This is a genomic window from Paraclostridium tenue (genome assembly GCF_039521565.1).
In the GTDB taxonomy this organism is placed as follows: Bacteria; Bacillota; Clostridia; order Peptostreptococcales; family Peptostreptococcaceae; genus Paraclostridium; species Paraclostridium tenue.
Window position 1 is genome coordinate 115,343 of record NZ_BAAACP010000003.1, and the last position, 57,671, is coordinate 173,013.

Sequence of the window (57,671 nt, forward strand, 5' to 3'; positions counted from 1 at the left end):
AGCTAAACTTTCATATCATCCATGCAAGTTTGTTGAAAAGTACACAGTTATGGAGGCATAATATGAATATAAGGTATGCTGTAAAAAAGGATTTAGAAAATATTAAAGACATATGGAATTATTGTTTTGGGGATGAAGAAGCATTTGTTAATTACTATTTTAATAATAAATATAAACCAGAAAATACTATAATAATTGAGGAGAATGATGAATTGATGTCATCTCTTCAATTAAATCAATATAAAATAAATTTAAATAATAAAGTTTATAACACATCTTATGTAGTTGGAGTATCAACATATCCAAACGCTAGAGGTAAAGGTTATATGAAAGATATGATGGACTTTGCATTAAATGAACTTTATAAAAAAGATCAGTTAGTTTCTTTACTTATGCCTATAGATTATAGATTATATAAAAAGTATGGATATGAACATTGCTATGATCAAATAGAATATAAGTTAAATATAGAAGAGTTAAAACAATTTAAAATAGTTGGTGATTTTGAGAAAATAACTAATAATCATATAAACTATATGATGGATATATATAATGAATTTTTATTAAATACAAATGGATACGTTGTTAGAGATAAAAATTACTATGAAAATTTATTCAAAGAAATAAAGTGTGAAAATGGACATATGTATATACATAAAGAAGAAAATTATGAAGGATATATAATATACTTTATTATAGAAGATACTATGTTTATAAGAGAAATGTGTTATAAAAATATAAGATCTTTAAAGTCTATGTTAAAGTTTGTTTATAATCATAACACTCAATGTAAAAAGGTAACTATAATGTCTCCTGTAATAGATAGCATAAGATACATACTGCCTAACTTAAAAACTAGTGAGATAAATATTAAACCTTTTATGATGGGTAGAGTTATAAATTTAGAAAAATTTTTTAATACTTTAAGTATAGAATGTAATGATTTAGATAGTGTTTACATAGAGATTATAGATAATCAAATTAAAGAAAATAACAATGTATTTGAAATAAGTGTCAAAGACAATAAAGTGAAAGCAATAAAAAGTAATACAAAAGCTGATATAGCTTTAAGTATAAATTATATTAGTCAATTAGCATTTTCATATATAGATATAGAAAAAGTATTATTCCTAGAAAATATAACTAAAACTAAAGAAAACACAAAAGCTATAAATTTATTAAAATCTATTTTTAGTAAGAAAGAAAACTATATAAATGAATATGTATAATAAAAAATATCCATTATAAGTGATTTCACTTATAATGGATATTTTTTTTGATTTTAGAACGTAAATACATCTATATATTTACAACTGTAAAGACAGCTGCTAAAATAATCTTGAAGTCAAATGATTTAAGGAGGGGTATATGAGGAATTTAAGAAAATATCTAACAATATTTATGATAACAGTATTATCTATAAGTGCAGTTGGATGCAGTAAAGAAGAAGATAAAAAAAGTAATACAGAAAGTAAAGATAGTAAATTTTCTGTAGGTGTTGTATTAGGCGAAGGGGGAGCTAATGATCAAAGTTTTAATCAATCTGCTTTAGAAGGGTTAGAAAAAGCAAAAAAAGAATTAAAAATAAAGGGTACATATTTAGAATCAAATCAAGACTCTGACTATGTGCCAAATATAGAAACTTTTATAGATGAAGATGCTGATTTAATAGTAGGTGTTGGATATACAACAGCAAATTCTATGTTAAATGCAGCTAAGCTTTATCCAGAAAAAAAGTTTGTGATAGTAGATCATAATTATGAAGAGGAAGGACAAGAAATTCCTAAAAATATGATATGCATGACCTTTGATGAAAGAGAAGCAGCCTACTTAGTAGGGTTAATAGCATCTAAAATGAGTGAATCTAATAAAATTGGATTTATAGGTGGAATGAAAATACCTAATATAACAAGATTTGAAGAAGGATTTATAAAAGGAGTAAAAGAAGGAAAGCCTGATGCTGAATGTATATCACAGTATGCAAATTCATTTGACGATGCAAGTTTAGGTAAATCAATAGCAAATCAAATGTACTCAAAAGGAGTAGAGGTTATATTTTCTGCAGCTGGAGGAGTTGGAACAGGAGCTATAGAATCAGCTAAAGAAAAAAATAAATATGCTATAGGTGTAGACATGGATCAAAATAATTTAGCACCTGATAATGTTATAACATCTGCTATGAAAAGAGTGGATATAGGAGTATTTGATATTATATCAAAGATTAAGGATGGTAATTTTGAAGGTGGAAAATCAGTAGTTTATGGATTAAAAGAAAAAGCGGTTGGAGTAGCACCTTCCACATCAAAGAATGTATCAAAAGAAATATTAGATTATGTTGATACCCAAACTAAAAAAATAATAGATGGGAAAATAACTATTACATCATCAAAGTAATTATAAAAATTATAGGATATAAACATTTGTATCCTATAATTTTTTTATTTTTGATTTAAAAAAATCTGAATGTATATAATTTAGAAAATATATATTTAGGAGTTATATATGAGAAGACCATTATTATTAGTATTTTTTATAGTAATAATTATAAGCTTAATTATTACTAACTTAGAAAATAAAAATGAATATGAAACAAATAAGTTAATAACTGTAGAAGGACTCATATCTGAAAAGGTGACTAAAGAAAAATACACGCAATATAAATTAGATAATTATCTTATAAAGGATTATTCTAAAAAAGTAAATATAAATCCGGGAAGTGTAGTAAAAGTTACTGGTAAATTTAAAAATTATAAAGATCTAAAATTTGAAGATTTTGACTATGGAAGATACTTAAAAAGTCAAGGTTATGAAGGGACTATAGATATAAAGTATTATAATGTAGTTAAAAATAACTTGTTTTATTCAAAGTTATTTAATTTAAAAGATAAAATCAGTAAATCAATTAAATATTTATATAAAGATAAATCTAAATTTATAAATTCAATATTAATAGGAGAAAAAGAAAATTTAGATGAAGATATTAAGGAGATATTTTCAAAAACTGGGGTAAGTCACATATTAGCTTTATCAGGGCTTCATGTTAGTATTTTAATTTTAGTTATAGGGTGTAGCTTAGGAAAAATTAATAGATTGTATAAGCTTTTAATAATAAGTATTATATTATGGTTATATAGTATTATGGTTGGACAATCACCTTCTATAATTAGAGCTATAGTTTGCAGTATTATATCTTACTTATCTATATTTATTCATGAAAGAACAGATGGGATATCAAGTTTATCTCTTATAGGTACAATTTTAGTTGTAAGTAACCCATATATAATTTATAATATAAGTTTTCAATTGTCTTTTTTAGCAACATTGTCTATAATATATTTCTATGGTTATATAAATTCTAAAATTAAATTTAAATTAATAGCACTTACTCTAGCTGCTAATATATTAACTACACCAATAGTATATTTACATTTTAAAAATATATCATTGGTTTCTGTAATTAGCAATGTAGTAGTTGTGCCATTTTTAAGTATAATAATATACATAAGTATTATAAGTGTTATAATATTACCTATGAGTTTTACTTTATCTAAGTTTATGGTTATAATAAATATCTTCATAATAGATAAAATAAATACTATTTTAGAAGTTTTATATGATTTGAAATTTAGTTATATTGAGTTTGAAGAAAGTAAGAAGTTTATTGTGATTATTTACTATATTTTAGTAGGAATATATATGATATATAAAGAAAAAAAGACGATAAAGGAGCAAAAGAATGGATTACAAGGATATCATCAAGAGCATGAACAACAACGAATTTAAAAATGTATATCTTTTTTACGGAAGAGAATTTTATTTATTAGAAAATGTAATTAAAACTTGTAAAAATAGTTTAAATGAGAGCATGATTGATTTCAATATGGATATCCTTGATGGAAAAGAGGTTACATTAGATCAAGTTTTAAGTAATGCCGAGACTCTTCCATTTATGGATGATAAAAAAATACTAATAATAAAAGATTTTGAATTATTAAAGGGTAAGAAAAAGAATTTTTCAGATAGTGATGAAGCTGAAATTATAGATTATTTAGATAAAATACCAAGTACTACTGTTATAGTTTTTATAGTATATGGAGATGTAGATAAAAGAAAGAGTTTAGTTAAAAAAATTAATAAAGTTGGTATAGTAAACCATTGTGATAAGTTAAGTGATATGGACTTATTTAGATGGGTTAAAAATAGATTTAAAAAAAGAGAAGTAGTTATTAATGATTCTGAAGTAATGTATTTTATAGAACAAGAAGGATATAGAGATAAAAATAGTGAAAAGACTTTATCCGATTTGGAAAATGAAATTAATAAAATAGGTTCATTTGTAGGTGAAGGTAATAATGTAACAAAATATATAATAGATAAATTATCTCAAAAGAAGGTTGAAAATGATATATTTAAATTAATAGATGAGATAGGAAGTAAAAATTCATCTCATGCTATGAAGATAGTTACAGATATGATTTTAGAAGGTGAGTCTGTTCTTGGAATATTTGCTATGGTTTCTAAACAATTTAAGCTTGTTATGCAGGCAAGACAACTTCAAAATCAAGGATATTCATCAAAGGTTATTGCAGAAAAATTAGGGGCTCATCCTTTTGTAATTACAAAAGCTTTAAAACAAGGTAGATTATTTTCAGATGACACTGTAGTTGATATGTTAAACTATATATTAGAAAGTGATTTTAAAATAAAAAATGGATTAATGAAAGATACTCTTGCAGTAGAGATACTTGTCAGTAAGTATTGCCAATAAATTGGACTGTTTAAAAAGTTTACTTCGTGTGGGCGCTTCATGAAAATATATAATTTGTCTCCATACAAGCTTAAAAGATGCTTGTAAATGTCGGCTAAATTACATATTTTCACTCCGCTTAGTGCGAAGAAAACTTATTTTGAAACAGTCCTTTATTTTTTAATACTTAAAATGAAGTTTAGAAGAGTGGGAAAGGAATGGGCAAAAGAAAAGACCCTTGATAAAATCAAGGGTCAATATCTATTCTGAACGGATAATTAAGCGTTCATTCCGTTTAACTTTTGAGCTAATTTAGCAACTTTTCTAGCTGCAGCGTTCTTGTGTATAGTTCCTTTTGAAGCTATTTGAGATATTCTCTTTTGAGCGTATTGGAATCTAGCAACAGCTTCCTCTCTGTTTCCTGCAGTAACAGCTTCTTCAAACTTTCTTATTGCAGTTTTTATTTGAGATTTTCTAGCTCTATTTAAAGCAGTTTTCTTTTCGATAACTTTTATTCTTTTCTTTGCTGATTTTATGTTTGCCATCCGTTTCACCCCCTCGTGAGTAATTTATATTATTCATCGTCAACATATTAGATTTTAACAGAAATAAATCTAAAAATCAAGGATAATTATTAGTAAGTTCTTAAATATCTTTCCATTTGACTTTTTAGATTATAACCTATATCAAAATATTTTACAACATAGAAATTAATTATTATAAAAATTTTTAAATTAATCTGATTAGGTTATAAAATTATAAAAGTTGTTAACAATCTTTAGTATGATTTGATTTAAACTTTTAAATTGGAGGAAGTTTTATGATAAGTTTAAGAACCGATTTAGCGCTAGAAGCTAGAGAAATATATGAACAAGGAAATGATGCTGGTCATATACCTGGAGTTAAAATAGATACAAAGGAATTAGATAACTGTATTGTAAGCAAAGTAGAGGTTTTAAATGAAGAAGGCGCTAATATTATGAATAAGGGTATAGGAATTTATACAACTATAGAAAGTAAATTAATGAAGTATGACGATGATGAGTCAAGAGAACAGATTATAGAGTATTTAAAAGATGAATTAATAGACATACTTGGAACTGATAAAAATAAAAAAACTTTGGTCATTGGACTTGGGAATTGGAATATAACTTCAGATGCCCTAGGGCCTAAGGCAGTTTCAAAAACATTGGTAACTAGACATATATTTAAAAATTATAATAAAGATTATGATGATGATTTTACAGAAGTTGCAGGTCTTAGCCCTGGGGTTATGGGTATTACAGGGATTGAAACCAGTGAAATAGTAAAATCAATAGTAGACACGATAAAGCCAGACAGAGTTATAGCAATAGATGCATTGGCTTCTAGGAAGATGGAAAGAGTAAATTCTACAATACAAATATCAACAGCAGGTATTTCTCCTGGTGGAGGGGTAGGAAATAAGAGAAAAGCATTAAATAAAGAGTATCTAGGAGTTGATGTAATAGCTATAGGAGTTCCAACTGTTGTTGATGCAGCAACACTTACTAGTGATGTATTAGACCTTGCTATTGACAATTTAATGAGTCAATCTAAAGAAAGTGAAAGTTTTTATAATATGCTAAAGACTTTAAAAGAAGATGAAAAGTATCATCTTATAAAAGATTCATTAGAACCATATGATAAGAACTTGATAGTTACACCAAAAGATATAGATGATACTATAGAAAACTTATCTATAATTATAAGTGAAGGTTTAAATAGGTCTCTACATCCTGGCAGAATTGTAAATTAAGGAGGAGATAATATGGTAAGAAAACTTATAAGTCTCAGTCTTATAACTTGTATAGCTTGTATAGTATGTTTAAAGAAATCTTATGCATTAGAAAATGATGAGTTTTTAAAGTTTCTTATGAATACTAGTTATCCAGAAACTAAGTTAGAACAACCAAAAGATGAAAAAGAAATTAAAGATGATAATAATAAATCAAGTAAAAAAGATGATGAATTTGTAAAAATGTATGTTGGAGAAGAAAATTTACCCAGTGTAGAAAGTTCAAATAAAGCGTCTTCTGAAAGTGCTAAATATGTGGATAATGTATTAGTAACTAAAAATGATCCACAAATACTTATATACCACACTCATGGTGGCGAAACTTATGCAAACAGCCCTGCAGGAAATTACCACTCAGAAGATAAAGCAAATTCTACTTTAGAAATAGGAGCATCGCTTACTCAACAATTAAATAAAAGAGGTAGGGCAGTAGTTCACAATACTACATATCATGATATTCCTCAGTTTGTAGGTGCATATGGAAGAAGTTTAAAAACTATAGAAACTATGCAAACTAAATATAGTAGCATAGATATGATAATAGATTTGCATAGAGATGGAAGAACTTTAAAAACGAAAGAAGATGAGAAAAAATTCAAATATGCATGCACAGCCAATATAAATGGAGAAAATGTAGCTAAATTTTTATTTGTTGTAGGGAAAAAAAGCCCTAACTATTCTAAAAACTTAAAGTTAGCTGAGGAAATAACTGCATTTGCTGAAAGTAAGTACCCTGGAATAACAAGACCTGTAGTAACAAAGGGAACTGGAAACGCAAGATACAACCAACATAAATCGGACAATCCACTTTTAATAGAAGTAGGAGGTCAAATGAATACTACAGAGGAAGCAAAAGCATCCACTAAATACATAGCAGAAATAATTGATGAATTTTTAAAACAAAAAGGCATGTAGGTTTATTTTATGAGCCGTGTAGAGCGAAAACTAGAAGAAAAAAATAAGAAAAAAGCTAGAAAAGCCATTTATCGATTTATATTTTTAATAGTAATGACTTTTATTGTAAGCATTTGTGCATTTTTTATAGATAAAGAAGCAACACTTATGATAGGTGAAGTCAAAGAATATAATATAGAAGTTTTTATAAATAATTTTGGAAATTCTGTTATGGATACTATAAAGGATATAAAAGGGAAGTTAAGCAAACTTAATAACTTAAAATAAATTAGGGTTATCATTTTGATAACCCTAATTTATTTTAGAAAGTAAGTCTTTAAATTGTAGTATCAATATTTACATAATGACGGATATATTATAAAATAAAAGTTATGATAATAATAAAAAGGAGGAATAAAAGGTGGACAGTAAACAAAGTAGAACGAGAAATTTTAGTATAATAGCACATATAGACCATGGTAAGTCTACCTTAGCAGATAGATTAATTCAGCATACAGGACTTGTTAGTGAAAGAGAAATGAAAGATCAGTTACTAGATAATATGGATCTTGAGAGAGAAAGAGGAATCACTATAAAGCTTCAAAATATAAGATTAGTTTATAAAGCTAAGGATGGTAATGAGTATTTCTTAAACTTAATAGATACTCCAGGACACGTAGACTTTAACTATGAAGTTTCAAGAAGTTTAGCAGCTTGTGAGGGGGCATTACTTGTAGTTGATGCAGCACAAGGTGTTGAAGCTCAAACTTTAGCTAATGTTTACTTAGCACTAGATCAAGACTTAGAAATATTACCAGTGATAAACAAGATAGATTTACCAAGTGCAAGACCGGATGAAATAAAAGCAGAGATAGAAGATATAATAGGACTTGATGCAAGTGAAGCTCCACTTATATCGGCTAAAAGTGGTTTAAATATAGAAGATGTATTAGAAGATATAGTAAATAATGTACCAGCTCCAACAGGAGATAAAGACGCTCCTTTAAAAGCTTTAATATTTGACTCATATTATGATGCATATAAAGGTGTTGTAGCTTATGTTAGAGTATATGAAGGTACTGTTAAAAAAGGTATGACTATAAAGATGATGAACACTAACAAAAAGTTTGAAGTAACTGAAGTTGGTGTTATGGCTCCAGGACAAAGAGAATTAGATGAGTTAAGTGCTGGAGATGTTGGTTACATTGCAGCTAGTATAAAAGATATAAGAAGTTGTAGTGTTGGTGATACAATAACTGATGCTAACAATCCAACTGATGAACCAATGCCAGGATACAAAAAAGCTACTCCGATGGTTTATTGTGGTATATATCCAGGTGAAGGTGAGAAGTACGAAAACGTAAGAGATGCTTTAGAAAAGCTTCAAGTTAACGATGCAGCTCTTGAGTTTGAAGCTGAAAGTTCAGCAGCACTTGGATTTGGATTTAGATGTGGATTCTTAGGATTATTACATATGGAAATAATCCAAGAAAGATTAGAAAGAGAATTTGACCTAAATATAATAACTACAGCTCCATCTGTTATATACAGAGTAACAAAAACTGACGGAGAAGTGGTTATGGTACAAAACCCTGCTAACTTACCAGAACGTGATGAAATAGATATGATAGAAGAGCCTATGGTAAAAGGTGATATAATAGTTCCTAAAGATTACGTAGGTACTGTTATGGAACTTTGTCAAGAAAGACGTGGGGACATGATAAATATGGAATATATAGATGAAAAGAGAGTTATGCTTCACTATGATCTTCCACTTAATGAAGTTGTTTATGACTTCTTTGATGCCCTAAAATCTAGAACAAGAGGATATGGATCACTAGATTATGAATTAAAAGGATATGTTCCTTCTAAACTTGTAAAATTAGATATATTAATAAATAAAGAACAAGTTGATGCACTTAGCTTTATAGTTCACGAAAGTAGAGCTTATCCAAGAGGTAAAGCTATGTGTGAAAAATTAAAAGGAGAAATACCAAGACATCAATTTGCTGTGCCTATACAAGCAGCAGTTGGTAATAAGGTAGTTGCTAGAGAAACTATAAGTGCACTTAGAAAAGACGTACTTGCTAAGTGTTACGGTGGAGATATATCTCGTAAGAAGAAACTTCTTGAAAAACAAAAAGAAGGTAAGAAACGTATGAGACAAATAGGATCTGTTGAAGTTCCTCAAAAGGCGTTTATGTCTGTATTAAAATTAGATAGTTAATAAAAAGATGCTTATTTAAGCATCTTTTTTTTATTATATTAAGCCTAATTATTAAATTTTATTATTTATAGATTTGAAGTTGTATATAAGATTAAATTTAAAATTTTTATATAGAATACTTAATAAATAATTAGAAAAATATTACTATAAATAATTAAATAAAGAGTAATTGTAAATAATAGACAAAAAAATAAATAAAAGTGTCGAAATGTATTGTTATTTATAATGAAATGTAGTAATATTCAAATTGGACATTTTAATAAATCAAAATATAAGGAGGAAAACGATGAGTAACAAAGGACTTCAAAAAACTTTAGGTCTTTCAGCAGCGCTTTCTACAGTTGTAGGTATGGTTATAGGTGCAGGTGTATTCTTTAAACCTCAAGCTATATATGATGCAACAGGTGGAGCTCCAGGATTAGGTATGTTAGCATGGGTTATTGCTGGTTTCATAACTATCGCAGCAGGACTTACAGCGGCAGAGGTTTCAGCAGCAATACCAAAAACTGGTGGTATGATGATTTATATCCAAGAGATATATGGAGAAAGATTAGGATTTTTAACAGGGTGGATGCAAACGGTATTATTCTTCCCAGCTACAGCTGCAGCACTAGGTGTAATATTTGCTCAACAAGCAGCAACAATAATAGGGCAAAATGAAAACAACATGTCAGTTGTTTTACCAATAGCGTTAGGAATTATATTATTTTTAGCTGTATTAAATACAGTTGGATCAAAATTAGGTGGAACAATACAAACTGTTGCCACTATATGTAAATTAATACCATTAGGTGTTATAATGATATTTGGATTTATAAATGGATCTGGTGATAATTCAATAACTACTCCATTAGTGGCACAAAATTTATCAGTAGGAACTGTTTTAGGACAAGTATTAATAGCAGCGTTATTTGCATATGATGGATGGATAAACGTTGGAGCTATAGCTGGAGAAATGAAAAATCCAGGGAAAGATTTACCTAAAGCTATAGTTGGTGGACTATCAATAGTTATGGCAGTTTATGTAATAATAAACTTAGCATACTTATGGGTTGTACCAGCAAATGAAATGGCACAAGTTAGTGCTCCTGCAGCTTTAGTTGCAGAAAAGATGTTTGGACCAATAGGTGGTAAGTTAGTTACTGCTGGTATATTAATATCAGTATTTGGTGGACTAAATGGATACTTATTAACTGGACCTAGAATATCTTACGCTTTAGCTTGCGAAGGTACATTACCAGGAAGCAAAGCTTTCTCTAAGTTAAATAAAGGTGGAGTTCCAGCAAATGCTACATTCTTAATGGCAATACTTGCTTGTATATATGCATTATCTGGACAATTTAACTTATTAACAGACTTAACAATATTTATAATATGGGTATTTTATGTATTAACTTTTATAGGTGTGATGAAGTTAAGAAAAGATCAACCAAACTTAGAAAGACCTTATAAAGTACCTTTATATCCAATAATACCATTAATAGCTATAGCAGGAGGATTATTCGTTATAGTTAACCAATTAATGAACAATACTTTAATAGCAGCAGGTGGATTAATAGTTACAGCTATAGGATTACCTGTGTATTCAATAATGAAAAAGAAAAATTAGTAATTAATTACATATAAAGAGATAGTATTAATACTATCTCTTTTTTATTTTTAAATAAATAATAGAATGTATTATATGTTGATAAGATTAGAATACTTATATAATAATGTATAATATATATAATTATATTTAATAAAGGAGATATTATGTTAGGACTATATATACATGTGCCATTTTGTGCGCAAAAATGTTATTATTGTGATTTTAATTCATATAAAATTAAAAGTAATGAAAAAGAAGATTATTTAATAAATATAGAAAAAGAGATGAAATTTTATAAAGAGGAATTTAAGGACAAGTACTTTGATACTGTATTTTTTGGAGGGGGGACTCCAAGTATATTAAAAATTGATGAATTAAGAAAACTTGTTAATTATATGTATGAAAATTTTAATATAAAAAAAGATGCAGAAATAACTATTGAATGTAACCCAGGAACTATAAATAAAGAAAAATTAAAAGCTATTAAAGAAATGGGAATAAATAGATTGAGTATAGGGCTTCAAGCTACCCAAAATTATCACTTAAAATCTATAGGAAGAATACATACATATGAAGAATTTGAGAAAAACTATTATGATGCTATAGACGTAGGATTAACTAATATAAATATAGATTTAATGTATGCTCTTCCAAATCAAAAAGAAGAAGAATGGAAAGAAACATTAGATAAAATTATAAAGCTAAATCCATCACATATATCAGCGTACTCTCTTATATTAGAAGAAGGAACTAAACTTTATGATATGTATGAAAATAATGAATTTAACCTTTTAGATGAGGATACAGATATAGATATGTATGAATATACTATAAATACATTAAAAAAGCATGGATACAATCAATATGAAATATCTAATTATGCAAAACAAGGAAAAGAGTGTAAGCATAATATAATATATTGGAAATGTGACAACTATTTAGGGTTAGGGCCTGGAGCGTCAGGGTATATAAATGATATAAGATACTCTAATATAAAAAATTTAAATGAATATAATAATAAAATTAATCAAAATATAAAACCTATAGACGAAGAAAATAAATTAAATGACAAAGATAAAATAGAAGAATTTATTTTTATGGGACTTAGAATGAATGAAGGGATAAATCTAGAAGTATTTAAAGAAAGATTTAAGATTGATTTTTATGAATTATATAAAGATGTTTTAGACAAATTATTAGAGCGTGAACTTGTAAAATTAGACAAATTTAATTTGTCTTTGACTCAAAAAGGAAGAGAAATTTCAAACAGTGTATTTATAGAATTTATAAATTAATTAAAAACTGTTGACAAAGAATTTTTAAAGTGTTATAAAATATATATAATCTTTTAGCACTCCAACTTAATGAGTGCTAACAAAAGAGGAGGCTTAGGATTATGGTGGAACTAAATGAAAGAAAACTAAATATCCTTAAAGCTATAGTTAAAGATTATATAGAAACTGCAGAAGCTGTAGGATCTAGAACTCTTTCTAAAAAGTATGAGTTAGGAATAAGCGCAGCCACGATAAGAAATGAAATGGCTGACTTAGAAGAATTAGGATATTTAATTCAACCTCATACCTCCTCAGGGAGAATTCCTTCAGAAAAAGGATATAAGCTTTATGTTGATTCTCTTATGAAAGAACATGAATTAGATAATGTTGAAAAAAAATTAATAAAAGAATCAATAAATAAAAATATAAACTATATGAATGATTTAATACATGAAACATCTAAGTTGATATCAAAGTTAACTAATTATACAACTATAGCTGTTACTAAAAATGTATCAAGTTTACAAAATATAAAACATATACAGTTAGTTGGATTAGATGAAAAAAGTATAGTTTTAATAGTAGTTACTGAAAAAGGCGAAATTAAAAATACAAATCTTTCAACTAATGTGCAAATTGATCAAGCTAAGCTTAATTTAATTTCTGATAATCTTACTAGAAAGCTTTCAGGTAAAAATATAACTGAGATAGACGATGAGTTTTTAAACTACATAAAATACGAGATTACAGAAAACTCTTTAGTTATAGATAAGCTTATAGATTCATTAAACTTTGGTTTTGAAGAAAATGATACATCGATTTCTTTAAGTGGAGCAACTAATATATTTAATTTCCCAGAGTTTAGTGATGTAGTTAGAGCAAAAACATTTTTAACTATGTTAGAAGAAAAAGAAAATATATCTAGCATGTTAAAATCAAGAGGAATTCAAAAAGAAAATCTAAATATAATTATCGGAAGTGATAATGAATGTAAGGTAGCTCAAGATTGTAGTATTATAACTGCAACTTACAATATAGATAAAGATGTAGTAGGAAAGATTAGTTTGATTGGGCCAACTAGAATGGATTATGCAAAAGTATACTCAATACTTAATTATATGGGACTACTACTAAACAAAAAATAGTTAGGGGTGTAAGTTTTGGAAAAAGATATGCAAGAAGAATTACAAGAAGAAGTAAAAGAAAATGCTTCAGAAGAAGTCGAAGAAACTATAGAAGAAGCAATAGAAGAAGCGACAGAAGCTAAAGAAACTTCAGAAGCTGATGAAAAAGACAAAAAGGTAGAAGAATTAACTGATACTCTTCAAAGACTTCAAGCTGAATATGCTAACTATAGAAGAAGAACTCAACAAGAGAAAGAAACTATGGGTATATTTGCTAATGAAAAAATCTTAAATGAGTTAATACCAGTTATGGATAATATGGAAAGAGCTATGGATGCTTGTACTGATAAAGAAGATAGTATGTATAAGGGAATTGACATGGTTCAAAAACAATTAAAAGCTACATTTGAGAAATTCGGACTAGAAGAAATAGAAGCTGAAGGTCAAGAATTTGATCCAAACCTACACTTAGCAGTTATGCAAGAACCCGTAGAAGGCACTGAAGCTAATAAAGTGGTTATGGTTTTACAAAAAGGGTATAAATTAAATACAAAAGTACTAAGACCTGCAATGGTTAAAGTATCTTGCTAATAAATAAACAATTAAGATTGAATTAATATCAATATTATATAGAAGAATTCAAGGAGGATATTAAAATGGGAAAAATAATAGGAATTGACTTAGGAACAACAAACTCTTGTGTTGCGGTTTTAGAAGGTGGAGAACCTCAAATAATACCAAACTCAGAAGGAATGAGAACTACTCCGTCAGTAGTTGCATTTACTAAAGATGGTGAAAGAATAGTAGGAGAGCCTGCAAAAAGACAAGCAGTTACTAATGCTGATAGAACAATAATATCAATAAAAACTCACATGGGAACTGATTACAAAGTTAATATAGATGGAAAAGATTATAGTCCACAAGAAATATCAGCTATAACATTACAAAAATTAAAAGCTGATGCTGAAAGCTACTTAGGGCAACCTGTAACTGAAGCTGTTATAACAGTTCCAGCATACTTTACAGATGCACAAAGACAAGCAACTAAAGATGCAGGTAGAATAGCAGGACTTGATGTTAAGAGAATAATAAACGAGCCAACTGCTGCTGCACTTGCTTACGGTATGGATAAATTAGATCAAGAAAAGAAAATATTAGTATTTGACTTAGGTGGAGGTACATTTGACGTATCTGTTCTAGAAATCGGAGATGGAACATTCGAAGTTTTAGCTACTGCTGGTAACAACAGATTAGGTGGAGATGACTTTGACCAAGTTATAATAGATTATTTAGCTGAAGAATTCAAAAAAGCTGAAGGTGTAGATTTAAGAAATGACAAAATGGCTCTTCAAAGATTAAAAGAAGCTGCTGAGAAAGCTAAAAAAGAGTTATCTTCAACAATGAGTACTAACATAAACTTACCATTTATAACTGCTACTGCTGAAGGACCAAAACACCTTAACATAGATTTATCAAGAGCTAAATTTGATGAATTAACTGCTCACTTAGTAGAAAAAACTATGGAACCAACAAGAAGAGCATTACAAGATGCTGGACTTTCAACTTCTGATATAGATGATGTATTATTAGTTGGTGGTTCTACAAGAATACCAGCTGTTCAAGAAGCTGTTAAGAAATTCATAGGAAAAGAACCTCACAAAGGTATAAACCCAGATGAATGTGTTGCTGCAGGTGCTGCTATACAAGGTGGGGTTTTAGCTGGAGATGTTAAAGACTTATTACTTCTTGATGTTACTCCATTATCATTAGGTATCGAAACTATGGGTAATGTAATGACTAAGATAATAGAAAGAAATACTACTATACCAACTAAGAAATCACAAGTATTCTCAACTGCTGCAGATAACCAAACTGCTGTTGATATACATGTACTTCAAGGTGAAAGAAGTATGTCTTATGATAACACTACTTTAGGTAGATTCCAATTAACTGATATACCACCAGCTCCAAGAGGAATACCTCAAATAGAAGTTACTTTTGATATAGATGCTAACGGTATAGTTCACGTCACTGCTAAAGATTTAGGAACTGGAAAAGAACAAAAAGTTACTATAACTTCAGGAACTAACTTAAGTGAAGAAGAAATACAACAAAAAGTTAAAGAAGCTGAAATGAATGCTGAAGCTGACAAACAAAAGAAAGAAAAAATAGAAGCTGTAAACCAAACTGAAGCTACTATATATCAAATGGAAAAAACTTTAAATGAAGCTGGAGATAAAGTAGATGCTGCTGCTAAATCTGAAGTTGAAGCTGAAATAGCTAAATTAAAAGAATTAAAAGCTAAAGAAGATGTTACAGCTGAAGAATTAAATAAAGCTTTAGAAGAATTAAACAACAAATTCCACAAAATAGCTGAGCAAATGTATCAACAAGCTCAACAAGAGCAAGCTCAAGGTGGAGCTCAAGAAGAAACTAAACAAGATGACAATGTAGTAGATGCTGATTTTAGAGAAGTAGATGATCAAAAATAGTATTTAAAAAACAGAGTTACTTGTATATAATAAATATATAAAATTAATAATAGCTTGTAGACGTCTACAAGCTATTATTCTGTAATTAAAGGTGGTGGCAAGAGTGGCTAAAAGAGACTATTATGAGGTGCTAGGCGTTGATAAAGGCGCTGATGCACAAGCGTTAAAAAAAGCATACAGAAAACTTGCGATGAAGTATCATCCAGATAGAAATCCGGATGATAAAGAAGCAGAAGCAAAGTTTAAAGAAATAAATGAAGCATACGAAGTATTATCAGATGAAACAAAGAGAGCTAACTATGACCAATTTGGACACGAAGGTGTAAACGGCGGATTTGGTGGCCAAGGAGGATTTGGAGGCTTCGGCGGAGGAGCTGGAGGATTCGAAGATATATTTGGTGATATATTCGGTGATATGTTTGGTGGAGGCTTCGGCGGAGGAAGACCTAGAAGAAAAGGTCCTGAGCGTGGAGCTGATATAAAACAATCTGTTACTATAACATTTGAAGAAGCTGCATTTGGAGTTAAGAAATCTGTAAAAATAAACAGAACAGAAGAATGTAGTGAATGTCACGGAAGTGGATCTAAAAATGGAGCTGGCAAAAAAACTTGTCCTACATGTAATGGTACTGGAGAAGTTAGAACTGCTCAAAGAACTCCATTTGGTAATATAATGAGTACAAGAACATGTTCTACATGTAACGGAGAAGGAGAAATTTTAGAATCTCCATGTCCTAAGTGTTCAGGTTCTGGTAAAGTTAGAAAAACTAAAACTATAGAAGTAGATATACCAGCAGGTATAGATGATGGACAAATAATAAAATTAAGTGGTCAAGGTGACTTAGGTTCTAAAGGTGGACCAAGAGGAGATTTATACATTGTAGTTAATGTAAAATCACATCAATTATTCACTAGAGATGGATACGATGTTTACTTTGAATTACCTATAACATTTGTTCAAGCTGCACTTGGAGATGAAATAGAAGTACCTACATTAGATGGTAAGGTAATGTATACTGTACCAGCAGGAACTCAAACAGGAACTGTATTTAGATTAAGAGAAAAAGGTATACCAAAAATGAGAGGAAACTCTAGAGGAGATCAATATGTTAAAGTAGTAGTTGAAGTTCCTAAGAAATTAAATGAAAAGCAAAAAGATATATTAAAACAATTTGCTGAGTCTTGTGGTGATGAAGTTCACGAAAAAAAGAAAACTTTTGGGCAAAAAATAGAAGATTTCTTTAAAGGAAAATAAATAGATTAAAACTCCTAGATTATCTAGGAGTTTTTATTTTTATCTAAAAATCGTAGTTATATACTAATTTTTAATCTATAAGAAAAACTAAATGATAAAATTTTAACAAAATAAATTTTAAGAAAATTGTAATTAAATAGAAAATATAGAAAAAAACTATAATAATATGCTTAAATATTACAAAAAACTATACTTAATAAAATTTATTGACGACAATAAAAAATTTAAATACAATGTATTTCGTGGCCACAAGAAAATTAAAACATCTAGGAAAGGGTTTTAGGAATGAGGGAATTTTTAAAAACGTATAAGTCTTCATTTGTTTTACTAGGATGTACCATATTGGGTGCTATAATTGGACTAGTATTAGGACCAAGGGCAACAGTTCTTAAACCATTTGGAGATTTATTCATTAATTTGATTATGATGATCGTAGTACCACTTGTATTCTTTAGCGTTGCATCTGGGGTTGCAAACGTAAAGAGTATGAATAGATTTGGTAAGATCATGAAGAATGTAATAATAGTATTTACATTAACTACGCTAGTTATGGCTATAGTAGGAATTGTAGGATCTATAATCTTTGATCCAGCAAAAGGAATTGATATAAGTTCAGTAAAGGAAATGATGGTAGCACCAGATCAGGAGAAGCTAGCATCAAAAGGAAGTTTGTTAAATCAGGTTGTAAATTCAATTACAGTTTCTGATTTTAGTGAATTATTCTCAAGTAGCAATTTACTTCAACTTGTAATATTTGCAGTATTAGTAGGGACTTCAGTTTCGGTTTTAGGGGAAAAAGCAGATAGTATAAGAAAAATACTAAATGAAGGAACTAATGTAGTTTTAAATATAGTTAATATAATAATGAAACTAGGACCTATAGGATTAGGATGTTATACGGCATCTATTATAGGTGAGCTAGGACAAGAAATAATTACAGGATATATAAGAGTATTTATTACTTATTCTGTGATAGCGGTATTATACTTTGTTATATGCTATACATTATATGCATATTTATCAGGGGGTAAAAAAGGAGTTAAGAGTTTTTATAAAAATTCAATAAGTCCAATAGCAACGGCACTTGCAACATCTTCAAGTTCTGCTTGTATACCATCTAACTTAGAAGCAAGTAAAAAAATAGGGGTTCCAGATGATATAGCTGAAACAGTTATACCTCTTGGGATTAATATACATAAAGATGGATCTGTATTAGCAGTTATAGTTAAGGTTGCATTCTTAACTGGAATAATGGGTGGAAATATGGGTAATCCAGAAACACTATTAAGTTTATTAGTTACAGTTCTTGTTGTTGGAGTATTTATGGCTCCAGTAGCAGGCGGCTGACTTATAGGTGAGATGCTCGTGGTAAGCATTTTCGGATTCCCTGTTGAAGCGATACCTTTATTAACAGTAATAACTACAATAACTGATATACCAAATACAGTACTTAATACTACAGGAAATACAGTAAGTTCTATGTTAGTAGCAAGATTAGTAGAAGGTAAGAATTGGTTAAAAGATGAAATTCAAAGTTTAAAAAAGGTTGGATAACAGGAAAAAAGGTAGTAATCTTAGGTTAAGGTTACTACCTTTTTGTTTTATTAAGAACAACTTTAATATCTTAGACATAATATATACTACTATAAAAACATTATAAGGTGGGAAGTCTTATGAGTAATTTAAACTTTGTTATAGATGATAGACATATTACTAATGAAGAAGAATTACATAAGTTTATTTTAGAAAAGATAGATTTATGTAGCGAAGAATTTACAGAAGATGAAGATTTAAGAGGTAAGAAATATAAAAATAAAAAACATCAACAACCATGTAAACCACCAGGACCTAAACATGTTCATTTAAAATTTATGTTTCCATATAAAATAGATGTAGCTTGTGGATGTAAGCAAATTATACTTGGAGTTTTGATAGATGGTAATGGAAAACCTATCAAAAACCCTATTGTTGAATTTGAATTATCGGATTATAGATTAGGAAATATTGGATTTAGCCCAGCTATTAGTTTTGGGGATGGATGTTTTTGTACCACTTTTGTAGGAGAAAGACCTGGATGCGGATTTATAAAGATGTGTTGTGTAGGTACAGATTTAGATAAAGTTATGCATGTAGAAGTTAGAGATAATCATTATTATTAAAAAGTGCTGACCAAAGTTAGCACTTATTTTTATTTAAAAAGATACCTATGTTATAATATAAAATAGATTTAAAAAATAACATATTATAAAAAATGAATAGAGTATTATAATAGGTAGAGGTGAACACATGAGACAGTATAAAAATTTAATATTCGATTTAGATGATACTTTACTAGACTTTCAAGATAATGAAAGAAATTCTTTAGAATTTATTTTTAAAAAATATAATATTCCATTTGATGAAAAATCAATTAATCAATATAAAGCTATTAATAGGAAATTTTGGAGTCAAATAGAACAAGGTTGTATAAAAAAGGAAGAAGCTTTAACTAAAAGATTTGAAGAATTTTTTGCATTGTATGGATATAATATTGAAGGTGAAATAATAGAAAATGAATATCAAAATTGTTTAACTAAAGGTCATAAAACAATTCCAAAAGCTATGGAAACTTTAATAGAGCTAAGAAATAGAGGGTATAAAATATTTGCAGGAACTAATGGAATAGGACAAACACAAAAACAAAGACTTAAAGATTCAAAATTAATGAATTTATTTGATGACGTATTTATTTCTGAAGAAATTGGAGTTGAAAAGCCTAATTCAAAGTTCTTTGAGATAATTTTTAATAAGTATGATTTTATGAAAAAGGATGAAACATTGATGATAGGTGATAGTTTAGCATCTGATATTAAGGGTGCTAATAATTTTGGAATTGATTGTGTATGGTTTAATATTTCAAATAAAGAGTGTGGGGATATAAAAGCAACTTATGAAATACATGATTTATCTGAATTATTATCAATGTTAAATAAAGAAGCTAATGCAGCTGTTTAATATATATAGGGAAAATTAAAGAAAGTAGTAAAAGGAGCATAAGCTCCTTTTTTATTTAATAAATAATAATAAATTGTATTACTGTCTTAAAATAGTATAATATGTATAAGTACAAAATAATTTTAAAATATAGATAATGTGGGAGGGATTGTATGATAATAGGAATTCTTGGACCACTAGACTCAGCTGTAAGAATAGAAAAATATTTAAAAGAAATAGATAGTAGTTTAGAAACGAGATTATATACAAAAGAGAAGATAATAGAATCCGTAGATTTAATAGAAAAGTGTGAGTATGAGTGTGATGGAATTATATTAACAGGATGTGGAGTTTATGAAGAAATAATAAAAAATCATGAAATAAAAAAACCTCATTCATTTGTTCAAAGAAGTGATACAAGTATTCTTAAGGCATTTTGGGATATACATAATTTAAATATGGAAATAGATAAATTCAGTATAGATGTAGTTGAAGATGAAATGGTAGAAAATATAATAGATGAATTTGAGATAAAGAATACTGAAATGTTTTGTTTGCCATTTTCAACAAATATAAATGAAGATAGTTATTTAGATTGGCATATTAATTTATATAAAAGTGGCAAAATCAATATAATGATTACAGGATTTATGAATATATATAATCAAATTAAAGAAAAAGATTATCCTATTATATTGCTTAGACCAACAAGGTCATTAGTTAAAGCATCATATGATGAAGTGATGAGCAAATATGCTATTAGTAAAGCTGAATCTTCTCAAATAGCAGTAGAAATATTTAACTTTGGGAATTATAGTAATAATATAGAAAATTATTATTCAAATATGATAAAGAAAACAGATATAGATAAATATATAATTTCTTATGTTAGAAGTATAAATGGAGCAGTATTTCCATTTGGGCGTAATGAGTATATTATATTTAGTAATAAAGGATCTGTAAATAAAAATAGTAACTACGAGAAATTATTAAAATTGCAAAAGGAAATTAAAGCATTAGGATTTGATTTAAATATAGGAATTGGATTTGGAGCTACTGCTTTTAAAGCAGAAATAAATGCAACAAAAGCATTAGAAAGAGGAATAGATTCAAAAGAATCTTACATATACTCAATTGATGAAGATGAAAATCTTACAGGACCATTAGGAATGGATAATGAAATTAGTTATTGTATTATACCTAATGATAAAAGTATTTTAGAAATATCAAAGAAAACAGGTTTAAGTTGTGAAACTATTTCTAAAATTATTGGTATAAGTGAAGTTAGGAGAAGTAAAATTTACGACTCAAAAGAATTAGCAGGATACTTAGATATAAGTGATAGAAGTGCAAGAAGAATTTTACAAAAAATAACTTCAGCACAATTAGGAAAGGTTCATGCTAAAGAAAGTAGTAAAGGTGCAGGTCGTCCTAAAAATTTAATAGAAATATTGTTTTAGATAGAAGTGCCTAAAAGTAAACTTTAGGCATTTTTTTATTCTTCTAATTTAAATATTAAAAATATATAGGAAAAAGTTTTTTTATTTGTATTGACAATATTCTACAAATATTATATTATCCAATTAAGGACATATTACGGACTTGTCAAAAATAAAAAATTGATAAGAAAACGTTTTGAAACAGAGGAGGAATTATGATGGATAATTTAAGAAGTGTATTTGAAGCAGATTATTTAAAAATGGCAAATCATCCTTTTATGTGGATAGCTGCAGGGTTAGCTGTAATGGTTGTTGTGATTCAATCTATAGTATTTTTTAGAAAATCAGTAGTAGCTGCAAAAGAAATGGGAATAAAAGATACTCAAGTTAAAGCAGCTATAAAAAGTAGTGCAATATCATCAATAGGACCATCAATAGTTATATTAGTTGGTATGATATCTTTATTAGTTTCAATGGGTGGACCTATGTCTTGGATGAGACTTTCATTTATAGGTTCGGTTAACTATGAACTTATGGCAGCAGGATTTGGAGCAGAAGCTATGGGTGCAAAACTTGGAGCTGGAATGGATCCAATGGTATTTGCTTGTGCTATATGGGTAATGGTTTTAGGTTCTTTAGGTTGGTTAATATTCACTTTATTATTCACTGATAAAATGGACAAAGTTAATCACTTATTATCAAGTGGTAATGAAAAATTAGTTCCAATAATATCAGCTTGTGCAATGCTTGGAGCATTTGCTTACTTAGCATCAGGAAACTTCATAACAGGAGAAGGTTCAGTAACTTTCACATCACCAGCAGCAGTTGCTACAATAATTGGTTGTGTTGTTATGATGGGGTTATCTAAGATTGCAAAAGATAAAAACATACAATGGATAAAAGAGTGGGCTTTATCAATATCAATGTTTTCTGGAATGATAATAGGAACAGTATTAATAAACGTAATATAAGGAGGACAAATATATGAGCAATAACAATTATTATTCAAAAAAATACATACCAAGTATAACTAAATGGGGTAAAGGTACTTTATTATTAGGAATTATATTATGTTTTGCACCAGTATTAGTTGTGTCAGGAATATTTGGATATATGCCTCCAATAGCAGCTATAATAGCTGGGACAATATCACAAATAAGTGTTAGTGGAGCTTTTTATGTGGTTGAGCCTATAGCATACTTCCCGATACTTGGAATACCAGGTACATATATGACATTTATATCAGGAAATACTTCAAACATGAGAGTTCCATGTGCAATGGTAGCTCAAGAAGCAGCAGATGTTGAACCAGGAACGGAAAAAGGTTCAGTAATATCTACAATAGGTATAGCGGTTTCTATAATAGTAAATATAGTTATATTATCAATTGGGGTTGTATTTGGACAAGCAATATTATCAGTATTACCTCCACAAGTAACAGCAGCATTTGATTTAATATTACCAGCATTATTCGGAGCAGTGTTTGGACAGTTTGCTATAATGAAGCCTAAGTTTGCAGCAGTTGCAGCATTAATAGCAGTACCTATGAACTTCTTATTAAAAAATGGAGCATTTGATTTTATGCCAGGAAGTGGAAGTCCATCATACTTAGTTATATTAACAGCAGTATTTGGAACTATATTAATCGGTAAGAAAATAAATGAAAAAGAAGAAATTAAAGAAAGCCAAAAGGCAGCATAGTTAAGCAAGGGGTGCCTGAGGCATCCCTCTTATTATAGGGTAGGAAAATTAAAAATATAAGGGGAGATTATTATGTTATCTAGAGAAAGATTAGTAAACAATTTTATAGATATGGTAAAGGTAGATAGTCCTTCTAACCAAGAAGTAGAAATGGCTAAATGGTTGGTAAATTACTTAACTGAAAGAGGTATAGAGGTTAAGATGGATGATGCCGGAGATAAATTTGGAGGTAATTCAGGAAATGTTATAGCTTATATAAAAGGACAAGATAGTGAAAATCCAATATGTTTTGCAGCACATATGGATCAAGTAGCACCATGCCTTGGAGTAAAGCCAGTTATTAGGGGGAATATAATAGAAACGGATAAAACAACAACACTAGGAGCAGATGACAAAGCAGGAATAGCTGCTATATTAGAAGCATTAGAATGTATAATGGAAGATAAAATACCTCATAGAGATATATACTTATTATTTACTGTATGTGAAGAAGCAGGAATGTTAGGAGCTAAAAACTTTAATCCTGAAAATCTTCCTTGTAAAGATGTAGTAATTTTAGATGCAGGTGGAGATACTGGAGTAATAGCTTATAAAGCACCAGCACAAGAAAATATAAAAGTAACTTTTTATGGTAAAAAAGCACATGCTGGTATAGAGCCAGAAAAAGGGATAAATGCAATAGTAGCAGCTTCTAATGCAATAAGTAATATGCACATAGGAAGAATAGATGAAATGACTACTTCTAATATAGGAAGAATAGAAGGTGGAGGAGCTACTAATATAGTAACGGATAAAGTTAGTTTCACTGCTGAAATAAGAAGTCATATAGCAAAAAGATTAGAAGAAGAAATAAATCATATGAAAAATTGTTGCGAAGAAGTAGCAAAAAATATGAATACAACTTGTGATTTTGAGCATACAAATGCATATCCAAGTTTTGAATTAAGTTTAGAAAGTAACGTATTTAAATTAGTTGAAGAAGCCACTAAAAAAGTTGGGATAGAGCCAAAGCCTATGGTAATAGGTGGAGGAAGTGATGCTAATATAATGGCTAACTTAGGATACCAAAGTGCGATAATAAGCTTAGGAATGTATGATGTGCATACAGTAAATGAGTATGTAAATATAGATGAATTATATGATGCGACTAAAATAGTTTATAACATAATGGCTTTATAAAGTAAGGTGGATAAAATGGATATAAAAGAACTTAAAAGATTGGTTTTGGAAGAAATAGATAAAAATAAAGATAAAATAATTGAGGCTGGAAAAAGTATATACGAAACTCCAGAACTTGGTTACAAGGAAGTAAAATCTACTAAAACTGCTTCAGACTTTTTAAAAAGTTTAGGTGTTGATGTAGTTGAAAATATAGCAGTTACAGGATGTATGACATCTTTAAACAAGGATAAAGATGGGCCCAAAATAGCGGTAATGGGAGAGTTAGACTCAGTAGTTTGTCCAGATCATAAAGATGCAAATGAAATAGGAAATATTCATTGTTGCGGACATAATATACAAGTAGCTGGTATGCTAGGATGTGCGCTAGGAATTATAAATTCAGGAGTACTAAAGCATTTAGATGGTAAGATAGATTTTATGGCAGTTCCATCTGAAGAATGTATAGACTTAGAGTTTAGAAAAAGCTTACAAGATAAAAATGAGATAAAGTATGTTGGTGGTAAACAAGAATTATTATACAGAGGAACATTAGATGATGTGGATATGGCAATGATGTTTCATGCATTAAACTTTGAAGAAAATAAAAACTGTGTAATAAAATCTTATACTAATGGATTTATAAGTAAGCATGCAACTTTCATAGGAAGAGCATCCCATGCAGGTATAGCACCTCATGAAGGTATAAATGCTTTAAATATGGCAAGTTTAGCTACTAACAATATAAATGCTCAAAGAGAAACTTTTAAAGATGAAGATAGAGTTAGAGTAAGTACAGTAATAAATCATGGTGGAGATATAGTTAATGTTGTTCCATCAAAGGTTACAATAGAAGCTATGGTAAGAGCGGCAAATGTAGAATCTATGATGGATGCAAATGAAAAGGTAAATAGGTCACTTAATGCAGCAGCAATGGCTTTAGGTGGAGAAGTTATAATAGAAGATACTATTGGATATCTTCCACTAGATTCTGATAATAGTATGGACTTGGTATTTAAGAAAAACTACATGGAATTAGTTGGTGAAAGTGATGAATCTATAATAGATGTTATAAAGTCATCTGGGTCAACTGATTTTGGAGATATATCTCAAATAATACCATGCATTCATCCTTGGATAGGAGGGGTAAGTGGAAGCCTACATACTAAGGATTATTATATAAGTGATGAAGAATTAGCTTATATAATACCTGCAAAAGCTATGGCTATGACTTTAATAGATTTATTAGTAGATGATGCTAAAATCGCAAAAGATATTATAAAAAACTTTAAGCCTAAATTTACTAAAGAAAGCTACTTAGATTTTATGAATAAAAATACAAATACATATAAATACGATTATAAAAATTAATAAAAAGCAGTTTGGGAAAATTCCTAAACTGCTTTTTTATTTTAATTTATTTAATTATTTATTCACTAATTAATAATTAAATGCATAGTATACGTTAAAATGTTTTTTAGGAGGGAATATGATAAACGATCAAAGATATGTGATTTTATCACTTGAATTACATTTATTTTTTTCAAGAATAATGAAAGAACACTCTATATTTTTAGAAGCTGGATTTACATCTAAAGATTCAAAACTTGCTAGTGAAGCTGATCATTATAAAAGAGAATTTGAAAAATTACTATCATATGCAGTAAGTGCTAGTAATGGAGTAATTAGATCAGATATTTTAGAATCAGGTGAAATTATTACTAATTATACATTAGGCACAGAACAAAAAACACAAAACTTAACAGGAATAGAAATAAATCAAAATATAACTACACTACAATCGAGATTACGCAGTGGAAAAAATCCAAGAGTTAATTCTGAATTAGTAAAATATGTAGATCAACTTAACTATAATGCAAAAAAACTTCTTAATGGACTTATTAATTTTAAACAAAGAGTATTAGATGGTGTATTATCTTGCAATTTATTTACAGTTAACTATCCATCACTTATTGAACATATACTTCGTGAAGCAAAATTGTATCTTTCACTAGTAGAGGATCTTGAAAATAGAGATGATATTGAGTCTAAAGATATTAGAGAAACAGAGTTATTCTGGGATCAAATTATGATGGAACATTCCTTATTTATAAGGGGATTACTTGATCCTTATGAAGAGAAATTAATTGAAACTGCAGATGAATTTGCAGATGATTTTGAAGATTTAATAGAAGAGGCAAAAACTATGACAGATGCGACAATAAATAGTATTACAGATGAAACTTTAAATAAAACTATTCAATTTAAAAATTTTAAAGAAGCAGGGGTAGATGGAATTGCAAGATGCAAAATAAAATCTATAATAATTCCTCTTCTTGCAGATCATGTATTAAGAGAAGCAAATTATTATATTAGACTTTTAGAAAATTATAAAGAAATGTAAATTTAGTTAAGATATTTTTAATTTTTAAGTGAAAAATAGAAAATAAAAAACTTATATCTAAAATTAAGTAAAATAGCCACTTTTAAAGTTTAAAAAGTGGCTATTTTGTATTTGAAGAAAAGTATATTTAAAATTAAACTAATAATAGATAAAAGAAGATATGTATAATTTACAGATTTAAAAAATTTTTATTAAATATATTTAGAAAAAACAATTTAATTCACATAGTTAATTATAGAAAGTATTTTTATTAAATTTTAGATAATACTAAATCTTTTTCTTTATAAAAACTACATCTATTAGCTAAACACTCTTTATTTAAATTGTTAAACTCGCATTTTAAATTTTTCATTTTTTCCAATTCAACATCTAAATATTCTTTAGTAAAATCAATGGCAGTTTCTAAAGCTGTAAAACAATCTCTTTTACAACATCGTGGACCACCATATACACTTATATTTTTTAAGGCTTTTGAGGTCATTAGATTACAAAGTCCCCATTCTTTTTTACTCATAGGACTTGCTTCTTGAATTAAGCTAGTATATATACCACAGCCTACACCAGCTCCACATGCCCCATAAAATCCACAAAAACCACCTAAAACATTTTTAGCTCGTATTTGACTTTCATTTAATAGATTTTTAATGTGTGTTTTATTGTTTGTTTTATTCAAAAATGCAGTAATCAATACAGCTGGAACTAAGTAATGATGTTCTGGTCCATGCATTTTTATAGATGGATGCTTCATTAAATCTAGTGTCATTTCTAATGGATTTATACTATCACTATTTAAGCAATAATTAGTTATTACAGAGTAGGCATCACTACTATGACAAGAATCACACACATAATGACCATTTTTACATACCATTGCTGACTCGTAAGTTTCTTTGCAAAAATAACAACGTCTTTTTTTACTTTCACTTTCATAAAGTACTTCTTCACCACAAATTAAACAATTAAATTTATTCATTTTTAAATTCACCCCTGAATATATAAATTAAATCTATTTGCTCCCGTATACAATTATACATGTATATATTTTTTTATAATATACAATTTAACAATAACACAAAAAAGTAAAAAATTTAAATTATAGAATTTATGTATAATAAAAAATATCTACCCATTAAAATTAGGAGACATTTTTAGATAGATATTTGTTAATATGCATGATGTTAATGTTTTTGCTAAATTTATAAGTATACAATCTTTCTATAATTTATCGATATAAGTATAGGAAATATTAGTTTTCTAATACTAAAGGAGTTTATAAAATATAAATTTGATTACAGATTTGATACAAATTATAAAAAATCTTGAAATAAGTTTAGAAAAAATATAATATAGCAACAAGGGATGGTGATAAGTATGGAAACACTAACACTAAGTCAAGCTATAATAAAAGTAGCAGAATTAGAAAAATATATAGAGCAAAACTTAATCAAATATCAGATGTTCAAAATACAACTGTTTCATACATATTAGAATCAGATGATCAAAAATATCAATGTAATGATGAATTTGACTTTGAAAAAGAATTTAAAGAAACTTTAAAAATTGGAAATACAATAGAAGCTTTAAGAACTGAAATAGCTAAATTAAATAATATTACTAGAATAGATATAGAAAAGGAAGATTTAACTATACAAGGTGGTTTAAATAGACTTAAAAAATTAAGAGAACAAGTAGATACAATTGATATGATTATTGAACAATCTAAATCATCTAAGCAAAGAAGAGTTGATGCGGCTGCAACTTCAGTATATTATAAAGTGATTGAACCAAACTTTGATAAAAAGGATATGAAGTTGCTTTTAGAAAGTATAAATAATGAAATATTAGCTTTAGAATTATCAATAAACAAAGTTAATAATGAGACAGTTATTACTTTAGCTTAAATGCTAGTAATATATATTCATAATTGAAATTTAGTTTGATTGATTAAAATTAAAGAATTTTAAAATTAAAATACAAATTACAAATCACAACTTATAATTAAATTAAGGTTATATACCTAAAATTACAATTTAAATTTACTAATTACAAATTAAGCGAATATGTATATAAATGTATATCTGAAATTTCAATTATGTAAAAAGAGATTATTTTAAATAGTCTCTTTTTTATATTTTATATTTTTAGTTTTTGTAACTGACATTTAAATCACATACATTTGAAAAGTAAGGTATTAAGTTTAAAATTAATGTTAAAAATGTTGTATAATATATCAGATATATATGATTAAATTGGGTATAAGATATATATTGAGAAAAGTAAGAAAGAAGGTGTACTTATGAGCCATGAGATACAGGCGCAAAGACCGTATAGACATTTTAAAGGAAATTTATATTATGTACATAGTATAGTGAAACATTCAGAAACTGGAGAGGAGTTGGTTTCTTATCAGATGTTGTATCCTCCTTATGATATGTATGTTAGACCACTTTCTATGTTTAAAGAAAAGGTTGAAGAAGGCAGAGAAGATAATATAACAAATCAAGTTTATAGATTTGAATTATATACAGGAAAATAAAGAAGAGGTGAATGATAATGGCAGGTATAAAATTTGATATAGAAGAGAATTTTGGAATTATTTCAAAGTCAAGCAATGGATGGAGTAAGGAGTTAAATTTAGTTAGTTGGAATGATAGACCAGCAAAATTTGATATAAGAGATTGGGATGAAGATCATCAAAAGATGGGTAAGGGAATTACTTTAAGTATTGATGAGGTAAGAGAGCTTAAAAAGATTTTAAATGATATAGATTTATAAAAGGGAGTACCATTTTAGTACTCTCTTTTTTAGAGTGTAAAAAGAAAACTAGAATTAAATCTGGATATAAGAAAAATTAAAAAGTTTTAAGATAAACATTTTTTATAGTAGTTAAATTTTATATATAGATTAATTATAAACTATTATTTATTGTATTAAAAAAATTATACAATAAAAATTTAAAATTTAAGTTGTGCTAATATTATAGGGAATATTATTTAACAGAGTGGTCAAAATATAACTATAAAATAAAAATAATAAATATACATTTATTATGAAAGTCCAATTATATAATTACTACTTGAGGATTTATTTAAAGAGATTTACTAATTAAAAAGTAATTATAAAATTATATTAAAGGAGTGTCTTCTATGGGATATGATAATAATAACAAAGGAAATAATGGTAGTTTATTAAAATGGATAGGAAGATTTATATTAGTTGCAATTATTCTTATGGTAACATCATTTGTAACTCCAGGATTTTCAATCGATGGAATGTGGTCATTTTTAATAGCTGCTGTTGTAATATCTGTGTTAGATTATTTAGCAGAATTACTTATGGGAGTTGATGCATCTCCTTTTGGAAAAGGAATAAAAGGTTTTGTAATTGCAGCTATAATACTATATTTAGCACAATTCTTAGTTCCTAATATGGGTGTAACTATTATGGGAGCAATATTAGCAGCTATAGTTATTGGAATTTTAGATGCAATATTCCCTGTTAGAGCTATGTAATGTTAAATATATTAACATAACAATTTATAAAAGATTTTAATTTAAAGAAATAAAAAAACCGTATCATAAGAATATGATACGGTTTTTTATTGGCAAGTTTTAAAAAATATATTATTAGCTAATGTGATTAATTTATATTACAACAATTAAAAGATACATATAATAAAGCTAAATAAAGTAATAAATCCTTTATTTAGATTATTTTGCGTAGTAAAATATACTAGTCATAATATTTTTAAAATTATAATAAAAGTAGATTAATTATTAATAGTTTTGGGTATTAAAATAACTCTAAAATAATAGAAAGGATTGTAGCATGAAAAAAATATTTAAATTATTGAGTTTATCAATTATTGTTGTAATAATTGGTGCATTTTTTGTAGGATGTAGCAAAAAATCTTCAGAACAAATAAGTTTTCTTAATTATGGAGAAAATATAGATAAAGAAACTGTAAAAGAATTTGAGAAGAAATATGGTATAAAAGTTAACATTGAAACTTTTGATGATATGGAAACAATGTATCAAAAAATCAGCAAAGGCGCAGGTCAATATGATGTTATTTTAGTATCTGATGCTTTAATGCCAAGAATGATTAAAAACAATCTTGTTCAAAAACTAAATAAAGACAATATACCTAATATATCTCAAATGGATAAAGAATATTTAAATTTAAAAATAGATCCAGGTAATAAATATTCAGTTCCTTATATGTTTGGAACAGTAGGACTTATTTATAATAAAGATGTAGTAAAAGAAAAAGTAGATAGTTGGGATATACTATGGAATGAAAAATATAAAGATAAAATTTTTATGTTTGATACTTATAGAGATACAATGGGAGCAGCTTTAAAGAAACTTGGATACTCTTTAAATACAAAAAATCCAAAAGAAATTGAAGAAGCTAAAGATTTATTAATAAGTCAAAGAAAATTAGTAAATCCAATATATGGAGTTGATAATGGAACTACAATGATTCCAGCAGGTGAATCTGATATAAATATGATTTGGTCTGGAGAAGGATTAAATCTTCAAGATGAAAATCCTAACTTAGTTTATGTAGTGCCTAAGGAAGGTGCAAATTTCTGGATTGATAGCTTATGTATACCACATAATGCTAAAAATGTTGAAGGTGCTGAAAAGTTTATAAACTTTGTAAGTGATAAAGAAAGTGCTTTAAGAATAGCAAATGAAATAGGATATACAACTCCAAATAAAGAAGCTAGATTAGAACAACCAGAAAATGTTAGAAATAATCCTAATGCATATATGCCTAAAGAAATAATGGATAGATGTGAAATCTACACTGATTTTTCTAGTGATGTCAAAAGAATATATGACGATGCATGGACACAAATAAAATCAGATAATTAAAGAAAATAAGGAAAGGTCAATAAAATGACTTTTCCTTATTTTTATATTACTTATTAAATTATATTTATTTAAAAATTTATATTAAACACCAAATCGAATAGATGTTAATATAACAACTATAGTAGTTACAAATATTGGAATAACAACAGAAGTTACAAACATATCCTTATAAGCTTCTTTATGGGTTAATCCACAAATAGCAAGCGTAGTAATTACTGCTCCATTATGAGGTAGAGTGTCTAATCCACCTGAAGAAAGTGAAGCAATTCTATGAAGAATTTCTGGTGGAATATTTAAAGTATGACTCATTTGCAAATAAGTTGGAGCTAAGGCATTAAGTGATATTTCAAGCCCGCCAGAAGCTGAAGCCGTAAGACCACAAATTAAATTTACTGACAAAGCTTCAGATATTATTGGATTTGATGAAATACCAAAAATAAATGATTGTATAAAACTAAATATTGCTAAAGACTTTATTACACTTCCATATCCAACTATAGCACTAGAATTTAATAATGGTTTAAAGGAATTAGTAACACCTGTGTCTAGTACTGATTTTATATTTTTTATTTTTTTAAAATTAGTTAATAAAATAAATATATCAGCTAAAACTATAGCTATTATTACACTCCAAGTACCTGAAACATTACTTAATGTAGTATTAAATTTACTTAAATAACTTCCATCTATATTTTCATAATAAACCTTTGAGAAGAATAAGTTAGTTATAAAAATTATTATTATAGGAAGTACTGCTTTAAAAATACTTGGTAGGTTTTCATAGTTTTCTTCACATATATTATCACTATGATTTCCATAACCTTCATTATTAGCTTTAGCAGATTTTACACGTTTTGTAAGCCAAATCATACCAAGTGATAACATCATAATACTTGCAAATATTCCTATAACTGGAGCTGCAAAAGTATCTGTTCCAAAGTATTTCATTGGTATAACATTTTGAATTTCTGGTGAACCAGGTAGTGCAGTCATAGTAAAGGTAAAAGCTCCAAGTGCAATAGTTCCAGGTATAAGTCTTTTTGGAATATCTGCTTCCTTAAATAACATAGATGCAATTGGATAAAGAATAAATGCAACTACAAATAAAGAAACTCCTCCATAAGTAAGAATTGCTCCAGATAATACTACTGCTAATACTGATTTATCTTTTCCTAGTTTTTTAGTTATAAAATGTGCTATTGACTTTGCATAACCAACTTCCTCCATTAATTTTGCAAAAATTGCCCCAGTCATAAAAAGGGGAAAATAGTTTTTTATAAAATTTGCAAATCCTGACATGTAAACTTCTGTGTAATTTGCCATTAAATGACCATCAAATCCAGTAGTAAGGATTATTGTTATCATTGCAATTATTGGCGCTGTTATTATTGTTGAGTATCCTTTGTAAGCAAGATACATTATAAGTATTAACGATAAAATTAATCCTAAGATGCTAAACATTATAATTTAATATCAAAATAATTTTGATAATCTCCTTTCTCTAGCTATTTTTATAGATTTTCTAAGTATTTTTTTATTTTACCCGTTAAATAGCTGTATAAACCAATTTAATAATAATTTGAAAATATTAAGAAAATTAAAATTAATTATATTGTGATTAAGTTCTTTTTTATTTTTATATTTAAGTATCTAGATAAAGTTTTATATAGGTACATATTTAAAACTATTTAAAAAAGTATTGGATAAAAAAGAATTAAAGTTTCTAAAAAAGCTTCTATATTTGATTTTAAAGAAATTGGCTTTTGTAAACTCACTGATGAAACTAGCATTAAGAGAAAGAAGTAATAAAAATTAATTAAATTAGTACAAAATACTACAAAATATGAACTTTTTTGATATTTATTCATATTATATAAAGAGGTTATTTATAAGAACTTTTTAATATATATAATGGAGAGATGTTAAAATGAGCTGTCAAGATTATAAATGCAAAAAAAATTGTAAACACTGTTGTTCAGATGATTATTGGGATTGCAATAAATGGGATAAATGGGATAACTGTTATGAAGATGAAATGAGACATGTTCATGAATATTCAGAAAGTGTAAAACTAGCAGAAGAAGGCGATGATAGACATAATCATCGTGCTGCAGGAGTTACAGGAGAAGCTATACCAATATATGGTGGAACTAACCATGTTCATAAGATAAAAAATGATAATACAGATTTCCTTGATCATTTTCATAAAATATGCACTACGACAGGACCAGCAATTAATATACCAGGTACTGATAAACATGTCCATTTAGTATCTGGAAATACTACTGTTAATGATGGTCACTGCCATGAATTCCTTTTTACTACTCAAATTGATGCACCTTTAGTATAGATTCAAGATATAAAGTTTATATGGGACTATGATTATAATTTTCATAGTCCTTTTTAAATATATTTTTTTATTTGATAAATACAGGAAAAGAGATTATACTAGCTGATACAGGAGTGCTTATAGTATTTTTTGATTTTGTAAAAAATTGTATATTTATTTGGATGGGTTAGTATGGAAATCAAAGAATAATGGATTGATTCGTAAAATTATAGGGTATCAAGAAGAAATTATATTGAAAAACAATATATATATTCTACCAATCTAGTGTTTGTGATATAAATAATTTATGAATAATTAAAATATATATTTACTTTAAAGTAAGACGTAAAATTTTATCATCAGTTTCATCTGGATTACCTCTACCATCTCTATTACTTGTTGCAATGTAAATTGATCCGTTTTTTTCTTGAATGACTTCACGCAAACGTCCATATTCATTTTTAAACAATGATTCTAAATTTTTTACTAATGTTTCATTTTCATTTAATGTTATAGTAAGTATTTGTTGCCCACGTAAGTTAGTAACTAATAATTTTCCTTTCCATGGACCTTGATTTACAAAAGCAATACCAGAAGGTGCCCATGTATTTTCACCACTGTGTATTAAAGGTTTTTGTGTAACTATTTCTGAAGATTGTTCATTTCCTTGAACTATATGCCACCCATAATTTCTACCTGGATATATAATATTTATTTCATCATGAGCAGATTGACCATGTTCAGATGAGTATAATACATTTTCTAAATTCCAAGCTAATCCTTGAGGATTTCTATGTCCTAAGCTATAAACAGGTGAATTAGTAAATGGATTATCACTAGGAATACTGCCATCTAATTCTATTCTAAGTATTTTTCCTGCTTTACTTTTAATATCTTGTGCTAATTCAGGATTACCTGCATCTCCTGTTGTTATATAAAGTTTTTTGTCTGGTCCTATTTTTATCCTTCCTCCATTATGAATTTGTCCACCAGGAATTTTATCTATAAGAACTTTATCAATATATGCACTATTATTTTCTTCAATTAATCTAACAACTTGATTATATATTTTATTATTTTCTGTATATGAATACATAACATATATATAGTTATTTTGTGAAAAATTTGGGTCTAGGACAATACCCATTAATCCACCTTCGCCTTGACTTATAAATGGAGAAGTAAACTTAATTAGCGGTTTGGGATTAAGGTTGTCACTTTTAATAACTTTAACTGAACCAGAGCGTTCTGTAAAATAGATATCTCCATCATTACTGATGTCCATAGCCCAAGGTACATATAAATTTGTGGCAATAATTTCAATTTCATAAGGAAATTGTCTTGATTTGATTGACTTTATTTTTAAATTAGAAAAATTATTATTAGGCATTAAATTAGATAAAATCTTTTTAACTATTTTTTTCATATTGTTATCCTCCAAATGTAAATGAATGTATCCTAATTAACATAGTATTCATTTATAGATTTGAAGGTGTCATTAAAAATTTTCATAAATATTTTCAATATAGAAATCTTATTAATTGAAATTATAGAAACTACATGGGTTATAGTTTTATAGTAGGGGTATATAATCTATTAAAAATTAAATTTATTATATAGATTGGAGTAGTTTCATGGATATAAAAGACATAATTATAAGAATCTTATTAGCCATATGTATAGGAGGAACTATAGGTTACAACAGAGAACGTGAAAATGTATCAGCAGGATTTAGAACTCATACACTAGTATGTTTGGGAGCTACTGTAGCAGCACTTATCCAGGTAGAATTGGCAGATTTTGCTTTAAATCAAATTACTAAAGCACAAGCACTTTCAGGAATAGTAAAATTAAATGATGGAAGATTTATAGGTCAAGTAGTGTCAGGTATAGGATTTTTAGGAGCTGGAACCATAATAAAGACAAAAGGAGCTATAAAAGGATTAACAACAGCAGCATCTATATGGACTGTAGCTTGTGTTGGTATTGCAATAGGAATGGGATTTTATAAAATAAGTATATTAAGTGGAGTTAGTATAGTAATAGTTCTGGTTTTCTTAAAGAAATTTGAAGATAAGTTTATGAGCAAAGTTAATATTATAAAAATAAAAATAAAATGTAAATCTAGAGTAGAAGCTATAAAAGAAGTTAAGGAATCAATTGAAAATTGTGAAATAAAAATTGAAAGTATAGAAGTTATAGGAGATGATGAATGTTTATATACTTTAAGAAAGTCAAAATTGATTAGTATGAATGAAATTATAAGTATGTTAATTGAAAATAAGAGTATAGTTACAGTAACTAAATTATAGATTTAATTATATATATTAAAGGGGGTCTATTTTAGTACCCCCATATTATCAAAATTAAAAAATATTAAATGTTTTTTATGAAACTATATCAATATCATTTTCAACAAAATCCTCAGATAATGAATCTATATATTCTTTAAGTTTACCTTTGTATATCATTTCAAATATATAAAATCCTAAAGCTCCACCTAATGTATTTAATATCAAATCATTTACATCTACAATTCTATAATCAGATATATTTAAAATATTAGTTATTAATTGCGTCAACTCTATAGAAAGTGATATTAAAAAAGAAATTATTGTACAAGATTTTAAATTTCTTATAAAAGCTTCTGTGGCGCATAAATATAGTATGAGAGGAATTAGTAATAAAAAATTACCTAATAAAATTTTAATAGAAGATATTTCATAAATATTATATTTAAAAAAGTCTACAAAAGGTAAAAGATTTAAATTGCATTGTTCAGCAAAACTTAATTGTTCTATCCAAGGTAAACAAGAACCTATATGTATAGGGAGAATACGTATTCCTAAAAGGATGAATAAATACAATACAAACAGATTGACTAAAATTTCACTAAATAAGTTGATTTTAATTTTGTCTTTTTTTCTCTTAAACAATACTAAAAATCTATAAGCTAACCAGAATGGGAAACAAATGTTTAAAAGAAAGCTAATATCAAAAGTCATTTAAATAAATCCTCCGGTATAATTATTACATATATTTCCATTTTAGCTTGTTTTCTATTTATTTACGATTAAAAAAAAGTAACAGTTATTTAAAAATTCAGGCTTTTTATAATTAATAAAACTTTTGAGTATACTTAATGTAAAAAAATTAAATAATATAAAAAACTTAATAAAATAAACTTAAAGTATAAAAGGAGGTTGTCAAAATTATTTTATTATAAATTCATGGCTAAATATTTTGACAAAAAATTATGTTCAGAAGAAGTATTATAACAGTTTTTATTTTATTTTTTATATCAAGTACTATAGTATGTAACTGTGAAGAAAATCAGTTAATACTTGGAGGTCAATATAAAAAATTATCAAATTTAAAAGAAGATAAAAAAAGAAATGATATTGAACAATACAATAATCAAGAGCGATTTTTTAGACCATCTAAATCTACTATATTAAATAATAAAATAGATGAAAGTTTTTATAATGTGTATGGGGCAGATACATCTAAAATTAAAATACCTAATAAGTTTTTAAAAAATCCTGAAGATACTATAATAAATTACTTTAGTATTTTAAGAGAAGCAGCTAATCCTATTGAAGGTTCTAAAACTGGATGTGGAAGCTTAGGTGATACAAGAGCTCCTTATCCAATTGCATATAAGTTTTTATCAGATTCTTATAAAAATAAGGTATCTTATGAAAATTATTTAAAGTCTTTTGAGAATACACTCCACATTAATTTAATCAAATTAAATAAAGTAGGTTCAGATAAGGGAAATCCAGATATTATAAAATATTTTGCTGAAATTGAAACAATAGAAGGAACAAATGAGTCAAAAGGAGTTTTTGCTTATTATTTTGGATATATTTATCTACAAAAGCAAGGCGAAGTTTATAAAATTGTAAATATGAATTTCACTCCAGAAAATTACTTATGTGCTCCTTATCATGGATGGTCATATGATGCTAAATCATTTGTTGAAATTGAATATGGAAATTGGTGTTCTTTAATAGATAATAAAGTTTGTGTAAAAGAAAATGGATATGAAAAGAAAGTTTATTTTAAAGATAAAAATATGAACGAGTACTATGTACTTTTTTATCAATTAACTAATGGTGTTGATATTAAAATTGCAGATTATAAAAAGAATAAAGATGGAAAATGGGAACAAGTATATATTGACCCAATAAAGTGTTTAGAAAATAATAAATAATGAAATTTTTACATTTTACAAAAAGGTAATAGCTTATAAAGCTATTACCTTTGATGATTAAATATATTAAAAATTATAACCGTATAAAAATACATTTAAAGGTGTTTTAAATGATTTTAAATAAATTTCTTTTTCATTTATACGTTTAAAATTTTGACTATCATAAAACTTGTAGTTGCATCTGGTATCTGTATATAAATATAAAGATTTTACATCCATGTTTTTCATATAATTAAATAAATGACCGATTAAAGACTTACCAATACCTAAACCTCTACACTTTTTTGATACAATAAACAATTGTATACAACCTTGGAAATTATTCTCCCTTTCTTTTATAAGTTCTTTATACGTATCTGTAATTTTTGAAAACTCCTTGAAAAGTTCTTTATTTTTATTATTATTTATAATTAAATCAATCTCATTCGGGTCAATATTTAAAATGTTGTTACAATTTTTAAAACGATTTTCATCTTTTTTTGCACTACCTAAAATAAATCCAACAACTTCATTATCTTTTTGAGCGACTTTACCAAATGAACTTTCCAAAAGACATTCTTTAAGATATCCTCCAAGTAATATATCTAAAAGTTTCTTATCTTTAACAAACTCATTAAAGCCAAATGCTTCACCTATAAACTCCTTCATAGTTTCATAATCTGTTTCTGTTAAGTTTCTATAAATTACTTTATCCATATTATACACTCCCTTTACATAAATAAATTTAGATTTAGTATTAAATTTTAAATACTTTATAATGATGATAAGATGTATTCTAAGGGGAGAGTCAATAAAGACAATAAGAAAAGTTAAGATGTTTAATTGATTTAATAATATTTTAAAGACAAAGATTGACAAAATATCACAAAATATATAATATTAAAAAATGATTATGCACAATAAATAGGAGGCTTAAATGATGAATTTTTGGGAGAAAGTATTTGACTCAATAAACGGATTAGCAGGGCAAAATTCAACATTAGATAGTATAATGATTTTTAGTTCAAGAAAAGTACCTTTAATATTAGCATTAATGGTAGTTATATTATATATTGTTGGAGTTGTAAAGAAAAATAAAAATGCAAGAGAGGTAGCTGTAAATACAGTGATATTTACAATATTAAATATGGTTTTATCAGCTATATTAGCTGGTATATGGTTTGCACCAAGACCTTTTGTAAACAATAGTTCAGCTAATTTATTATATCCTCATAAACCAAACTCATCTTTCCCAAGTGATCACTCATTAGCTAGTATGAGTATTGCATTAGGGTTAAATGTATATAGTAAAATACTTGGAGTTATATCTATATGTCTATCATTATTAATAGGATTTTCTAGAGTATATGTAGGACATCATTATCCAGAACACGTGGTAATATCATATGTAATAGTTATTATAACAAGTATTTTATATAATAAATTTTTAAGAAGAAAAATTAAAAATTTATATTTCAATATAGAAAAACGCACACCAATAGTAAAAGATATGGTTAAAGATAAAAAATAATATAAATTTATTATAAATATATGGAGTATCATTTAGATACTCCATTTTTTATTTGGAAGTAAATATAAAAAGAATTATATATATTTTTTTTGCAATTTAAAGAAAGTAAATAAAATATAAACTAAAATTATAATAAAGCCAATATAAAAAGGAGGTAGTTATGGAGATAATAATAAGACCAGTAAAGATAGAAGATTATCAGGATATAAGTGAAATAAGAAAAATGAAAGGTGTAAAAGAAAATACTTTAGCAATAAGTTCTGAAAGAATAGAAAAAATGAAAAAGATAACTGAAAACTTAGATATAAATAATCATATAATGGTTGCAGAGGTAATAGAAAATAATGATAAAAAAGTAGTAGGAGTAGCATCTTTAAATATAAATGCCTCTCCAAGAATAAGACACAGTGCAAGTATGGCAATAAGTATACATACAAAGTATCAGGGAAAAGGTATAGGAAAAAAATTAATGGAGGAACTAATAGACTTAGCAGATAATTGGCTTATGTTAGTAAGATTAGAATTAGGGGTATATAAAGATAATGAAAAAGCTATTAAATTATATGAATCCCTAGGTTTTGAAAAAGAGGGAGTTAAAAAATACTCAGCAATAAAAAATGGAGAATATGTAGATGAAATAATAATGAGAAGATATAATAAAAATTTAATTAATTAATTAATATATATATAACTTTTAGGAGGAATTATATGGAGCACAGATTGAGTCTTCTAACAAATAATTATGAATCATTAGAAAATATAAAGACAAAACCATGGATTAAATTAATACTACATGAATGTGCACTTAAATATACACTAAAAGATAAATATATAAATTCTAATAAAGTAAATGAATGTATAGACCTTATAAGAGAAAGTACTTCAATTTTTTCAGATTTTAGGGGTAATAGCTCTATAAATACAGCAGTAATAATATCTTTTCAATCAGACTTTAAAGAAAGCTTAGAAGAAATACTTAAAATTCATAAAAAACTAAAAAAAAATAAATTTTATTCAGGAGATTCTTTGGCACTAATTTCAAATATAATTTTTGAAAATAAAAATAAAATAAACATTGATGAATGTATAGAAAAAACAAAATATACATATGAATTCATGAGAAAAAGTCATCCATTTTTAGTATCTATAGATGACTATATTAATGCTTGTGCAATAGCTATTAACTTACAAGATATGTATGAAGAATTAATTAACATGGAAGAGGCATATGTTTATTTAAGTAAAAATGGATTTTATAAAAATAATGCACTAAAAAATTTATCTCAGGTATTTTCATTGACTCGGAAAAAAGAACTTTGGGGAAATTGCATATATATAAAAAAAGAATTAGAAAAAAATAATTGTAAATTTCATAAATTTGGATATCCATTGATTGGAGTTATGTCATTTTTAGAAATAAAAAATATAAAAGGTATAATAGAAGAAATAAAAAATATATCAGATAAATTAAAAATATATAGAGGATATGGAAGGTTTGCATTAGATGAAAATTATAGAAATTTTATATCAGCATTTTTAGCAATCCAAAATTTCATATCTAATATAGATAACCATAGTTTTTTAATAAATAAAACGCTTGATGATATAAATAAGGCTATGAATATAGCTACAATGACAGTAACTTCAAGTTCAATAATTTTAAATAACCTATAAATTTAATTTATAAATATAAAAAATGGAGTTAAGTAAAAATTTACTTAACTCTATTTTTTATTTAACCATTATTAAGTTTTAGAATTGTATACAAAAATAAATTAGTTTGATAATCTAAATATATGCGTTAAAGTATAAAAGATTATTTTAAAAGACAATAATAAATATGATATAATAAAGTTTACGAAAAACTGGAATTTTAAAAGGAGCGTGTACATAAATGAAATGGGCAGAAATTACAATAAAAACAACAACTGAAGCAGTTGAAGCTATAACTAATATATTATATGAGCAAAATGTAGGAGGAGTTTCTATAGAAGATCCTAAAGATTTCAAATTCCAAAAGAAAAATGAATATGATTGGGATTTCGTTGAAGAAGAAATATTTAATAGTGGATATGATGGAGTTATAATAAAAACTTATATAACAGAAGAAAGAGACGTTACGGATGATATTAAATTAATAAAAGAAAAGATAGACGGTCTTAAAGAATTCGGAATAGATGTAGGAGAAGCTATAGTAGAACTTTCTCAAGTAGATGAAGAAGATTGGGCTAATGAGTGGAAAAATTACTATAAGCCAACTAAAATAGGTGAAAAAATAGTAGTAAAACCAACTTGGGAAGAATATGAAGAAGATGAATCTGACTTAATAATAGAACTAGACCCAGGTATGGCTTTTGGAACAGGAACTCACGAAACTACAAGTATGTGTATAAGAGAGTTAGAAAAATACGTTAAGCCAGAATCAAACGTATTTGATATAGGATGCGGAAGTGGGATACTTGCAATAGCAGCAGCAAAACTTGGAGCTAAAGATGTATTAGCAGTTGACTTAGATGAAGTAGCTGTAAAAGTATCTAAAGAAAACATAGAGTTAAATAAAGTAGAAGGTAGTGTAACTGCACTTCACGGAAACTTAATGGAAGTTGTAACTGATAAAGCTGATATAGTAGTAGCAAACATTATAGCAGATATAATAAAGATATTAGCTAAAGATATAAAACAATTCATGAAAGATGATGCAGTATTTATATCTTCAGGAATAATACACGCTAAAGTAGATGAAGTTAAACAAGCTTTAACTGAAAATGGACTTGAAATAGTACATGTAGAATCTTTAGGTGAGTGGAATGCTATAGTATCTAAAATAGCAAAGTAGGTGAAATTCATGGATAGATTTTTTGTAGAAAAGAAAAATGTAAACCTTGAAAACAACACATGTATCATAGAAGGAGAAGATGTAAAACATATTTCTAAAGTTTTAAGATGTAGAGTTGGTGAAGAATTAGAAATATGTGATAATGACAACAATGAATATATATGTGAAATAACTAATATAGATAAATCTCAAGTTGATCTTAACATATTAAAACGTGTTGATATAAAAAGAGAATCAGATTTAAAAATAAAAGTATATCAAGGTCTTCCAAAAGGTCCTAAAATGGAAATGATACTTCAAAAGTTGACTGAAGTTGGAGTTGATGAAATAATATTAGTTCAAACTAAAAGAACTGTTGTTAAAGTAGATGACAAAAAAGAAGATAAGAAAATCGAAAGATGGGAAAGAATAATCTATGAAGCTGCTAAGCAAAGTAAGCGTGGAAAAATTCCTAAACTAAGAGGAGTTTTAAGCTTTAAAGAAGCTTTAGCTGATATGAAAGAAAATGACTTTAACATAGCTCCATATGAAAATGAAAAAACAAAAACGATAAAACAAGCCATAAAAGGCAAAGACATAAATAATATAGGTATTTTCGTAGGACCAGAAGGTGGATTTGAAGATACTGAAATTAATGCTATAGAAGAAATAGGTGGACAATCAGTTTCTCTTGGCCCAAGAATATTAAGAACTGAAACAGCATCACTTGTAGCTTCATCTATAGTATTGTATGAATTAAGCGACTTAGGAGGAGGCGAGTAAAGTGAAAAAGGTAGCTTTTTATACTTTAGGATGTAAAGTAAATCAATATGAAACAGAAGCTATGCTTGAGATGTTTAAAAAAGATGGATACACTCAAGTAGATAGCGAAGAGTTTGCTGATGTTTATGTTATAAACACTTGTACAGTAACTCATATGAGTGATAGAAAATCACGTCAATATATAAGAAGAATGAAAAAGAAAAATCCAGAAGCAATAATAGCAGTTGTTGGATGTTATTCTCAAGTTTCACCAGAAGAAATACTTGAAATAGAAGAAGTAAACTTAGTTATGGGTACTAACGAAAGAAGACAAATAGTTGAAGAAATTAAAAAACTTGATGCTTCTAAAAAAGCTAGTACAGTTGATGATATAATGAAAGTTAGAGCTTTTGAAGAAATAGAAATAAATCAAACTAATGGAAGAACTAGAGCATTTATGAAAATACAAGATGGATGCGATAGATTCTGTTCTTACTGTATAATACCTTATGCTAGAGGTGGTAAAGTAAGAAGTAGAGATTTAGAAAGTGTAGTAAATGAAGCGAATAAATTAGTTGATAATGGATATACAGAAATAGTTCTAACAGGTATACACGTTGCATCTTACGGAAAAGATGTAACTGATGCAGAAATTAATTTATTAAGTGTTATAAAAGCTATAAATGAAATAGAAGGTGTTAAAAGAATAAGATTAAGTTCAGTTGAACCACTTCTTATGACTGATGAATTTATAGATACAGTTTCTAAAATGCCAAAAGTATGTCCACATTTTCACCTATCACTTCAAAGTGGATGTGATGAAACACTAAAGAGAATGAATAGAAGATATACGACTAAAGAGTATAAGGAAATAGTTAATAAATTAAGAGAAAAAATGCCTAATGTGGCAATAACTACAGATGTAATAGTAGGATTCCCTGGAGAAACTAATGATGAGTTTAATCAAACTTATAAGTTTTTAAGTGATGTTGAACTTTCACAAATGCATATATTTAAGTATTCACCAAGAAAAGGAACTCCAGCTGCTACTATGGAAAATCAAATAGATCCACAAATGAAGCATTTAAGAAGTGACAAATTAATAGCTTTAAATAAGAAAAACTTTAATAAGTTTGCAACTAAGTTTATAGGTGAAGAATTTGAAGTTTTATTTGAACAAAACATAGGAGATAACAAATACGAAGGATTAACTCCTAACTATATAAGAGTAGTAGTTGAAAGTGATAAAGATATACAAGGTAAAATACTAAATACTAAGATATCTGATGTAAAAGATGAATACGTAGAAGGAATTTTAGTATAATATGTAGAAATAAATAATATAACAGATGGGAGGTGTAAGTATGAGTTGTATATTTTGTAAAATAATAAATGGAGAAATACCATCAAATAAAGTTTATGAAGATGATAAAGTCTTAGCTTTTAATGATATAAATCCAGTTGCACCGTTTCATGTTTTAGTTATACCTAAAAAACATTATGAATCTATATTAGATATAAATGATAATGATATGGAAATAATTGCACACATTCATAAAGTTATTAATAAATTAGTAAAAGAAAACGGATATGACAAAACTGGATTTAGAATAATAAATAACTGTGGAAATGATGGATGCCAAGAAGTTAAGCATATTCATTACCATGTATTAGCTGGAAAGAAACTAGATTGGTACGACGCTTGTAAATAAGTTTGTATAAATTAAAAATTTACCCGTATTATTCATAAAAATACTTGAAAAATAAAAAAAATTAGTTTATAATAAACAAAGTGTGAGGTTGTAATGCATATTATGCAGATATAATCGAGTTACAGTCCCAGCATAATTTGCGCTATCGGAGGGAGGGAAAAAGAATGTCAGAAGTAAGAGTAAGAGAAAACGAAACATTAGACAGCGCTTTAAGAAGATTTAAGCGTTCATGTGCTATGTCTGGCATAATGTCTGAAGTAAGAAAAAGAGAACACTATGATAAGCCAAGCGTAAGACGTAAGAAAAAAGCTGAAGCTGCAAGAAGAAAAAACGCTAAGAAATAATTTTTGTAGATAAGAGGTGAAGGGATATGTCCCTTAAAGCAAAGTTGCAAGAAGACTTAAAACTTGCTATGAAAAACAAAGATACAGTTAAAAAATCTGTTGTTACTTTAATAAGAGCTGCAATCAAACAGCAAGAAGTTGATACTAGAGTAGAACTTGATGATGACGCTATTATAGACGTAATAACAAAGCAGTTAAAGCAACGTAGAGATGCTATGACTGAATTTGCTAAAGCATCAAGAGATGACTTAGTTCAAGAAGCTGAAGCTGAGATTGAAGTATTAATGGAATACCTACCTCAACAGCTGAGCAAAGAAGAATTAAATGAGATAGTTAAAGAAACTATATCTGAAGTAGGAGCTACTTCTATGAAGGATATGGGAAAAATCATGGCAGCTATAAAACCTAAAACAAAAGGTAGAGCTGACGGAAAAATGATAAATGAGTTAGTTAAATCTAACTTACAATAGATTAAAAAGCCTAGAGCAAAAGCTCTAGGCTTTTTGCTTTGTCCAAAAAAATAGTAATAACTTTAAATATTTATACATATTTATAAATTAAGTATAGATAAGGAAAGGGTGAATTCATTGATTATATCTACAAAAGATATAAAAAAATTTATAATAAGTGTTTTGATACCAATTGTAATAGGTTTTTCAAGCAATTTTATATCAGAAATTATAAGCAAAACAGATACAAATTTTCAGTACTTAGAGTTAATAAAGCCAGGATTTTTCCCTCCTCCATACATATTTCCTATAATATGGACTATTTTGTATATACTTATGGGAATATCAGCATATTTAGTTTCTAAAAAAGATTTAAATTCTCTTAAAGTTAGAGATGCTATGTTTTATTACTATTTGCAATTAGGATTAAATTTTATATGGTCCATATTATTCTTTGGGCTAGAACTTAGACTTACATCTTTGGTTGTTATAGGGATTATGATAGTAGTTGTTACAGTAATGATAATTAAATTTACTAAAGTTGATAAAAGAGCGGCTTATTTAAATCTATTATATTTAGCTTGGTTATTTTATGCTTTCTTTTTAAATTATGTTATATGGTCAATAAATAGATAAAAAATAAAAGCCAACTTGGCTTTATTTTTTATTAAATAAAAAGTCCCCAAATTTATATTTGGTACATAGTATTATATATAGTTTACTTGTCAATACAAGTAATTAAAATTATGAATGTACATAGAATATATTAAGGGGGTATTGGTATGATAGAAGTTCCAACTGATTTACAAGTAAATCAGCCAAGTGTTACTATATTGAGCAATTCATTTATAAGTATAGAAAACTATAAGTCTATTCTTGAATATGATATAAACTTAATTAAAATAAAAACTAAAACAAATACTATAAAAGTAAGTGGAGATAAAATGTATCTAAAGTATATTACAGATACAGAAATAGGAATAAAAGGGATTATATATAGTGTAGAATACACTACATAAGGGGGAGTTACTTTTGATAAGTTATATTAGGGGATACTATGTGATAACTGTAGAGGGTATAAATACTGAAAAGTTTTTAAATACCCTTATAAGAAACAAAGTAAATATATATGAAGTTAAGCGTATAACAAATACTAAAATTGAACTTAAAGTGGATAAAAAAGATATTAAAGCTTTTAAAAATATATATAGAAATAGTAAATTTGATATTAAGGTAAAGCAAAAGATGGGATTACCTTTTTTAGCTAAAAGAATATATAAATATAAGGGAATGTGGATTTGTGCCATAATTTCCTTATTAATTTTAATGAGTACATCAATGTTTGTAACAGATGTTTATATACAGGCACCAGAAGGTATAGATAAGGTACTTGTAAGAAAGGAATTAGAAAAAGCAGGTGTTAAACCTGGAGTTTATAAAAAAAACATAGATAGAAAACAAGTAAGAGATATAGTTATGGGAAAGTTCAATGATATAGCATATGTTTCTATAAATGTAAAAGGTACTAATATATTTGTTACAGTTACTAAAAAAGATGAGTCTTTAGAAGAGAAAAAAGAAACTAATTATTGTAATATAATTGCGAAGAAAAATGGTATAATAGATAAAGTAATACCAAGAAGTGGAAATCAAGTAGTTAATGTTGGAGATATAGTAAGAGAAGGTGATGTATTAGTTTCTGGAGCTAATACAAAGTCTATCCCAGAAGTTTGGGCTGTTACTTTTTACGAATCTAAGCAAAATGCAAGTTACATAGATAAGGTAAAAGTAAAAACTGGAAACAAAAAAACTGTATATACTTTTAGATTTTATGATAAAAAATATACATTAAGACGAAATATAGATTATAAAAACTATGAAATAGAAAATAAAGATTATGAATTGAAAATTGGAGATTATACTTTCCCATTAAAAATACAAGCTAGCACTTTTCATGAAGTTAACATAAAAGAAGTAAAAAGAGATAAAAATAAAGTTAAAAAAGATTTAGAAAAAAAAGCTCTTAAAGATTTAGAATACAACATGCCAGTTGATACTAGAATAAAAGATGTAGAGCATCAGCATAAAGTGAAAAATGGTAAACTTGAATACATATTAACTGTTAAAACTTTAGAAAATATAGCTAAAGTACATTCCTTAAGTAAATCAGAAGCAGAGGAATTAATAAGACAAGAAAATGAGAAAAAACAAAAAGAAGATGAAGCAATACCTTCAAATCCACAAAAAAGACCTATAAATGACATAAGAAATGAATTTGAGGATATAAATAAAGATAAGGACAATGAAAATAAAGATAAAAAGGAACCAGAAACAAGGGATAACTAAGGAGGACATAAATTGATAGTACAAAAGAGTTTTGAAATAACTGATGATAAATTTGAAAGAGAATTATTTGGAAACTTTGATGAAAATATACAAATCATAGAAAAAAGTTTAAATGTAGATGTTCTTTTAAGAGAAGGTAATATAGTTTTAATAGGGCAACCTAAAAATGTAGAAAAAACTATAGAATTTATAAATGAGCTATATAAGAATTTCAAAAAAGGTAAAACTCTAGATAAACAAAGCATCAATTATGCGATATCACTATTAATGGAAGGCAATAAAGAGCAAATAGAAGAACTAGAAGACACTATAGCAGTAACTAAAAAGGGAAGAGAAGTAAAACCAAAAACAATGGGTCAAAAGCACTATATAAATCTTATTAGAAACAATGATATAACTCTTGGTGTAGGACCTGCAGGTACTGGTAAAACTTATTTAGCTGTGGCTATGGCAGTTAGGGCTTTTAAAAAGGATGAAATAAGTAGAATAATACTAACAAGACCAGCTGTTGAAGCAGGAGAGAGCTTAGGGTTTTTACCAGGAGATTTAAAAGATAAAGTAGACCCATATTTAAGACCTTTATATGATGCATTATTTGATATGCTAGGAGATGAAAAGTGTGCTAAATATCTAGAAAGAGGTATAATAGAAGTTGCCCCATTGGCATTTATGAGAGGTAGAACTTTAGATAATGCTTTTATAATATTAGATGAAGCGCAAAATACAACTCCAGAACAAATGAAGATGTTTTTAACTAGACTTGGTTTTGGGTCAAAAGCTGTAGTTACAGGGGATTTAACACAAATCGATTTACCAAGTAAAACAAGAAGTGGTCTTATACAAGCTATGGATGTTTTAAAAGATGTAGATGGAGTTGGTATAAATAAGTTTACTGAAAAAGATGTTGTAAGACATGAATTAGTTCAAAGAATAATAAAAGCTTATGAAAAGTATGATGAAAAACAAGAAGAAAAAAAGATATCCAAAGAAGAAAGAAACAAAAGAAAGAAATAGGAGATGCATTATGGAAATTATATTAGACGACAGACAAGATAAAATAAAAGTAAGTGAAGACCTTTTAGAAAAAATACATGATATAATAGTAGAAACTCTACATTATGAAGGATATGATGATAATTATGAGGTGAGCTTATCTTTTGTTGACAATGAAGAAATACATGAGTTAAATAAAGAATTTAGAGGAGTAGATAGAGCTACAGATGTTTTATCTTTTCCACTTTTAACAGATGAATTTGATGTTGAAATAGAAGAAGAATCTTTAGGAGATATAGTAATATCTTTAGAAAGAGCATTAGAGCAAAGTGAAGAATATAATCATAGTTTTGAAAGAGAAGTATGCTTTTTAGTATGTCATAGTATGTTCCATTTATTAGGATATGACCATGATACAGAAGAAAATACTAAGGATATGAGAAAAAGAGAAGAGGATGTACTAAATAAGCTTAATATAACGAGGGAGTAAACTTATGGGGAAGAAAAAAGGTAAGCAAGGCATAATAGAAGCTTTTAATGCTGCTATTGCGGGAATATTATATACCTTTAAACATGAAAGAAACATGAAAATACATTACTTTGTAGCTGTATTAGTTCTTACTGCTAGTTTATTTTGTGACTTTAATAAATTTGAAATGATTCTTTTACTTTTTACAATAAGCTTAGTTGTAATATCTGAAATGTTTAATACAGCTATAGAGAAAACTGTGGATATGATAACTGATACTTATCATCCACTAGCAAAAATTGCAAAAGATGTTGCTGCAGGGGGAGTTTTAATAGCAAGTTTAAATGCATGTGTAGTAGGATATTTATTATTTGTGGATAAACTTGAAAGCCTAGGAAACACAGTATTTTTCACAATTAGAAAATCACCTATACATGTTACTTTAATATGTATAGTATTAGTTTTAATAGCTGTAGTTGTAGTTAAATCACTAACATCTACAGGAACACCTCTACAAGGTGGTATGCCAAGTGGGCACTCAGCGCTTGCTTTTGCACTTGCTACACTTGTAACATTTATGACAGAAAGAGTTGTAGCTTCAACTCTTGCATATTTAATGGCAATATTGGTTGCACAAAGCAGGATAGAAGGCAAAATACATACTTTTTGGGAGACTGTAGCAGGAGCTTTACTTGGAGTTTTAGTAGCTATGTTAGTTTTACAAATAGCTCAATATTAAAAAGTGGGAGATTTATTCCCACTTTTTTTAAAACTAAATAGAAATTTACTTTGTTCTTTTTTTCTATTTTGGTATAATGTAATATACTACTTGAAAATATTAAGGGATAAATACCTTACTGGGAGGTTAAATATATGAACAATAAACAATTATTAGAAATAGCAGAAAAAGCAAGAGAAAACTCTTATTCACCATACTCAAACTTTAAGGTAGGTGCGGCACTTTTAACTAAAAGTGGAAAAGTTTTTACAGGATGTAATGTAGAATGTGCATCTTTTTCAGGAACAAACTGTGCAGAAAGAACTGCACTATTTAAAGCTATATCTGAAGGACACAAAGATATAGAGGCTATAGCAATTGCTAGTATTAATTCAGAAAAAAATGAACCTACATATCCATGTGCAATATGTAGGCAAGTTATAATAGAGTTTGGACCAAATATAAGAATAATAACTGGATATTCAAAAGGAGATATACAGGAACATACTATCGCAGAATTAATTCCACATTATTTCTCAGGTAGTGACTTTAAATAAATTAAAAAGACAAAAGACAAGTTGAAAAGAGGAATTAAAATGTTTAAATCAGGATTTGTTAGTATAGTAGGGAGACCAAATGTTGGTAAATCTACTCTTATGAATAGTGTAGTAGGCGAAAAAATAGCAATAATGAGTGATAAGCCTCAAACTACAAGAAACACTATTCAAGCAGTTTACACAGATAAAGATTGTCAAATAGTATTTTTAGACACACCAGGTATACACAAGCCTAAAAATAAATTAGGTGAGTTTATGGTAAAATCAGCAACAGATGCATTTAAAAATGTAGATGTAGTTTTATATGTTGTTGATGAGTCTAAAAAAATTGGACCAGGAGATAGAATGATAATAGAAAGCTTAAGAGGTATAAAAACTCCTAAGATATTAGTATTAAATAAGATTGATATGTTAAATGAAGAAGAATTATTTGACTTAATAAAAATGTATGATGCTGAAAATATGTTTGATGAAATAGTTCCAATTTCAGCATTAAAAGGGAAAAATACAGATAGATTATTAAAAGTAATAGAAGGGTACTTAGAAGAAGGACCTCAATATTTCCCTGAGTATATGATTACAGATCAACCAGAAAGAGTATTAATATCTGAACTTATAAGAGAAAAAGTACTTCACTATGTACATGATGAAATACCTCATGGTGTTGCTGTAGAAATAGAAAGAATGAAAAAAAGACCAGATAAAGATATAATAGATATATCTGCAGTTATATATTGTGAAAGAGACTCACATAAGGGTATAATAATAGGTAAGAATGGAAGAAAATTAAAAGGTATAGGAAAGTCAGCCAGAGAAGAAATAGAATTATTATTAGGTTCTCAAATTAACCTTCAAATATGGGTTAAGGTTAAAGAAAACTGGAGAAACCTGCAAAGTTTTATAAATAACTTTGGTTATACTGATAAATAGTAAAAGGTGGGTTTTATGGATAGGAAAGACGAACATTCCAAGGAGCTATTAGATCAAGTTGAAGATTTAATAGACAATAATAAAATATTAGAGCTAAGAGAATTAATGGAAGAGTATCATAATAGGGATATTTTTGATATTCTAGAAAATTTAGATGAAGATAAGCAAATAAAATTATTTGAAATATTGCCAATAGACATGGCCGCATCAATCCTTGATGATGCTGATTCTGAATTTTTTAAGTATATTCTTTCAAAGCTAAATACAGAGCATAAAGCTAATATACTAGAAATGATGTCATTAGATGATATGGCTGATATATTAGCTGATTTAGAAGAAGATGAAAGAGAAGAAGTAATAAATCTTTTAAATCAAGAAGATGCCCAAGATGTTAAAGAACTTCTTATATATGAGGAAGAATCTGCTGGAGGTATAATGACTACAGGTTATATAGCTATAAATAAGCATATGACTGCAAAAGAAGCTATAAGCTATATGAGAGAAAATGCTATAGATGCAGAAACTATATACTATATATATGTAATAGACAACTTTGAAAAATTAGTTGGAGTATTATCTTTAAGAGAGCTTATAACTTCAAGGGATGATAGTATAATAGAAGACTTAATGAGTGAAAATATAATCTCTGTATATGTAGATGAAGATAGAGAAAAAGCTGTTAAATTAGTTTCTAAATACGATTTAATAGCAATACCTGTTGTAGGTAGAGATGATACTTTAAGAGGGATTATAACTGTTGATGATGTAATAGATGTCATAGAAGAAGAAGCTAGTGAAGATATGTATAAGTTTGCTGGAACATCTGAGCAAGAAAGAGATATAATAGAACAAAGTAATGTAGACCCTAAGGACCAAGTTATATCATCTTTTAAAGCTAGAATACCATGGCTTATAGTAACTTTATTAGGAGGTCTTTTAGCAACTTTAATACTATCAAGTTTTGATTATGTAATTGATTCAAAATATTTCCCTTTAATATATTTTGTACCTATAGTAACAGGTATGGGTGGAAATATAGGTACCCAAGTTTCCGCACTTACTGTTATGGCATTATCTAATAAACACTTGGATTTTAAAAATGTTTTATTAGAAGGACTGGTTGGTGTATTAACAGGAATAATTTGTAGTTTAATTTTAAGTATAACTACTTATGTTTTTGTCAAGGATATAAATATTGTTTTAATAGTTTCTTTATCACTTTTTATAAATATGATAATTGGAGCTATGTTAGGATCTTTTGTTCCTATGATATTAAAAAAAATGGATGCAGATCCATCGATAGTATCTGCTCCATTAATTGCTACAGCCCTTGATATAATTGGAATGATGATTTATTTTGTAATCACAACAATTATATTGGCAAAAATTGTCTAAAAACTTAATGCATTTTTTTCCCCCTTCTTACTAAAAATATAATATAAGCGTAAGAAGGGGGTTTTTAAAAATGAACAATTTATGTTGGGAAGTTTTTAAAAAGACAGGAAGTATAGAAGCATACCTATACATAAAAAATAAAACTAATATAAGTGAGATAAATGATAATATAAATAGGGAGATAGAAATCGACTATGATAATTGTAAACACCCAGGGGATAGTACTACGATCAGCGAGATATAAAGAAAGTGATTTAATACTAACTATATTTACAAGAAAGCTTGGGAAGATATCAGCTATAGCAAAAGGTGCTAAAAGAAATAAAAGTTCTTTGTTATCATCTTCCCAAGTTTTCTCTTATTCTAATTTTACCTTAAAAAAACAAGGAAATATGTATAGAGTAAGTCAAAGTGAAACTATTAAAAGCTTTTATGATATAGCTTATGATATAGATGCTTTTTCATATGCAACATATATAACAAGTTTAGTAGAAGGTTCTATATATGAAAATCAGACTAATAATAGGCTATTTGTACTATTAGCTCAAACTCTTTATTTATATACTCAAAAAGATATAGATAAAGAATTTGTAACAAAGGCATTTGAACTAAAATTTTTAGATTATGCAGGATTTAAACCTATTGTAAATAAATGTGTTAACTGCAACACCACTAATCTTAAAAACAGTGTATTTAATGTTGATGAAGGTGGTATACTATGTGAAAAGTGTAAAGAAAACCATGTATATAATTTTAAAATAGATAGTACAACCATAAAACTTATGGATTATGTATTTAGAAACGATATAATAACTTGTAGTAAAGCAAAAGTATCTAAATATATAGTAAATGAACTAGATAAAATTTTAAAAGTATATATTCAAATTTACATTGACAATGTAAATATAAAATCGTTACACTTATTTCAAGGAATAGAAAATAATAAGGGAGCTGATAATAATGACTGATATAACATTAGAAAAAATAGATCAAGTATTAGAAAGAGTTCCAAGTGCAAGTTACAAAGAAGCTAAAGAAGCTTTAGTAGTTACAGATGGAGATATATTAGATGCAATAATATATTTAGAACAAAATAAAAAATCTACTAAAGTAAAGACTAAAGCTAAAGAAAAAATGGAAAATGCTTTAGGCAAAGATGCAGAAGAAATGAAATGTCAATTAAAAGAAATGCTAAAAAGAAGTAATGTTATAAGAATAGTAGTTGAAAAAGATAACAAAACAATAATGAATATACCTTTAACAGTTGGAGTTGTTGGTTTAGCTTTAGGACCACTAGTTACATTAGTAGGACTTTCAGCAGCTGTAATAGGTAAATTTAATATAAAGGTTGAAAATGAAGAAGATAAAACGGTTGTTGATTTAGGAGAGCTAAACGAAGAAAAATTAAATATATTAAAAAATATGTTAACTAGTACTGCAAAGGAAGTTACTGATGTAGTTAAAGAAAAGAAAAAAGACGACAAAGATATAACAGAAGAATTAATAAAAGAAGAAGATGACAATGTAAATAAGTATTAAAAAGCATTGACATACACTAGCTTAAGAATATTGACAAATTTCAAGGATTTTGATATTCTAAAAGTTAGAAAATAACCATTTAATGGCCTTTCGTATAGCACGAAAGGCTTTGTTTTTAGTATAGGAGGGTATTCGTATGAATTTTCAAAATATGATACTAACATTACAAGATTATTGGGCTAAGCAAGGATGTATAATGATGCAACCTTACGACGTAGAAAAAGGTGCAGGAACAATGAACCCAAATACATTTCTTAGATCTTTAGGTCCAGAACCTTGGAAAGTATGTTATGTAGAACCGTCTAGAAGACCGGCAGATGGTAGATATGGTGAAAATCCTAACAGATTATATCAACATCACCAATTCCAAGTTATATTAAAGCCATCTCCAGATAATATACAAGAATTATACTTAGGAAGCTTAGAAGCTATAGGAATAGATACAAAAGCACATGATATAAGATTTGTTGAAGATAACTGGGAAGCAACAGCAGTTGGTGCCTGGGGACTTGGATGGGAAGTTTGGTTAGATGGAATGGAAATAACTCAATTTACTTACTTCCAACAAGTCGGTGGTATAGAGTGTGAACTTGAAACTGGAGAAATTACATATGGTTTAGAAAGATTAGCAATGTATCTTCAAGAGGTTGAAAGTGTATATGATTTAAAATGGAATGACGAAATTACATACGGAGAAGTATTCCAAAGAGCAGAATATGAAAACTCTGTATATGCATTTGAAGAGTGCGATGCAGATTTATTATTTAACTTATTCGATGTATATGAAAAAGAAGCATTAAAGCTTATGGAAAAAGGATTAATAACTCCAGCTTATGATTATGTGTTAAAATGTTCTCATACATTCAACACTTTAGATGCTAGAGGAGCAATAGGTGTAAGTCAAAGGGCTTCATTTATAAGTAGAGTAAGAAACATGGCTAGAACAGTAGCTAAAGCTTACGTTGAATTAAGAAAAGAAATGGGATATCCACTTTTAAAGGAAGGTGACAAGTAATGAGTAATTACCTTTTATTTGAAATAGGTGTTGAGGAATTACCAGCAAGATATGTAAACTCATCAATGGAACAATTAAAGACTAATGTTGTTAAAGCATTTAATGAAAATAGAATAACTTTTGATAATGTTAATGTATACTCTACACCAAGAAGACTAACTGTTATAGTAGAAAATATTTGTGAAAAACAATCAGATTTAGAAGAAGAATTAAAAGGTCCAGCTAAAAGAATAGCTGTTGATGCTGATGGAAACTTCACTAAACCTCTTTTAGGATTTATGAAAAGCAAAGGTATAAAGGAAGAAGATTTATACTTTAAACAAGCAGGAAAAGAAGAATATGCTTTTGGTAAAATAAAGCAAGAAGGAAAGCTAACTAGTGAAGTATTAAAAACTATACTTCCTGAAGTTATAAAATCTATGACATTCCCTAAAGCTATGCGTTGGGGTGGAAAGAACATGAGATTTATAAGACCTATAAGATGGATGGTTTGTATATTAAATGATTCATTACTTAACATAGAATTAGAAGGAATAGTATCATCAAATGTTACTAAAGGACATAGATTCTTAGGACAAAGTGAATTTGAAGTTAACACTTTAGATGAGTACTTAACTAAGTTACAAGAAAACTTTGTAATATTAAACCAAGATGAAAGAAAAGCACTTATAAAGAAACAATGTGAAGAAGTTGCAAAATCTTTAGGCGGAGAAATAGAATTTGATGAAGAATTACTTGAAGAAGTAACTCATTTAGTAGAATATCCAACAGCTTTCTATGGAGAGTTTGATGAAGATTATGCTAAACTTCCAAAAGAAGTTGTAATAACTCCTATGAAGCAACATCAAAGATATTTCCCTGTTTTAAAGGATGGAAAATTACTTCCAAACTTTATAGCTGTTAGAAATGGAGATAGCTATAAAATAGATAATGTAAAAAAAGGTAATGAAAAAGTTCTAGAAGCTAGACTTGCAGATGCATTATTCTTCTACAAAGAAGATACTAAGAAACCTTTAGAAGATTACATAGAAAAATTAAAAACTGTTGTATTCCAAGCTAAACTTGGAACAGTATACGATAAATCTTTAAGAATAGAAAAATTAGCAAATGACATAATAGATAGATTAAAATTACAAGATATAAAAGAAGATACACTTCGTGCAGCTAAGTTATGTAAAGCAGATTTAGTTACAGGTATGGTATTTGAATTTACAGAACTTCAAGGAGTAATGGGAAGAGAATATGCAAAAGTAAGTGGAGAAAATGAAAATGTAGCTGAAGCTATATTCGAACACTACTTACCAAGATTTGCAGGAGATATACTTCCAAAAACTAACCATGGAGTTATATTATCAATAGCAGATAAGTTAGACTCTATAGCAGGGTTCTTTGCAATAGGAATACAACCAACAGGATCTCAAGACCCTTATGCACTTAGACGTCAAGCATTAGGAATAATAAATATATTAATGGATAATAATCTAGATATAAGTTTAAGAGAACTTGTAGATTTAACTTTAGATAACTACTCATTTATAGAGTTTGACAAATCAGAAGTTGCAAATCAAATAATGGAATTTTTCAAAGATAGAA

Annotated in this window: 60 protein-coding genes and 1 pseudogene (2 of these 61 running past the window's edge); 55 read left to right on the top strand and 6 right to left on the bottom strand. The window is 27.5% G+C overall.

All coding sequences use genetic code 11. The features are described from left to right. The 5 genes from ABFX13_RS03900 to holA all read left to right on the top strand — a co-directional run. Positions 1–61, top strand: partial view of a DUF2156 domain-containing protein gene (locus ABFX13_RS03900; protein WP_346042745.1) — the end only. 845 nt of this gene lie to the left of the window's left edge; only the last 61 of its 906 coding nucleotides appear in the window; the start codon falls outside the window, past its left edge; its stop codon occupies positions 59–61. 1 nt (position 62) lies between these two features. After that, entirely contained in the window at positions 63–1,229 is a 1,167-nt protein-coding gene (locus ABFX13_RS03905) for a GNAT family N-acetyltransferase (protein WP_346042747.1), read from the top strand. 139 nt (positions 1,230–1,368) lie between these two features. After that, a complete protein-coding gene (locus tag ABFX13_RS03910; protein WP_346042749.1) occupies positions 1,369–2,394 on the top strand; it encodes a BMP family lipoprotein in 1,026 nt (341 codons plus the stop codon). Positions 2,395–2,502: 108 nt separating this feature from the next. Then, on the top strand, positions 2,503–3,783 hold the full coding sequence (locus tag ABFX13_RS03915) for a ComEC/Rec2 family competence protein (protein ID WP_346042751.1): 1,281 nt from the start codon (positions 2,503–2,505) through the stop codon (positions 3,781–3,783). Next, the gene (gene holA / locus ABFX13_RS03920) at positions 3,737–4,768 is read left to right on the top strand and encodes a DNA polymerase III subunit delta (RefSeq protein WP_346042754.1); all 1,032 of its coding nucleotides are present in this window, start codon (positions 3,737–3,739) and stop codon (positions 4,766–4,768) included. Before ABFX13_RS03915 ends, holA begins: the two co-directional genes overlap by 47 nt. Positions 4,769–5,025: 257 nt before the next feature. Here the strand turns inward: holA and rpsT are convergent, their stop codons facing one another. Continuing rightward, positions 5,026–5,292 (bottom strand): 30S ribosomal protein S20, encoded by a 267-nt coding sequence (rpsT, locus tag ABFX13_RS03925; RefSeq protein ID WP_147546297.1) that lies wholly within the window; start codon positions 5,290–5,292, stop codon positions 5,026–5,028. A gap of 275 nt (positions 5,293–5,567) precedes the next feature. Here rpsT and gpr point away from each other — a divergent pair, with 275 nt between their 5' ends. The 19 genes and pseudogenes from gpr (at position 5,568) to ABFX13_RS04020 (ending at position 27,095) form a co-directional block, all read left to right on the top strand. Further along, positions 5,568–6,524, top strand: a complete 957-nt coding sequence (gpr, locus tag ABFX13_RS03930; protein ID WP_147546299.1) for a GPR endopeptidase — start codon at positions 5,568–5,570, stop codon at positions 6,522–6,524. 12 nt (positions 6,525–6,536) lie between these two features. Continuing rightward, positions 6,537–7,478 carry a stage II sporulation protein P gene (gene spoIIP, locus ABFX13_RS03935; protein ID WP_346042758.1) on the top strand — a complete coding sequence of 314 codons (942 nt, stop codon included), beginning with the start codon at positions 6,537–6,539 and terminating at the stop codon, positions 7,476–7,478. A 9-nt stretch (positions 7,479–7,487) separates the two neighbouring features. Beyond that, positions 7,488–7,745 (top strand): hypothetical protein, encoded by a 258-nt coding sequence (locus tag ABFX13_RS03940; RefSeq protein ID WP_346042760.1) that lies wholly within the window; start codon positions 7,488–7,490, stop codon positions 7,743–7,745. Between the two features lie 133 nt (positions 7,746–7,878). Beyond that, on the top strand, positions 7,879–9,684 hold the full coding sequence (gene lepA, locus ABFX13_RS03945) for a translation elongation factor 4 (RefSeq protein WP_147546305.1): 1,806 nt from the start codon (positions 7,879–7,881) through the stop codon (positions 9,682–9,684). Between the two features lie 286 nt (positions 9,685–9,970). After that, on the top strand, positions 9,971–11,293 hold the full coding sequence (locus ABFX13_RS03950) for an APC family permease (RefSeq protein WP_346042764.1): 1,323 nt from the start codon (positions 9,971–9,973) through the stop codon (positions 11,291–11,293). 146 nt (positions 11,294–11,439) lie between these two features. After that, positions 11,440–12,570: a radical SAM family heme chaperone HemW gene (gene hemW / locus ABFX13_RS03955; protein WP_346042767.1), complete on the top strand. Its 1,131-nt coding sequence runs from the start codon at positions 11,440–11,442 to the stop codon at positions 12,568–12,570. A gap of 104 nt (positions 12,571–12,674) precedes the next feature. After that, positions 12,675–13,694 carry a heat-inducible transcriptional repressor HrcA gene (gene hrcA, locus ABFX13_RS03960; protein ID WP_346042899.1) on the top strand — a complete coding sequence of 340 codons (1,020 nt, stop codon included), beginning with the start codon at positions 12,675–12,677 and terminating at the stop codon, positions 13,692–13,694. Between the two features lie 15 nt (positions 13,695–13,709). Next, positions 13,710–14,264: a nucleotide exchange factor GrpE gene (gene grpE, locus ABFX13_RS03965; protein ID WP_330594187.1), complete on the top strand. Its 555-nt coding sequence runs from the start codon at positions 13,710–13,712 to the stop codon at positions 14,262–14,264. A gap of 65 nt (positions 14,265–14,329) precedes the next feature. Further along, on the top strand, positions 14,330–16,165 hold the full coding sequence (gene dnaK, locus ABFX13_RS03970) for a molecular chaperone DnaK (RefSeq protein WP_147546312.1): 1,836 nt from the start codon (positions 14,330–14,332) through the stop codon (positions 16,163–16,165). 103 nt (positions 16,166–16,268) lie between these two features. After that, complete coding sequence (gene dnaJ, locus ABFX13_RS03975) at positions 16,269–17,420, top strand: molecular chaperone DnaJ (RefSeq protein WP_346042772.1); 1,152 nt, start codon at positions 16,269–16,271, stop codon at positions 17,418–17,420. Between the two features lie 285 nt (positions 17,421–17,705). Next, a pseudogene (locus tag ABFX13_RS03980) lies at positions 17,706–18,974 on the top strand (dicarboxylate/amino acid:cation symporter). Between the two features lie 119 nt (positions 18,975–19,093). Beyond that, positions 19,094–19,579, top strand: coding sequence for a hypothetical protein (locus tag ABFX13_RS03985; RefSeq protein ID WP_346042774.1), 486 nt, complete (start codon positions 19,094–19,096; stop codon positions 19,577–19,579). A gap of 127 nt (positions 19,580–19,706) precedes the next feature. Then, positions 19,707–20,414, top strand: a complete 708-nt coding sequence (locus ABFX13_RS03990) for a YjjG family noncanonical pyrimidine nucleotidase (protein ID WP_346042776.1) — start codon at positions 19,707–19,709, stop codon at positions 20,412–20,414. Between the two features lie 152 nt (positions 20,415–20,566). Beyond that, positions 20,567–21,853: a transcriptional regulator gene (locus ABFX13_RS03995; RefSeq protein WP_346042778.1), complete on the top strand. Its 1,287-nt coding sequence runs from the start codon at positions 20,567–20,569 to the stop codon at positions 21,851–21,853. A gap of 197 nt (positions 21,854–22,050) precedes the next feature. Then, positions 22,051–22,803, top strand: a complete 753-nt coding sequence (locus ABFX13_RS04000) for a DUF5058 family protein (RefSeq protein WP_243196515.1) — start codon at positions 22,051–22,053, stop codon at positions 22,801–22,803. A gap of 13 nt (positions 22,804–22,816) precedes the next feature. Further along, entirely contained in the window at positions 22,817–23,533 is a 717-nt protein-coding gene (locus ABFX13_RS04005; protein ID WP_346042781.1) for a hypothetical protein, read from the top strand. A gap of 72 nt (positions 23,534–23,605) precedes the next feature. Next, positions 23,606–24,712, top strand: a complete 1,107-nt coding sequence (locus ABFX13_RS04010) for a M20/M25/M40 family metallo-hydrolase (RefSeq protein WP_346042784.1) — start codon at positions 23,606–23,608, stop codon at positions 24,710–24,712. A gap of 15 nt (positions 24,713–24,727) precedes the next feature. After that, a complete protein-coding gene (locus tag ABFX13_RS04015; RefSeq protein WP_346042786.1) occupies positions 24,728–26,062 on the top strand; it encodes an amidohydrolase in 1,335 nt (444 codons plus the stop codon). A gap of 118 nt (positions 26,063–26,180) precedes the next feature. Further along, complete coding sequence (locus ABFX13_RS04020) at positions 26,181–27,095, top strand: DUF2935 domain-containing protein (protein ID WP_346042788.1); 915 nt, start codon at positions 26,181–26,183, stop codon at positions 27,093–27,095. A gap of 250 nt (positions 27,096–27,345) precedes the next feature. On the opposite strand, the gene ABFX13_RS04025 is transcribed toward ABFX13_RS04020, so the two are convergent. After that, positions 27,346–28,068 carry a DUF5714 domain-containing protein gene (locus ABFX13_RS04025; RefSeq protein ID WP_346042790.1) on the bottom strand — a complete coding sequence of 241 codons (723 nt, stop codon included), beginning with the start codon at positions 28,066–28,068 and terminating at the stop codon, positions 27,346–27,348. Between the two features lie 730 nt (positions 28,069–28,798). Between ABFX13_RS04025 and ABFX13_RS04030 the strand changes: the two genes are divergently transcribed. From ABFX13_RS04030 to ABFX13_RS04050, 5 genes are all read left to right on the top strand, one after another. After that, positions 28,799–28,996: a hypothetical protein gene (locus ABFX13_RS04030; protein ID WP_346042792.1), complete on the top strand. Its 198-nt coding sequence runs from the start codon at positions 28,799–28,801 to the stop codon at positions 28,994–28,996. Positions 28,997–29,391: 395 nt separating this feature from the next. Continuing rightward, complete coding sequence (locus tag ABFX13_RS04035) at positions 29,392–29,631, top strand: DUF1653 domain-containing protein (RefSeq protein WP_346042794.1); 240 nt, start codon at positions 29,392–29,394, stop codon at positions 29,629–29,631. 17 nt (positions 29,632–29,648) lie between these two features. Beyond that, positions 29,649–29,870, top strand: coding sequence for a YdbC family protein (locus ABFX13_RS04040; RefSeq protein ID WP_346042799.1), 222 nt, complete (start codon positions 29,649–29,651; stop codon positions 29,868–29,870). A 371-nt stretch (positions 29,871–30,241) separates the two neighbouring features. Continuing rightward, positions 30,242–30,607 (top strand): phage holin family protein, encoded by a 366-nt coding sequence (locus tag ABFX13_RS04045; RefSeq protein ID WP_346042801.1) that lies wholly within the window; start codon positions 30,242–30,244, stop codon positions 30,605–30,607. A 316-nt stretch (positions 30,608–30,923) separates the two neighbouring features. Next, positions 30,924–31,979 carry an ABC transporter substrate-binding protein gene (locus ABFX13_RS04050; protein WP_346042804.1) on the top strand — a complete coding sequence of 352 codons (1,056 nt, stop codon included), beginning with the start codon at positions 30,924–30,926 and terminating at the stop codon, positions 31,977–31,979. An 81-nt stretch (positions 31,980–32,060) separates the two neighbouring features. Here the strand turns inward: ABFX13_RS04050 and ABFX13_RS04055 are convergent, their stop codons facing one another. Further along, complete coding sequence (locus ABFX13_RS04055; protein WP_346042807.1) at positions 32,061–33,440, bottom strand: GntP family permease; 1,380 nt, start codon at positions 33,438–33,440, stop codon at positions 32,061–32,063. Positions 33,441–33,906: 466 nt separating this feature from the next. On the opposite strand from ABFX13_RS04055, the gene ABFX13_RS04060 reads away from it, so the two are divergent. After that, on the top strand, positions 33,907–34,329 hold the full coding sequence (locus tag ABFX13_RS04060) for a YmaF family protein (RefSeq protein ID WP_346042809.1): 423 nt from the start codon (positions 33,907–33,909) through the stop codon (positions 34,327–34,329). A 307-nt stretch (positions 34,330–34,636) separates the two neighbouring features. Here ABFX13_RS04060 and ABFX13_RS04065 read toward each other — a convergent pair whose 3' ends face one another. Beyond that, positions 34,637–35,734, bottom strand: coding sequence for a PQQ-dependent sugar dehydrogenase (locus tag ABFX13_RS04065; protein WP_346042812.1), 1,098 nt, complete (start codon positions 35,732–35,734; stop codon positions 34,637–34,639). 208 nt (positions 35,735–35,942) lie between these two features. On the opposite strand from ABFX13_RS04065, the gene ABFX13_RS04070 reads away from it, so the two are divergent. Beyond that, positions 35,943–36,620 carry an MgtC/SapB family protein gene (locus ABFX13_RS04070; protein WP_346042815.1) on the top strand — a complete coding sequence of 226 codons (678 nt, stop codon included), beginning with the start codon at positions 35,943–35,945 and terminating at the stop codon, positions 36,618–36,620. Between the two features lie 75 nt (positions 36,621–36,695). Here the strand turns inward: ABFX13_RS04070 and ABFX13_RS04075 are convergent, their stop codons facing one another. Then, on the bottom strand, positions 36,696–37,313 hold the full coding sequence (locus ABFX13_RS04075; protein WP_346042817.1) for a VanZ family protein: 618 nt from the start codon (positions 37,311–37,313) through the stop codon (positions 36,696–36,698). A gap of 251 nt (positions 37,314–37,564) precedes the next feature. Between ABFX13_RS04075 and ABFX13_RS04080 the strand changes: the two genes are divergently transcribed. Further along, positions 37,565–38,524 carry a hypothetical protein gene (locus tag ABFX13_RS04080; RefSeq protein WP_346042819.1) on the top strand — a complete coding sequence of 320 codons (960 nt, stop codon included), beginning with the start codon at positions 37,565–37,567 and terminating at the stop codon, positions 38,522–38,524. A gap of 66 nt (positions 38,525–38,590) precedes the next feature. Here ABFX13_RS04080 and ABFX13_RS04085 read toward each other — a convergent pair whose 3' ends face one another. Then, on the bottom strand, positions 38,591–39,220 hold the full coding sequence (locus ABFX13_RS04085; protein ID WP_346042822.1) for a GNAT family N-acetyltransferase: 630 nt from the start codon (positions 39,218–39,220) through the stop codon (positions 38,591–38,593). Between the two features lie 220 nt (positions 39,221–39,440). Between ABFX13_RS04085 and ABFX13_RS04090 the strand changes: the two genes are divergently transcribed. The 23 genes from ABFX13_RS04090 to glyS all read left to right on the top strand — a co-directional run. Beyond that, positions 39,441–40,034, top strand: coding sequence for a phosphatase PAP2 family protein (locus ABFX13_RS04090; RefSeq protein WP_346042825.1), 594 nt, complete (start codon positions 39,441–39,443; stop codon positions 40,032–40,034). A 160-nt stretch (positions 40,035–40,194) separates the two neighbouring features. Next, positions 40,195–40,710: a GNAT family N-acetyltransferase gene (locus ABFX13_RS04095; protein WP_346042827.1), complete on the top strand. Its 516-nt coding sequence runs from the start codon at positions 40,195–40,197 to the stop codon at positions 40,708–40,710. Between the two features lie 32 nt (positions 40,711–40,742). Further along, complete coding sequence (locus ABFX13_RS04100; protein WP_346042830.1) at positions 40,743–41,708, top strand: DUF4003 family protein; 966 nt, start codon at positions 40,743–40,745, stop codon at positions 41,706–41,708. Between the two features lie 220 nt (positions 41,709–41,928). Then, on the top strand, positions 41,929–42,870 hold the full coding sequence (gene prmA / locus ABFX13_RS04105) for a 50S ribosomal protein L11 methyltransferase (protein WP_346042832.1): 942 nt from the start codon (positions 41,929–41,931) through the stop codon (positions 42,868–42,870). 9 nt (positions 42,871–42,879) lie between these two features. Next, a complete protein-coding gene (locus ABFX13_RS04110; RefSeq protein ID WP_346042835.1) occupies positions 42,880–43,632 on the top strand; it encodes a 16S rRNA (uracil(1498)-N(3))-methyltransferase in 753 nt (250 codons plus the stop codon). 1 nt (position 43,633) lies between these two features. Next, positions 43,634–44,935: a tRNA (N(6)-L-threonylcarbamoyladenosine(37)-C(2))-methylthiotransferase MtaB gene (mtaB, locus tag ABFX13_RS04115; protein ID WP_346042838.1), complete on the top strand. Its 1,302-nt coding sequence runs from the start codon at positions 43,634–43,636 to the stop codon at positions 44,933–44,935. 40 nt (positions 44,936–44,975) lie between these two features. After that, on the top strand, positions 44,976–45,323 hold the full coding sequence (locus ABFX13_RS04120; RefSeq protein ID WP_346042840.1) for a histidine triad nucleotide-binding protein: 348 nt from the start codon (positions 44,976–44,978) through the stop codon (positions 45,321–45,323). Between the two features lie 164 nt (positions 45,324–45,487). Beyond that, positions 45,488–45,667 (top strand): 30S ribosomal protein S21, encoded by a 180-nt coding sequence (rpsU, locus tag ABFX13_RS04125; RefSeq protein ID WP_021125460.1) that lies wholly within the window; start codon positions 45,488–45,490, stop codon positions 45,665–45,667. Positions 45,668–45,693: 26 nt separating this feature from the next. Then, positions 45,694–46,137, top strand: coding sequence for a GatB/YqeY domain-containing protein (locus ABFX13_RS04130; protein WP_187004800.1), 444 nt, complete (start codon positions 45,694–45,696; stop codon positions 46,135–46,137). A 108-nt stretch (positions 46,138–46,245) separates the two neighbouring features. Next, the gene (locus ABFX13_RS04135; protein ID WP_346042848.1) at positions 46,246–46,752 is read left to right on the top strand and encodes a TspO/MBR family protein; all 507 of its coding nucleotides are present in this window, start codon (positions 46,246–46,248) and stop codon (positions 46,750–46,752) included. Between the two features lie 146 nt (positions 46,753–46,898). Further along, positions 46,899–47,135 carry a YabP/YqfC family sporulation protein gene (locus ABFX13_RS04140; protein ID WP_346042850.1) on the top strand — a complete coding sequence of 79 codons (237 nt, stop codon included), beginning with the start codon at positions 46,899–46,901 and terminating at the stop codon, positions 47,133–47,135. A 13-nt stretch (positions 47,136–47,148) separates the two neighbouring features. Beyond that, positions 47,149–48,462, top strand: coding sequence for a sporulation protein YqfD (yqfD, locus tag ABFX13_RS04145; RefSeq protein ID WP_346042853.1), 1,314 nt, complete (start codon positions 47,149–47,151; stop codon positions 48,460–48,462). A gap of 12 nt (positions 48,463–48,474) precedes the next feature. Continuing rightward, positions 48,475–49,476: a PhoH family protein gene (locus ABFX13_RS04150; RefSeq protein WP_346042855.1), complete on the top strand. Its 1,002-nt coding sequence runs from the start codon at positions 48,475–48,477 to the stop codon at positions 49,474–49,476. Positions 49,477–49,486: 10 nt separating this feature from the next. Continuing rightward, a complete protein-coding gene (gene ybeY, locus ABFX13_RS04155; RefSeq protein WP_147546377.1) occupies positions 49,487–49,945 on the top strand; it encodes an rRNA maturation RNase YbeY in 459 nt (152 codons plus the stop codon). 4 nt (positions 49,946–49,949) lie between these two features. Next, positions 49,950–50,663 (top strand): diacylglycerol kinase, encoded by a 714-nt coding sequence (locus ABFX13_RS04160; RefSeq protein WP_346042862.1) that lies wholly within the window; start codon positions 49,950–49,952, stop codon positions 50,661–50,663. Positions 50,664–50,797: 134 nt separating this feature from the next. Beyond that, on the top strand, positions 50,798–51,199 hold the full coding sequence (gene cdd, locus ABFX13_RS04165) for a cytidine deaminase (protein ID WP_346042864.1): 402 nt from the start codon (positions 50,798–50,800) through the stop codon (positions 51,197–51,199). Between the two features lie 39 nt (positions 51,200–51,238). After that, entirely contained in the window at positions 51,239–52,129 is an 891-nt protein-coding gene (era, locus tag ABFX13_RS04170) for a GTPase Era (RefSeq protein ID WP_346042867.1), read from the top strand. Positions 52,130–52,144: 15 nt separating this feature from the next. Beyond that, on the top strand, positions 52,145–53,524 hold the full coding sequence (gene mgtE / locus ABFX13_RS04175) for a magnesium transporter (RefSeq protein WP_346042869.1): 1,380 nt from the start codon (positions 52,145–52,147) through the stop codon (positions 53,522–53,524). Between the two features lie 70 nt (positions 53,525–53,594). Continuing rightward, a complete protein-coding gene (locus ABFX13_RS04180) occupies positions 53,595–53,768 on the top strand; it encodes a YqzL family protein (protein WP_346042872.1) in 174 nt (57 codons plus the stop codon). Beyond that, entirely contained in the window at positions 53,719–54,492 is a 774-nt protein-coding gene (gene recO, locus ABFX13_RS04185; RefSeq protein WP_346042874.1) for a DNA repair protein RecO, read from the top strand. The genes ABFX13_RS04180 and recO overlap by 50 nt, the downstream gene beginning before the upstream one ends. After that, positions 54,485–55,063, top strand: a complete 579-nt coding sequence (locus tag ABFX13_RS04190; RefSeq protein ID WP_346042876.1) for a DUF4342 domain-containing protein — start codon at positions 54,485–54,487, stop codon at positions 55,061–55,063. Before recO ends, ABFX13_RS04190 begins: the two co-directional genes overlap by 8 nt. A 136-nt stretch (positions 55,064–55,199) precedes the next feature. After that, a complete protein-coding gene (glyQ, locus tag ABFX13_RS04195; protein ID WP_147546394.1) occupies positions 55,200–56,078 on the top strand; it encodes a glycine--tRNA ligase subunit alpha in 879 nt (292 codons plus the stop codon). Beyond that, positions 56,078–57,671 carry the 5' portion of a glycine--tRNA ligase subunit beta gene (gene glyS, locus ABFX13_RS04200; RefSeq protein WP_346042881.1) on the top strand. The gene runs 473 nt beyond the window's last position, so only the first 1,594 of its 2,067 coding nucleotides appear in the window; its start codon is at positions 56,078–56,080; its stop codon lies beyond the right edge, outside the window. Before glyQ ends, glyS begins: the two co-directional genes overlap by 1 nt.

Bases quoted from the DNA above. Each gene is read 5' to 3' on its own strand.
- ABFX13_RS03905 (WP_346042747.1), top strand. From the start codon at position 63: ATGAATATAAGGTATGCTGTAAAAAAGGATTTAGAAAATATTAAAGAC.
- ABFX13_RS03910 (WP_346042749.1), top strand. From the start codon at position 1,369: ATGAGGAATTTAAGAAAATATCTAACAATATTTATGATAACAGTATTA.
- ABFX13_RS03915 (WP_346042751.1), top strand. From the start codon at position 2,503: ATGAGAAGACCATTATTATTAGTATTTTTTATAGTAATAATTATAAGC.
- holA (WP_346042754.1), top strand. From the start codon at position 3,737: ATGGATTACAAGGATATCATCAAGAGCATGAACAACAACGAATTTAAA.
- rpsT (WP_147546297.1), bottom strand. From the start codon at position 5,292: ATGGCAAACATAAAATCAGCAAAGAAAAGAATAAAAGTTATCGAAAAG.
- gpr (WP_147546299.1), top strand. From the start codon at position 5,568: ATGATAAGTTTAAGAACCGATTTAGCGCTAGAAGCTAGAGAAATATAT.
- spoIIP (WP_346042758.1), top strand. From the start codon at position 6,537: ATGGTAAGAAAACTTATAAGTCTCAGTCTTATAACTTGTATAGCTTGT.
- ABFX13_RS03940 (WP_346042760.1), top strand. From the start codon at position 7,488: ATGAGCCGTGTAGAGCGAAAACTAGAAGAAAAAAATAAGAAAAAAGCT.
- ABFX13_RS03950 (WP_346042764.1), top strand. From the start codon at position 9,971: ATGAGTAACAAAGGACTTCAAAAAACTTTAGGTCTTTCAGCAGCGCTT.
- hemW (WP_346042767.1), top strand. From the start codon at position 11,440: ATGTTAGGACTATATATACATGTGCCATTTTGTGCGCAAAAATGTTAT.
- dnaK (WP_147546312.1), top strand. From the start codon at position 14,330: ATGGGAAAAATAATAGGAATTGACTTAGGAACAACAAACTCTTGTGTT.
- ABFX13_RS03985 (WP_346042774.1), top strand. From the start codon at position 19,094: ATGAGTAATTTAAACTTTGTTATAGATGATAGACATATTACTAATGAA.
- ABFX13_RS03990 (WP_346042776.1), top strand. From the start codon at position 19,707: ATGAGACAGTATAAAAATTTAATATTCGATTTAGATGATACTTTACTA.
- ABFX13_RS03995 (WP_346042778.1), top strand. From the start codon at position 20,567: ATGATAATAGGAATTCTTGGACCACTAGACTCAGCTGTAAGAATAGAA.
- ABFX13_RS04000 (WP_243196515.1), top strand. From the start codon at position 22,051: ATGGATAATTTAAGAAGTGTATTTGAAGCAGATTATTTAAAAATGGCA.
- ABFX13_RS04005 (WP_346042781.1), top strand. From the start codon at position 22,817: ATGAGCAATAACAATTATTATTCAAAAAAATACATACCAAGTATAACT.
- ABFX13_RS04010 (WP_346042784.1), top strand. From the start codon at position 23,606: ATGTTATCTAGAGAAAGATTAGTAAACAATTTTATAGATATGGTAAAG.
- ABFX13_RS04015 (WP_346042786.1), top strand. From the start codon at position 24,728: ATGGATATAAAAGAACTTAAAAGATTGGTTTTGGAAGAAATAGATAAA.
- ABFX13_RS04020 (WP_346042788.1), top strand. From the start codon at position 26,181: ATGATAAACGATCAAAGATATGTGATTTTATCACTTGAATTACATTTA.
- ABFX13_RS04025 (WP_346042790.1), bottom strand. From the start codon at position 28,068: ATGAATAAATTTAATTGTTTAATTTGTGGTGAAGAAGTACTTTATGAA.
- ABFX13_RS04030 (WP_346042792.1), top strand. From the start codon at position 28,799: ATGATTATTGAACAATCTAAATCATCTAAGCAAAGAAGAGTTGATGCG.
- ABFX13_RS04035 (WP_346042794.1), top strand. From the start codon at position 29,392: ATGAGCCATGAGATACAGGCGCAAAGACCGTATAGACATTTTAAAGGA.
- ABFX13_RS04040 (WP_346042799.1), top strand. From the start codon at position 29,649: ATGGCAGGTATAAAATTTGATATAGAAGAGAATTTTGGAATTATTTCA.
- ABFX13_RS04045 (WP_346042801.1), top strand. From the start codon at position 30,242: ATGGGATATGATAATAATAACAAAGGAAATAATGGTAGTTTATTAAAA.
- ABFX13_RS04050 (WP_346042804.1), top strand. From the start codon at position 30,924: ATGAAAAAAATATTTAAATTATTGAGTTTATCAATTATTGTTGTAATA.
- ABFX13_RS04055 (WP_346042807.1), bottom strand. From the start codon at position 33,440: ATGTTTAGCATCTTAGGATTAATTTTATCGTTAATACTTATAATGTAT.
- ABFX13_RS04060 (WP_346042809.1), top strand. From the start codon at position 33,907: ATGAGCTGTCAAGATTATAAATGCAAAAAAAATTGTAAACACTGTTGT.
- ABFX13_RS04065 (WP_346042812.1), bottom strand. From the start codon at position 35,734: ATGAAAAAAATAGTTAAAAAGATTTTATCTAATTTAATGCCTAATAAT.
- ABFX13_RS04070 (WP_346042815.1), top strand. From the start codon at position 35,943: ATGGATATAAAAGACATAATTATAAGAATCTTATTAGCCATATGTATA.
- ABFX13_RS04075 (WP_346042817.1), bottom strand. From the start codon at position 37,313: ATGACTTTTGATATTAGCTTTCTTTTAAACATTTGTTTCCCATTCTGG.
- ABFX13_RS04080 (WP_346042819.1), top strand. From the start codon at position 37,565: ATGTTCAGAAGAAGTATTATAACAGTTTTTATTTTATTTTTTATATCA.
- ABFX13_RS04085 (WP_346042822.1), bottom strand. From the start codon at position 39,220: ATGGATAAAGTAATTTATAGAAACTTAACAGAAACAGATTATGAAACT.
- ABFX13_RS04090 (WP_346042825.1), top strand. From the start codon at position 39,441: ATGATGAATTTTTGGGAGAAAGTATTTGACTCAATAAACGGATTAGCA.
- ABFX13_RS04095 (WP_346042827.1), top strand. From the start codon at position 40,195: ATGGAGATAATAATAAGACCAGTAAAGATAGAAGATTATCAGGATATA.
- ABFX13_RS04100 (WP_346042830.1), top strand. From the start codon at position 40,743: ATGGAGCACAGATTGAGTCTTCTAACAAATAATTATGAATCATTAGAA.
- prmA (WP_346042832.1), top strand. From the start codon at position 41,929: ATGAAATGGGCAGAAATTACAATAAAAACAACAACTGAAGCAGTTGAA.
- ABFX13_RS04110 (WP_346042835.1), top strand. From the start codon at position 42,880: ATGGATAGATTTTTTGTAGAAAAGAAAAATGTAAACCTTGAAAACAAC.
- ABFX13_RS04120 (WP_346042840.1), top strand. From the start codon at position 44,976: ATGAGTTGTATATTTTGTAAAATAATAAATGGAGAAATACCATCAAAT.
- rpsU (WP_021125460.1), top strand. From the start codon at position 45,488: ATGTCAGAAGTAAGAGTAAGAGAAAACGAAACATTAGACAGCGCTTTA.
- ABFX13_RS04130 (WP_187004800.1), top strand. From the start codon at position 45,694: ATGTCCCTTAAAGCAAAGTTGCAAGAAGACTTAAAACTTGCTATGAAA.
- ABFX13_RS04140 (WP_346042850.1), top strand. From the start codon at position 46,899: ATGATAGAAGTTCCAACTGATTTACAAGTAAATCAGCCAAGTGTTACT.
- ybeY (WP_147546377.1), top strand. From the start codon at position 49,487: ATGGAAATTATATTAGACGACAGACAAGATAAAATAAAAGTAAGTGAA.
- ABFX13_RS04160 (WP_346042862.1), top strand. From the start codon at position 49,950: ATGGGGAAGAAAAAAGGTAAGCAAGGCATAATAGAAGCTTTTAATGCT.
- cdd (WP_346042864.1), top strand. From the start codon at position 50,798: ATGAACAATAAACAATTATTAGAAATAGCAGAAAAAGCAAGAGAAAAC.
- era (WP_346042867.1), top strand. From the start codon at position 51,239: ATGTTTAAATCAGGATTTGTTAGTATAGTAGGGAGACCAAATGTTGGT.
- mgtE (WP_346042869.1), top strand. From the start codon at position 52,145: ATGGATAGGAAAGACGAACATTCCAAGGAGCTATTAGATCAAGTTGAA.
- ABFX13_RS04180 (WP_346042872.1), top strand. From the start codon at position 53,595: ATGAACAATTTATGTTGGGAAGTTTTTAAAAAGACAGGAAGTATAGAA.
- recO (WP_346042874.1), top strand. From the start codon at position 53,719: ATGATAATTGTAAACACCCAGGGGATAGTACTACGATCAGCGAGATAT.
- ABFX13_RS04190 (WP_346042876.1), top strand. From the start codon at position 54,485: ATGACTGATATAACATTAGAAAAAATAGATCAAGTATTAGAAAGAGTT.
- glyQ (WP_147546394.1), top strand. From the start codon at position 55,200: ATGAATTTTCAAAATATGATACTAACATTACAAGATTATTGGGCTAAG.